Here is a 40,450-nt window from a genome sequence, read left to right on the forward strand (position 1 = left end):
ATTTTTATGTCCTCTTCGCCAGTTTGCCTTTTTTGGGGCTTAAATTTTAAATTAACAAAGTAAAACAACAAGTAACATAAATTTTAAAATATTGCAACCTAAAATTCGATATAGTGTCTATTTTGGCTTGCGGCATTGAAAAAACGATGTTGCAGGTCACCGCTTGGTTTTTAGTAAAATAAATTCGGCTAATGCCGCTGACCAATCAGTTTCAGTTCAAACAGACTGCCAGCAGCGTGAAGGCGGCCAGGATCATGCTGGAAAGGCACAGCTCTTTGGCCCGTTCTTTCTGCCATGAGCACAGGGCGGCTCCGATTGCCGCAACAGCGGCCAACGCGATGCCAAGTCTGCAAAGATGGAGCCAGTGCCGCAAGTGGTGAAGCTCGAAAGCGCATTTTTCCGCGTCGCTTTCGCACGTGCAGCTGGGAGTATCGCAAGTGAAGGAAAACGCCGCTGCGTTGTCGGCGCAGAGCTGTTCAAGGGCGGCCAATTTTCGTTCCAACAGGCACGGCGGCACAAGGGAGAGAATCAGGGCAAGAAAAGACAGACCCAACGCAGTCCTTCCAAAGGGATATCTGCGCCTGCTCATGATCGTTACCTCCTGAAATGATCAAAACCTTGAAAGGCAATTTGCTCCTCAATCCCGCCGCGCCGCAGAACAACGTCCTGTCCTGCCGTGATTGTTCCGACAGGGTAAATACTCCAGCCGTGCGCCGCTGCGTGCTGCCGCAGCCGTTCATTGTCTGTTGAAGCCGCCGTGAACAGCAGCTCGTAATCTTCGCCGCCGGAGATCATCCAGCGCAGGGCATCCTCATGAAGGAATTTCGCAGCGGCAGCCAGCCCATCGCTGCCGGGCAGCAGATCAGCCTCAAGCACCGCGCCGACACGGCTGGCCTTGCAGAGTTGGGCCAAATCCGTGGCCAAGCCATCGGACATGTCCATCATTGAGTGAACTAAGCCGGTTTCAGCGAGAAAACGGCCCAGCTCCACACGCGGCTGCGGATTGAGATGAGCGAGGAGAAGCTGCCGCCATTTTTCATCCTCCAGCGTTTTTCCTGCCTGAAGAAGAGCCAATCCGGCGGCTGACCAGCCCAGCGGCCCGGAGACAAAGACGGTGTCGCCGGGCTGTGCGCCCTGCCGATACAAGACCCGTTCCTTTCGCATTTCGCCGATCACAGTCAAGGTCAAGGAGATGCGCTCCGGGCAGCACACCGTGTCGCCACCGATCAGCAGACAGCCGTATTCCCGGCAGGCTTCGGCAAGTCCTTGGCTGAACTGCTTCACCCAGTCCTGCGAGAAATTTGCTGGCAGGCCGAGTGAAAGCAGGGCGAAGAGCGGCCTGCCGCCCATTGCCGCGATATCGCTGACATTCACCGCCACCGTTTTGCGGCCCAGCAGCTCCGGCGGATGCCAGTCGCGGCGGAAATGCACCGACTCAACCAGCGTGTCCATCGTCAGCAGCCAAGCGGTTTCGCGGTCTTTTTCGATCACCGCGCAGTCGTCGCCAATGCCGAGCAGCAGGCCAGCCGCGCCGCCGCCCGCGAGCTGGCGGATATGCTCAATCAGCTCACGTTCGTTCATCGCGGTCAATAAACTGGTCCGGGTAATTCTCGGAGAGATACTGGTTGAGCAAGGCGGCAGCCTCGCTGCTGTCCTTGCATTTGAGCACCTTGGCGGCCAGTACAGTCAGGCGGGCAAAGGTGGAATGACGGAGCAGGCGTTTGACATGGGGAATTGCAGAAGGCCGCATGGACAGCTCATCCAGACCAAGGCCGAGCAGCACCGGCGCGGTGAAAACATCGCCTGCCATTTCGCCACAAAGCGACACTTCGATGCCCTGCCGGTGGCCCGCCTCAATAGTCTGGCTGATCATCCGCAGCACCGCCGGGTGGAGGGGATCATACATTGAGGCCACGTACTCGTTGCCCCGGTCAATGGCCAGCGAATACTGAATAAGGTCGTTAGTGCCGATGCTGAAAAAATCCGCCTCCGCTGCGAGGCTGTCAGCCATCACCACCGCGCTTGGCACCTCAATCATAATGCCGAGTTCGGTGTTGGGATTGAACGGCACGCCTTCCGCCGCAAGCTGCTCCATCACGCTTTCAATCACCGCCCGCGCCTCGCGCAGCTCGCTGAGGGAGCTGATCAGGGGCAGGAGGATGCGCAGCCTGCCGTGCAGCGAGGCACGCAGCAGGGCGCGGACTTGGGTTTCAAAGAGGCTTCTTTCGCGCAGGGAGAAGCGGATTGAGCGCAGGCCGAGGGCTGGATTGCGCTCCCGGCTCAGGCGTAGCTCCGGCAGACGACTGGAGAGCTTGTCCCCGCCGATGTCCAAGGTGCGGATAGTGACTGGCTCAGGCGCAAGTGCCGCAGCCATGTCGCGGTACACCGTGAACAGGCTTTCCTCGTCCGGCAGGCGGCTGCCTTGAAGATAGCCGAATTCGGAGCGGAACAGGCCGATTCCGCTGGCCCCGTAGTAAATCACCGCCTCCACGTCCGGGATTTCGATGTTCGCCGAAAGCCGCACCCGCAGGCCATCCACTGTCTCAGACGCAAGGCGGATGTACCAGCTCATCTCGTCGGAGAAGACCCGGTGCTGGCGGTCGTACTCAAGATACAGCCGCTGCTGATCAAGGGTCGGATGCAGGCATATCCGGCCTTCGTAACCATCTACAATCACGGTGTCGCCGGTGCGGCAGCGGCTGGTGACACCACGCACGCCGACCACCGCTGGCAGGCCAAGCGAGCGGGCGACAATCGCGGTGTGCGAGGTGGAACCGCCTTTTTCGGTCAGAAAGCCGAGCACCTTGTCCGTGTGCATCCGTATCGTGTCTTCCGGCGAGAAATCCTCGCCAGCCACGATCACCGGTTCGGCAAAACCTGCCGGGAAACTGCGGCCTTGGCCGTTGAGCTGCTCGGCGATTAACCGGGCCACATATTCCACATCAGCGAAGCGGCTGCGGATGTAGTCGTCAGCGATGTGATCGAACTTCTTCTTAATGATGCCGAGGGTGCGGGTCAAGGCCCATTCGGCATTGATCTGCTTCTGGCGGATCAGACTCAACGTCTGATCAAGCAGCAGCCGGTCGCGCACCATGCGGATATGCGAATCAACTATCGCCACCGTATCGGCCAGATCGTCCTCAAACTGCTGGCGCAGGCTGATCAGCACCTGCTCGGCCCGCGCCACAGCGGCCATGAAACGGGCCTCCTCGTTTTCCGCCGCGCCCGGCTCCAAACGGTAACGGAGCAGGCCGTCCTCCTGCCGACTGAACACCACCACCTTGCCGACCACAATGCCCGGCGAACCGCTGATGCCGTGCAGGGTTTCCGGCTCGCCCGGTTCAAGCCGCTGCTCGAATTCACTGTCCATCATCAGGACTCCGCCCCAGAGGAAAAGAGCCGGTCTATGGCCTCAGCGGCTTGAGCGGCCTCCGAGCCTTCGGCGGTGAACGAGACCAAGCTGCCTTGCGCCAGCGACAAGCTGAGAAGTTCCAGTATGGACGAGCAGTCCACCGGCTCGCCTCGGCCTGTGATCCAGACCTGAGCTTTATGCGCCGCCGCAATTTCTGCCAGTTTGGCCGCCACCCGGCAATGCACGCCGTGTGGATTAGCCACCCGGCTTTGCCACGTCACGCGGCTCATTTGACGAACCGCAGGCCGCCGTTATGAGGTTTCGATTTCGGTTCCGATGCAGGCGGCGCAGGCTGCTTCCGGTCAATCCGCACAGCTTTGATGAACCTGCCTTCCCCGCCCATCGTGAAGCTCTCCTGGCCGGTGAACTGCGGAGTGCGCAGCGTCCAGACCACAGCTTGCGGCGGCACGGAGAGCAGATGGAGATGAAGATGCCACCATTCATCCCGGCGGGAATCATCCCGCTCAATGCCGGTCACGACGGCGTAAAGCAAGGCCGGCTGCTTGTTTTCTTCGGCCAACACCAAAACAATGTCGCCGGCCTCGGTGGTCTCTTTGAACGGAACGAGCTTCTTCAGCTCGGCTATGGCGTGCTCAATCATCGTGCGCTGTCACTGAAACTTCATCTGAATGGCATTCAAGGTGCCTGTAATTTGAAAAAAAATATCCACCAGCTCCGGGTCAAAGTGCTGACCGGATTCCTTGCGGATTTCTTCGTAGGTCATCTCTCTGCTCCACGCCTCTTTGTAGCTGCGCTTGGACGACAGCGCGTCAAAAACATCGGCCAAGGCGGCGATGCGGGCGGAAAGGGGAATCTGCTCGCCAGCTAATCCCTGCGGATAGCCGCTGCCGTTCCAACGCTCATGGTGATAAAGGATGATTTCATGCGTGACCCGGTCCAGCGACGAGGAGCTGGAAGAAATATCATTGAAGAGCCGGGCGCCGTACAGCGGGTGCTGCTTGATGAACTCAAATTCTTCCTGCGTCAGGCGGCCCGGTTTTTTCAGGATGGAGTCCGGGATGCCGATTTTGCCGACATCATGGAGCATGGAGGCATGGCTGATGATATCGCGGAAGTTGCGGATTTCCAAACTGGGCAGACCACGGTTTTCTGCCCAACGCTGGTACAGCTCGGCGCAGAAGGCGCTGACCCGCTGAACATGGGAGCCGGTCTCCTTAGGATCGTGCAGCTCGGCCATTTTCGCCATGCGCAGGAGCATCTCCCGGTTGAGGATGCTCCGTTCAATCAGCGCGGCGGCATTATTGCTGAAAATCGGCACCAAGGCTTTGACCTGCTCGGAAAAGACCGTCGGCCTGCCAAAACGGTTTCTGGCATTGATGAGCTGCATCACCCCGACCAAACGGTGGCCGCGCGAAATCAGCGGCACCGCAAGGATGGACACTGTGCGGTAACCGTTCTTGAGATCAAAAGAGGCATTGAAGCGGTAGGGCAGTCCCTCGGCAATGGCGTAGGCATCGTCAATTGAGACCATTTCCTTGGTCAGGGCGCAGTAGCCAACGATGGAGCTGTCGCTGACCGGCAAGGTCTCTGTGCCATACTGGAACCCCGCGCTTGCCCCGAAAATGCTGTCGTTCTGCACATGCCGGAACTCCAGCTCGCCGTTTTGCATGAGAAAAATTGAACCGGCATCCGCTTTGGCCAAGGCTCGCGCCTCGCGCAGGGTGCAGTCCAAAATCATATCCACATCTTGGAGCTGGTTCAGCTCGCCGATGGTGTTGATAATTGAAACAACAGTTTCCGTTTTCAGATGTTGTGAGAACATGAAACGCTTCGCGGTGGTGAGGGAATGGCTGGGCTGGCCTCAGCGGGCAAAGAATTCAACATATTACCCATCAGCTGCTGGAATTGCCAGCACTATTATTCCTATGCCTCTATTCAGCAGCTCCCCCGGCAGCACGGCAAAAAACGGCGTTTATTTTTTGACAATCCCGCCTGCCGGTGCTAAACCCCATGCTGTAGGCTTGATTATGAACCCGAACTTTGCCCGTCCATGCCCGTTTACGACCGCAGCAAGCTGAACGATCTGCTCCGCGAAATCAGTGGCGGTGCGCCGTGCCCGGCCCTGCTGCTTTTCGGCGAACGCTCGCTCTGCCAGCAGGCTGCCGAGCAGGTCTGCGCGGCCCTCTGCGCCAAGGGCGGCACAGTGCACGCCATTGACGGTGACAGCGAAGACCACGGCAGCACCTTGGCCAAGCTGCGCAGCTTCAGCCTGCTCGGCGGCAGGCAGATTTTTCGGGTCAACGGCAGCAGGCTCTTCCTTTCCAAAAATGTCGCCGAGGCGATCTGGAAAAAGGCGGTCAAAGCCTGGGAGGAGGGCAGCGCGGACAAGGCGGGGCGGCAGCTCCGGGCCATGCTCGCCGCAGCCGGATTGGACAGCGCGGACGATCCCGGCAGCCTGAGCGAGGAGCAGTGGAAAAAATGCTTCGGCTTTGCCAAGCCCGCAGGCAGTCTGAGCTGGACCGGCACGGTGCTCGGCCAGATGGAGGCGGTCAAATCCGGCCTTGCTGCGGGAGACGCAGGCGAGCTGCTGCTGGCGGCCTTGGAAAGCGGTTTACCCAAGAACAACACGCTGCTTCTGCTGGCCGAGGAGTTGGACAAGCGCAAGAAGCTGTACAAAGCCTTCAGCGCGAAATTTGCCGTGCTTGACCTGAGCGTGGACACTGGCTCATCCTCGCAGGCGAAAAAAGAGCAGGAGGCCGTGCTGCGCGAGCAGATCGGCAACACGCTGCACGAATTCGGCAAAACGTTAGACAAGGGCGTGATGGAGCAGCTATTGGAACGGGTCGGTTTCCATCCGGCGGCAGCAGTGATGGAGACGGAGAAGCTGGCTCTTGCGGTCGGCGATGCGCCCCGGATCACGCTCGACGACCTCAACCGCATGGTGGGCCGCACCCGCGAAGAGGCGGTCTTTGAGCTGACTGAGGCGGTGGGCAATAAAAACTTGGAAAAAGCCCTCTTCATCGCAGGCCGCCTGCAAGAAAACGGCATCCACGGTTTGGCGGTGCTGGCAACTCTGCGTAATTACGTCCGCAGCCTGCTTTTGTTCCGTTCCCTGCTGGAGCAGGAGCAGTACCGCTGGCGGGTCGGCATGGCGGCGAATGTCTTTCAGGAGCAGTGCCTGCCGCTGCTGAAGGCCAATCCGCGCTGGCAGAGCGAGCTGTCCGGCCATCCCTTTGCGTTGTATATGAAGTTCAAAACCGCCGCCGGATTTCCGCTGCCGTTGCTCCGCGACTGGATGCAGCTCCTGCTCGCTGCTGACCGGCGGCTGAAAGGCTCGCCCATCGCTGCCGACACTGTGGTGCAGCATACGGTGCTGGCCATGATGATAAGGCGATGATAATCGGCCCTCTTCGTGAAAGGGAACTTGCAAAATTAAAATCGGGCATTATACAATACAAGAAGGAACCAGCGTTTTTCCTGTTCCGGCAGGCCCCTGCGCGCGGGGCCGGGCAGCCGGGGCGCAAACTCAGCACAGCGGTCAGCAGCAGCATGAGCACCACCACTTATTCGGGAAGCAAGGAAGAAACCTTGATCAAAGACCGGGAAAAGCTCCAGGAGCCTCCCTTCTACAAGGTTCTTCTCCACAACGACGACTATACGACCATGGATTTTGTGGTCATGATACTGGAGATGATTTTCGGCAAAAACACGGAAGAGGCCACCGCGATCATGCTCAATGTCCATCATCAGGGGCGTGGCGTGGCCGGCATCTACACCCGTGAGATCGGCGAAACCAAGGTCGCGGAAGTGCATCAGCTGGCCCGGCAGAATGAGTACCCGTTGCGATGCTCCTTGGAGCGGGCCTGAGCAGCCGCGCATGACTCTGAACGAACGTAAAATTTTCACATAGAAGGCGGCCATCATGTTAAGCAGAAAATTGGAGCTGGCCCTCATCAAGGCCATAAAAGAAGCGAAAGCGAAGAAGCATGAGTATGTGACCGTCGAACACATGCTCTGGGGTCTGCTGCATGACGACATGACCTCCCAGCTTATTGAGAAATGCGGCGGCAGCAATGAATCGCTGAAAGAGCGGCTGGAGGAGTTCCTTGCTGCCGGGATTCCTCTGCTTCAGACTGGCAAGGCCGAGCCGTCTCAGACCGTGGCCTTCAACCGTGTTCTCCAGCGGGCGGTGAATCATGTTCAGAGCGCGGGCAAGCGCGAGGTGGACACCGGCGATGTGCTGGTCTCCATTTTTGCCGAGCCGGACTCGCACGCTGTGTATTTTCTCGGCAGCGAGGGCGTGGGCCGGATGGAGGTGATAGAATATCTTTCTCATCACATGGCTGAAAGCGGTGCGCCAAAAAACAACCCGCTGCCCATGGCCCGGCAGGCCGAGCAGCCGGACAGCCCGGCCAAAGAGCAAAAAAAGAAGGTCGAAGGCGAAGATCCGCTGGAGCTGTACACGGTCAACTTCGCGGTGTTGGCCGCCAGTGGCAAGATTGATCCGCTCATCGGCAGGGGCAAGGAGCTGGAGCGGATGATGCAGGTGCTCTGCCGCCGCCGCAAGAACAACCCGCTGTTGGTCGGCGAGCCGGGCGTGGGCAAGACCGCCATCGCCGAGGGCTTGGCTCTGCGTATTCATGAGGATGCCGTCACCCGCAAAAGCGAAACGCCTGACCCGTCTAAATTCGTTCCGGCTTTGCTGCAAGACACGACCATCTACATGCTCGACATGGGCGCATTGGTCGCGGGCACCAAGTACCGGGGCGATTTTGAAAAGCGGCTGAAGGCGGTGGTGAACACGGTGGAGAAAATGGAGCGGGCCATCCTCTTCATTGACGAGATGCACACCATCGTCGGCGCAGGCGCGACCAGCGGCGGCTCAATGGATGCCTCGAATCTGCTCAAGCCCGCGCTCCAGTCGGGCAGCCTGCGCTGCATCGGCTCAACTACCTACGAGGAGTACAAAAACCACATCGAGAAAGACCGCGCCCTGTCGCGCCGCTTTCAGAAAATTGATGTGGAAGAGCCGTCGGTTGAGGACACCTGCGCCATTCTGCGCGGCCTCCAGCCTCGCTACGAGCAGCACCATCAGCTCACCTATTCGGAGGAGGCGATTTCCGCCGCCGCCGAGCTGGCCAACCGCTACATCAACGACCGCTTCCTGCCGGACAAGGCCATTGATGTGATGGACGAGGTGGGCGCATCCATGCGCTTGGCCGGAAAAACCGGCTCTGTCGTCACGCTGGCTGATGTCGAGGCCATTGTCGGCAAGATGGCGCGGGTGCCGGTGGTCTCGAAAGTCAATAATCAGACCGAGGGCCTGCGCCATCTGGAGCGCGATCTGAAGTCAGTGATTTTCGGTCAGGACGAGGCGATTGTTGAAGTGGTGCGGGCGGTGAAGCGGGCGCGTGCAGGCTTGGGCAATCCCAATTCGCCTGCCGGGTCTTTCCTCTTCGCCGGGCCGACCGGCGTGGGCAAGACCGAGGTCGCCCGCCAGCTCGCCCAGTCGCTCTCCGTCCATTTTGAACGGATCGACATGAGCGAGTATATGGAGAAACACGCGGTGTCGCGGCTGATCGGTGCTCCTCCAGGCTATGTCGGTTTCGAGCAGGGCGGCCTGCTCACCGACGCGATCCGCAAGCACCCGCACACCGTGCTCCTGCTGGACGAGATCGAAAAGGCGCACCCGGATGTTTTCTCGATCCTTCTGCAAGTGATGGATCACTCGACCCTGACCGACAACAGCGGCAGGCGGGCGGATTTCCGCAATGTGATCCTGATTATGACCACCAATGCAGGGGCGCGGGAGATGACCGAGCGCACCATCGGCTTCACCGGCGACTCCAAAGGCAAGGAGCAGAAAGCCCTGAAGAATCTCTTCTCGCCGGAGTTCCGCAACCGTTTGGACAGCATCATCACCTTCCATCCGCTCCAGCTCGTGGCTGTGGAACGCATCGTCGGCAAGATGATTCACGAGCTGGAAAGCCAGCTTGCTGATAAAAACGTGACCATCACCCTGACCACGGCGGCCCGCAAGCATTTGGCCGAACAGGGCTACGATCCAGCCTTTGGCGCACGGCCTATGCGCCGCCTGATCATGAAGGAAATCGGCGACGTGCTCACCGAGGAAATTCTCTTCGGCAAACTGAGCAAGGGCGGCAAAGTGCAGGTCGGGTGCAGCAAAGGCAAGATCACCTTTGAATATTCCCGGCAGTAATTTTTTTCTGTCTGATCAAGGAGTTTTGATCAGACAGTTTTATTTTTCCGCATCGCCTGCTCAAACCTCCGCCATCAACTCGGTGCTGAGATACCGCTCGCCGGTATCCGGCAGCACTGTCACAATCCGCTTCCCTGCATTTTCTGGTCTGGCCGCGAGCTTCAAAGCTGCTGCTGCCGCTGCGCCGGAAGAAATACCGCAGAGTATGCCTTCCTGCCGCGCCAGACTGCGGGCTGCCGCCATCGCCTCGTCGTTGCTGATCTGGACGATTTCATCAAGCAGGCTGGCATCTAAATTTTTCGGCACGAAACCCGCGCCAATGCCCTGAATTTTATGCGGCCCTGACTGTCCGCCGGAGAGCACCGGCGAGGCGGACGGCTCCACAGCAATGACGCGCAGCGCAGGGTTGCGTTCTTTGAGAAAACTGCCAGTGCCGGTGATGGTGCCGCCGGTGCCCACGCCCGCGACAAAAAAATCAATGCGTCCGCCGGTCTGCCGCCAAATTTCCGGGCCGGTGGTGCGCCGGTGCATGGCCGTGTTGGCCGGATTTTCAAACTGATTGGGCATCCAAGCCTTGTTGTTCTCTTGCAGCAGCTCCTGAGCGCGGGCTATCGCGCCTTTCATGCCCAAAGCACCGGGAGTCAGCACCAACTCCGCGCCGAGATAGGCCAGCAGCTTGCGCCGCTCAATGCTCATGGTTTCCGGCATGGTCAGGATGAGCCTGTAACCCCGGCTGGCGCAGACAAAGGCGAGGCCAATGCCGGTGTTGCCGGAGGTTGGCTCAATAATCAGGGTTTCCGGCGCAAGCAGCCCCTGCGCTTCGGCATCCTCAATCATCGCGACCGCGATCCGGTCTTTCACGCTGCCGAGCGGATTGGCGGACTCCAGTTTCACCACGATTTCCGCGCCACAGCCTGCGCCGAAACGGTTCAGGCGCACCAAAGGTGTGCCGCCGACACTGGCCGCCAGATTGTCACAGATTTCCATTTTTTCCTTCTCCTGCCGCATTGGATTCGCTGCTGTTTTTGCCGAGATAGATCAGCTCCGGCTGCTTGAGCAGCACCTTGGTGTCCGGGCCAACGCTTTTAGTCAGCCAGACGTTGCCGCCGACAATAGCCCGTGCGCCGATCACCGTGTTGCCGCCGAGAATGGTGGCGTTGGCGTAGATGATCGCGTCATCCTCAATGGTTGGATGACGTTTGGCGTTTTTCAGCCGTTGCACTTCCTCTTTGGACAAGGAAAGCGCACCAAGGGTCACGCCTTGGTACAGCCGCACCCGCCTGCCAATGACGGTGGTCGCGCCAATAACCACGCCCGCGCCGTGATCAATGAAGAAGGATTCGCCAATCGTCGCGCCGGGGTGGATGTCAATGGCGGTGCGGTGGTAGGCGTATTCGCTCATGATGCGCGGCAGCAGCGGCACGTCCAGCTCATAAAGCCGGTGCGCCAGCCTATAAACAAAAATGGCGAAAAACCCCGGATAGCTGAAAATCACCTCATCCGCGTTGGCTGCTGCCGGATCACCTTCAAGGGCGGCTTGAATGTCGGTCTCCAGCGTCTCCCGGATCGCAGGCAGCGAGCGGATGAACTCTGCCGCCAGTCCGCTGCTGCGCTCGCCGCAGAGAGAACAGGAATGGCGGCGGCGGAAGCATTCATGCCGCAGGGCGGAATTGAGCTGGTGACTGAGATTTTTATGAAAAATTGTGAGGTTGTGGCCGAGATGATAGCCCAGGCTGGACGGGCTGGGCAACGTTGAGCGGCTGAAATAGCCGGGAAAAAGGATGCGCTGGGCCTCCAGAATCAGTTCGATGGTCTCATGCCGTGACGGAATCTCCACCGGCTCGATGTGACTCGACCAGCGGCGCGAGCTGAAGCCTTCGGCCAGCCTGCCGACTACAGAGGGAATGAAATCAGACTCTGGCGCGGCAGACAGCCGCACCTCAGAAGCGCAGCCGCAGTTTTCTGCTATATTGTCAGGCATTTATTCAAAATGAATGAGGAGTTGCTCACCGCTCATCACGTATTGCGATCTGTGAGAAGGCAGCTCAAGACTCTTTTGGAAGCAGCCGTTGTTGCGCTTCGTCTCTGAATAACAGAAAAACTCCGATCTGTCAAAAGGAAGTGGGAGGCAAACAGCCCGAACGGCTCCTTCCGCTGACAAATTTTGTCAGTTAGTGACAAAATTTGTCAGTCAACTCTTTCTGCCGCCGTTATTTTTCGCGTCGCGCAAAAAAAAATCTTTTTTAGAAACAGCCAGCTCTGTTTTTTGGTTATCCTAAAAGAGTCTGGCATATAATTTGCATGAGTATCCAAAAAGATTATATCGCGATACCGCAAGGAGAGCAGCATGGAGAGCGCGAACCGCCGTCACTTTATCCGGGTGGATGTGAAGCAAGAGGCAGTGCTTGATTTTGGTCCGCCGCAGCATGAGCAGTATGCTGTCAGCAATCTGAGCTTAGGCGGAATGTTCGTTACAGGGCGGAACAGCCAGCGGCCCGGCGACATCTGTCTGATCAAGCTGAAAACGGGTGTGGAGGACATCCGCGCTAAAGGTGAGGTGGTGCGGGTCGGCGGCGACGGCATGGCACTCAAATTCACTGCAATGCCCCTCGACAGTTTCCTCTTTCTCCAGACTGTGTTGAGCACAGCGGACGGTGCCTTCGCGCCTGCCGAAGAGCCGGTCAGCCGCATTGGTTTTGCTCAGGATGATGCACTCTTGGTCTATAGCTGACAGTTTCCTGCGCGATCTTGAAGAAAAGCGGATGCCTTTTTTCTTTTCCCTTGACAGCACCCCCTGTTTGCTGGTATTGACAAGCTGCTTCGCATGACGTAATATGCTGCGACCTGATGCAGGGGGCCTGCAGCAGACAGCCTGCGGCCTTGATAAGAAAAAACGGAAAATTTTGCAGGCACGTAGCTCAGTGGGAGAGCGCTACCCTGACACGGTAGAAGTCGGCGGTTCGAAACCGCCCGTGCCTACCAATTTTTAAGCACAGGGCATAAAGGCTAAAGGTCAGATGAGCAGCGTCTGGCTTTTTAGCCTTTCCTTTTTTGCACCTCATTTTCACGCTGTTATCGGCAGAAAGCATGACCTCAATCGCAGTCTCCATATCCGGCGGCGAGGCGAAGAGCTTCCCGGCAGGAATCGCCGCCCAGGACGCGCTCAAAGAGCTGGTTTCCGGCAAGCAGCGCAAACAGGCCGTGGCCGTGCGCTGCAACGGCAAGGCCCTTGATTTGTCCGCGCCGCTGCGCGAGGATGCCGCCTTGGAGCTGATCACCGCTGATTCGCCGGAAGCATTGCAGATGCTGCGGCATTCGGCGGCGCACATCATGGCCCAGGCGGTGAAGGAGCTGTTCGGTCAGAATGTGCAGGTGACCATCGGCCCGGCGATTGAGGATGGTTATTATTACGATTTCGACCGTCAGCCCGCCTTCACGCCGGATGATTTTGCAGCGATTGAGGAGAAGATGGCGGCCATCGTCAAAGCGGCCCTGCCGTTTTCACGCCGTGAGCTGCCGATTGCCGAGGCTGTCGATTTTTTTGCCAAGCAGGGCGAGACCTACAAAGTTGAGCTGATCCGCGATCTGGCGGCGCAGGGCGAGACGGTTGTTTCCCTCTATCAGCAGGGCGATTTCATTGATCTCTGCCGGGGGCCGCATATCCCGGACACCTCGTGGCTGAAGAGCTTCAAGCTGCTGCGCGTGGCCGGTTCCTACTGGCGGGGCGACGAAAATAATCCCATGCTGACGCGCATTTATGGTACCGCTTTCTTTGATGCCAAAGAGCTGAAGCAGTATCTGGAGCGGATTGAGGAGGCCAAGCGGCGTGATCATCGCAAATTGGGCAAGGAGCTTGGTCTTTTCACCATTCAGGACGAAATCGGGCCGGGGCTGATTCTTTGGCAGCCGCGCGGCGCACTGCTGCGGCGTTTGCTGGAGGATTATTGGAAGGACGCGCATTACCAGAACGGCTATCAGCTCCTCTACACCCCGCACATCGCCCGCCAGGATTTGTGGAAGACCTCCGGCCACTTGGATTTCTACGCCGAAAACATGTACTCGGCGATGGACATTGACGAGGTCGCCTATCAGCTCAAGCCAATGAACTGCCCCTTCCACATCGGGGTGTATAAGGCCGAGCCGCACAGCTACCGCGAATTTCCTATCCGCTGGTGCGAGCTGGGCACGGTCTATCGCTACGAGCGGGCTGGCGCGCTGCACGGTCTGATGCGGGTGCGCGGCTTCACGCAGGACGATGCGCATATTTTCTGCCGCCCTGATCAGCTCGAAGACGAGATTTTCAACATCATTGACCTGAACCTGCACGTCCTCCAGACCTTCGGCTTCAGCGAGTATGATGTCTATCTTTCCACCCGTCCGGCTAAATACGTCGGCAGCGATGAGAATTGGGACTTAGCCACGCGCGCGCTCCAGCAGGCGATGGACAAAAAAGGGCTGGCCTATTCGGTTGATCCCGGCGAAGGCGTGTTCTACGGCCCGAAGATCGACATCAAAATCAAAGACCAGCTCGGACGCTCGTGGCAGTGCTCCACCATTCAGGTGGACTTCAATCTGCCGGAACGCTTCAGCATGAGCTACACCGGTCAGGATGGTGCAGAGCATCAGCCGATTATGATTCACCGCGCCCTGATGGGTTCGCTGGAGCGCTTCATCGGCGTGCTGATCGAGCATTACGCCGGAGCCTTCCCGCTCTGGCTGGCCCCGGAGCAGGCCCGGATCCTCAACATCACCGACAGCCAGGCCGAATACTGCGGCAAGCTGCTGACAGAGCTGCGCAAGGCGGGCATCCGTGTCGAGGCTGATCTGCGCAACGAGAAGCTCAATTATAAAATTCGGGAGGCCCAGTTGATGAAGACTCCCTACATGCTTATCGCGGGCGACCGGGAAATGCAGGAAGGCACCGTCACTGTGCGCAAGCGCAGCGGTGAGAACCTGCCCGCCATGTCACCGCAGGAGTTCTCGGCCTTGGTGCGCCGGGAATGCGAAGAACGAGCAGTCTGACAAACGGAGACAATGGACAGCAAACGGAAGCCGAAAAAAGGTGCGCAGCAGGAAATCAGAGTCAGAATCAACGACGACATCCGCTATCCTGAGGTCCGGCTGCTGGGGCCGGAGGGCGAGCAGCTCGGTGTGATGTCCTCGGCGAAAGCCCGCCAGATCGCCTTGGAGCAGGGGCTGGATCTGGTCGAAATATCGGACAAGGCCAGTCCTCCGGTCTGCCGGGTGATGAATTTTGACAAATACCGGTACGAGCTGAAAAAAAAGCAGCAGGAAGCGAAGAAGAAGCAGACGGTCGTCGAGACCAAGGAAGTGAAGTTCCGGCCCAAAACCGAGGATCACGACTTGGATTTCAAGATCAAGAACATCCTGAAATTTGTTGAAAAGAAAAACAAGGTCAAAATAACCATGCAGTTCCGGGGCCGGGAGATTGTGCACGCCCAGACCGTTGGCATGGAGGCGATCAAGCACATCGCCGACGCGCTGCGCGAGCACTGCGCCATCATCCAGGAGCCGACTATGGAAGGCCGGTTCATGATCATGTTTGTCGGGCCGAAGCCCTGAGCACCAGTTGCAGCAGAACCAGAAATCAGCGCGGGCTGCGGCCCTGCGCCATTAAGGAGACTCATCATGCCTAAAATGAAAACCCACCGGGGCGCGGCAAAGCGGTTCAAGCTGAGTGCCACCGGCAAAGTCCGTTACGGCAAAGCCTTCGGCTCTCACATCATGACCTCGAAAAGCACGAAGCGGAAACGGCGGATGCGCCAGAACGGCGTGCTGGATGCGGTGGACACCAAAAATGTGCGGCGGATGCTGCCTTATCTGTAATTCGACGAATTTTCAGCAAAACGGAGTGAAACAATGCCACGCGCCACACGCGGGTTTAAAGCCCGCCGCAGAAGAAATAAAGTCTTAGATTTAGCTAAAGGATTCCGGGGCGGCAGAAGCCGTCTGTTCCGCACCGCTGCCGAGGCCGTTGACCGCGCCCTTTGCTACGCCTACCGTGACCGGCGCACCAACAAGCGCAATTTCCGCGCCCTGTGGATCACCCGCATCAGCGCGGCGGCCAAGGCCAACGGCATCAGCTACAGCAGGCTGATTAACGGTCTGACCAAGGCCGGCATTGAGCTGGACCGCAAGGTGCTGTCCAATTTGGCTATTGTTGATCCAGCCGCCTTCAGCGCGGTGGTGAAGCAGGCCGCTGCCAAACTCGCCTGATGGAAGAAACGCTGCGCAGGCTGCTGGCTGAGGCCGCAGCCTCTTTGGAAGCGGTCAGCGGGCTGGCCGGTTTGGAGGAAGTCCGGGTCAAGTATTTGGGCCGGAAAGGGCTGCTGGCCGAAGCTATGAAGCAGCTTGGCCAGGCTGCGCCGGAAGACCGTCCGCGCTTAGGCCAGGCCGCCAATGCGGTCAAGCAGGACGTGGAGCGTCTCTTTCAGGTCAAGAAAGAGGCTCTGGAAGCTGGCTCGCGAACGGTCAGGCAGCAGCTTGACCTCAGCCTGCCGGGCCGTTTCATTCCCTTCGGCAAGCTCCATCCTGTCACCCAGGTGATGGAGGAAATCTGCGCCGTTTTCGAGGGGATGGGCTTTGCCGTGGCTGAAGGCCCGGACGTTGAGACCGATCATTACAACTTCGAGGCTCTCAACATTCCGGCGCATCATCCGGCGCGGGACATGCACGACACTTTCTATGTGTCCGATTCCCTCCTCCTGCGCACCCACACCTCGCCGATGCAGGCGCGGATCATGGAAAAGCAGGAACCGCCGCTGCGCTACATCGCGCCGGGCAAGGTTTATCGCTGCGACTCCGACATCACCCACACCCCGATGTTTCATCAGGTCGAAGGCTTTTTGGTTGACCGCCAAGTCTCCTTCGCCGATCTGAAAGGGGTGCTGTCTCTTTTCACCCGCCGCATTTTTCACGGCGACCTGCCCCTGCGTTTCCGGCCCAGCTTTTTCCCGTTTACCGAACCCAGCGCGGAGGTGGACATTGCCTGCGTGATCTGCAAAGGCAGCGGCTGCCGGGTTTGCAAGCAGAGCGGCTGGCTGGAGATTCTCGGCGCGGGCATGATTGATCCGGCGGTGCTGACGATGGTTGGCTACGACCCGGAGCAGTTCTCCGGCTTTGCCTTCGGTCTTGGCGTGGAGCGTATCGCCATGCTCAAATACGGCATTGACGATATCCGTCTGTATTACGAGAACGATCTGCGTTTTCTCCGGCAGTTTTAATAAATCTAAGCCGTTTTTCGTTTCCATATAGAATAGCGGCATTAGGTATTTTTTATTATGGCAGAACCAAAAGCAAAAACTTTGCAGCAGCGTTTTGGCTTCATGGATACAGACATGAAGAAGCCCAAGCATGATGAAATAATGCTCTGGCTGGATAGTATTGTGGAGGAAAGGATTGCTAGTTGGATTAAACATGAACCTGAATGGAATTCAGAGATAATATCTGATTATCAAAAAGTTTTTTCAAATAGTCGTCAAAATCTGCTTCTTTTTCTTGAACGCAGGAAAGGACGGATTGAAAATGATATCAAAGAATTTGAATCTCTTAAAGAAGCGGATAAGTATTCCTCTTATTATGAGAGTCGTTACAGAGAAAGCTTAGAGGATTTAGGATTATTAAAAGAATTGCATGAAAAAGCTGCGCGATTAGAAAAACTTGATCCAGTGCCAGTTAAACCGTCTCTGTCAAATATAAAGAAAATATGGGAGTGCCCAGTTAAAGGATATAATGACTATATAGTAGGTTTTATAGATTTGAAAGTAACATATGATTACCCTGAACTTATTCTTGCAGGAATATCTATTCCTGCTGACTTATATAGAATAAGTGGCATCACTTGGTCTCCAAAATGGGAGGTTCATACTATACAGCAAGGACATTATCCTTGTGCTGATCCTATCTATTTTGAAGTTAAAACCGAAATACCAAGTTTGGGAGAATTGATTCGCCAGATTAATATCTATAGAGAATATGGTGCAAAGAAAATATTTGTGGTTTCTCCAGATGACCGTTACGTTAGCGTGCTACAAGAACAAGGGATTGGATTTATAAAATATATCCCCAACAAGTAAGTGCTTTTTTGAAAAAGTAAAAAAATAATTGGTGTTACCTATACAATAATTCTATGAAACTCACTCTGAGCTGGCTCGGCAACTATATCTCCCTTGATGGCCTGTCCGCAGAGCAACTGGCAGCCCGCCTGACCATGCTTGGCTTGGAAGTGGAGGCGGTGCAGGAGCTGTACGCCGGACTGGATGCGGTCAAGACCGCAAAAGTCCTGTCCGTGCGCAGACATCCTGACGCAGACCGGCTCACTCTCTGCGAAGTGGAAGTCGGCGACAAAATTCTGCCCATCGTCTGCGGCGCACCCAATGTCCGCGAAGGCTTGGTCACGGCCATCGCCCTGCCCGGCGCAAAGCTGCCCGGCGGCATGGAGATCAGAAAGGCCAAGGTGCGCGGCCAGGTCTCGGAAGGAATGCTCTGCTCGTGGAAGGAGCTGGGCATCAGCGAGGCCAGCGCAGGCATCGTCGAGCTGGATTCTGCCTTGGCTTCTGGCCAGCTGCTGCGCGAGGCCCTCGGTCTTGCGGATACGATGATCGAGGTTGATCTCACGCCGAATCGCGCTGACTGCGCCAGCGTGCTCGGCATTGCCCGCGAAGTGGCCGGAGTGACGGGCCAGACTGTCCGCCGTCCGGTGGCCGCGCTGCCGGATTTATCCCAGCCAGCCGCTTTCACCGTGGCCATTGACGAGCCGCAGCTTTGCCCGCGCTACGCCGCCCGCAGGCTGACCGGCGCGACGGTCAAGCCCTCGCCGTGGTGGCTTCAGCGGCTGCTCTTGGCCGTTGGAATGCGCCCGATCAACAACATCGTGGACATCACCAACTTTGTCATGCTGGAGTACGGCCAGCCGCTTCATGCCTTTGATTACGCGAAGATTGCGGGCCAAGGCATCGTTGTGCGGCGGCCACAGGCTGGCGAGACGGCATTCACCACTTTGGACGGCAGCGAGCGCGGCCTTGAGCCGGACATGCTCCTGATTTGCGACCGGGACAAGCCGGTGGCGATGGCCGGAGTCATGGGCGGCCTCAACTCCGAAGTGACGGACACGACCACCGACATTCTCCTCGAATCCGCCTGTTTTGCTCCGGTTTCCATCCGCCGCACCGCCCGCAGGCTGAATCTGACCTCGGAAGCCTCCTACCGTTTTGAGCGCGGCGTGAACCCGGAGGGCGTGACTGAGGCTCTGGAACGGGCAGCGCAGCTTATCTGCGAATTGGCCGGGGCGACGATGGCGGACGGCGTTGATCAGCATCCGGGCAAAAAAGAGCCGCTTCAGCTTGAGCTGCGGGTGCGGCGGGTCAACAACCTGTTGGGTACCAATTTCAGCAGCGGACAGATTGCCGCCTGTCTGCGCGGGATTGAATTCGCCGTTGCCGGTGAGGGCGAGCTGCTGCGCGTGACCGTGCCCGCTTTCCGCGTGGACATTGAGCGCGAGGTTGACCTGATTGAGGAAGTGGCCCGTCTGACTGGCTATAACGAAATTCCGGTCACGCTGCCGGTGATGGCGATGGACTGCCCGCAGCCGAAGCCGCTGCGCCAGCTGCGCCAGAAAATTGCCGCGACCATGACCGGGCTGGGTTTCTACGAGGCAGTCAATTATTCCTTTGTCAGCAAAAAATACAGCGATCTGCTCAGGTTGGCGGCGGACGATCCGCGTCGGCAGCAAGTGGAGCTGCTCAATCCCCTCAGCGAAGATCAGGCGGCGATGCGGACGATGCTCCTGCCCGGCCTCTTGGACAATGTCCGCCGCAACATCAGCTTTCAGCAGACAGATGTCCGCCTCTTTGAGACCGGCAAGGTCTTTGTCTATACTGCGCCCGGCCAGCAGCCGATTGAGCGGCATCAGCTCTGCGCGGTGATCAGCGGAGGCCGTCACCCGGAAGCCAGCCCGCTCTATTTTTCCAGCCAAGAGAGCGATATTTTTGATCTGAAAGGTGCGGCGCAAGCTCTGCTGCGCGAGCTGCGGCTGACAGCGGCTGTCAGCTTTGCGGCGGCGGAAGGGCAAGCGCAGCCGTACGCCGAACCCGGCTCCATCCTCCGCATCATGGCAGGCGGCGAGCAGCTTGGTCTGATCAGCAAGGTGCCCCGCGCGGTCGCCCGCGCCTTCGGCATCAAGCAGGATGTGTATTTCCTCGAACTGGAGCTGGAGCCGTTCAATGCCCTGCCAGCGTCGGCGAAGAGTTTCAGCCAGCTCAACCGCTATCCCTCGATGCGGCGCGACATCGCCCTGCTGGTGCCGGAGAGCGTGGCGGCGGGCGACCTCCTGCAAGATATCCTTGACCACAGGATGCAGCATGTGGTATATGCTGATATTTTTGACGTGTACAGCGGCAAGCCGATTGCAGACGGCATGAAAAGCGTGGCCTTGACCGTCACCTACCGTTCCGCAGAAGGGACGCTCGACGACGAGACGGTCAACGGCTTCCACGAAAAAATAGTCAGCTCGCTGATGTCCCGCTTCGGCGGCAGATATCGCGAAATCAAGGAGGCAGCATGAACGAGCAGAAAGAAGAAGCAGACAAAGGCAATGTGACCCGCAAGGAACTGTCGATTTCCATCAACGAGCGGCTGGGCATCTCCCAGCGCAACGCGGCCAAGATGGTGGACACTATCTTTGCGGCGATGAAGGACACGCTGGTCAACGGCGAGTCGCTCAAGCTGGTGCAGTTCGGCACACTGACTGTGCGCGGTAAGTCGCCCCGCCGTGGCCGCAATCCCCGCACCGGCGAGTCCATGACCATCACCAAGCGCAAGATGGTCACCTTCCGGCCCTCCAAACGCCTGCGCGAGCTGCTCAACGAGGACGAGAACTGAGGTCTAAAAACGGCGCAGGCGGGCAAGTAGCTGTTGACAGTCCGCGCCGGAAAATGGTAGATATAGCCCAACAAAATGATTTCGGAACGTAGCGCAGCCTGGTAGCGCACCTGAATGGGGTTCAGGGGGCCGGAGGTTCAAATCCTCTCGTTCCGACCAGCAAATGCAAGGAGTCAAGCGGAGACGCTTGACTCCTTTTTTGTTGTATTTTAACTGTATGGCGTGCAAGCCCGTTCGTATTTGCATCAAGTCCCCGTTCCCAAGCCTGACAAGGTGTCAGCCATCCGCCGCGCCTGTCGGAGACGATATTTGCGGAGACCGCGATTACGGCGCAATTCCCTACAGATGGCTGACGGGTGCCGACTGAGCTGCAAGACTGTGGCGGATGATTTAAATCCTGCTTGCTTCAACGCATAAATCTGGTTACGATCTGCTTCGGTGATTACATGCGCGCTCTTCTTGCTTGCCGTGAGCAATTGAGCCATCATACTGCCACAGCTCATTTTTTTCTCAATCCAGTTTACAACTTGAATTCAGGTTTCATCTCTTCATCATGGGCAATAACCCGTTACAAGCGCAGCTCCTCAAGGCTGGTCTGGTCAGCAAAAAACAGGTCAGCAAAGTCAAGCAGGAGCTGTATCAGAACCGGAAGCAAAAAGAGCCGGTCAAACCGACAGTCAATCTTGCTGAACAGGTAGCGGCGGCAGAACGAAGCCGGGAGCTGAATCGGCAGTTGGCTGAGGAGAAAAAACAGCACGAGCTGCAAGCGCAGATCAAACAGCTCATTGAGACGAACCGCCTGAAGCGGGACGGACGCGGCTGTCCGTACTATTTTGTCGTGCAGGGAAAGAAGATCGACAGGATATTTGTCGCGGAGGAGATGACTGAACGGCTCAGTCGCGGCCTGCTGGCGATAGTCAGAAGCAAAGACGGCGTGGAGGTGGTGCCTGCGAAAGCCGCGCAGCAAATTGCCGAGCGTGACCCGGCGGCGGTGCTGGTCTTGCATGAGGCAGGGAAAGCGGAGACGGAAGAAGCAGCGTCCTGACGGCATCAAGTTTTGCCGACAACCGCACAGCGCAGCCGACCTTTGCGCAGTAAAATCTCAATTTCCTCGCTCGGTTCCACCTGCGCCGTCGCTGTAATTACCGCGCCGCTGTTTTTTCTTGCCACCGCATAGCCGCGAGCCAATGTCGCCAGCGGGCTGACTGCGTCGAGCAGACCCGCCGCTCGCGCCAAATTTTCTTCCTTTTCACGAAGCAGCCGGTTTGTCGCCTGCGCTAATCGCCGCTCCAGCTCGGCCAGTTTTTGCTCCTGCGCGGCAAGAGCCTGCGCCGGGCTTGTTTGCCGGAGCCGATGTTCCAAGCTGGCAAGGCAGGCTTGCTTGTCCACCAGCAACGTGCGCATCGCCAGCCGCAGCCGCCGGGTCAACGCTGCGGTTTGGTCGGCAAGGGCGGCGTTGTCGGGCAGAAGCATTTCCGCCGCCGCACTGGGCGTTGGAGCGCGGAGATCAGCAGCAAAATCAGCGATGGTGAAATCAATCTCGTGCCCGACCGCGCTGACCACCGGAATCGTTGAACGCCGAATTTCCCGCGCCAGCCGCTCGTCGTTGAAGGCGGCCAAATCCTCAAAGGAGCCGCCGCCCCGGCAGAGGACAATGATGTCTGTGTCCATTCGGCCCAGCGCGGCCTGCCGGTTGATTTTCACAAGAGCCTCGCGCAGTTCCGCTGCCGCGTTCGCGCCCTACACTGAAGCGGGATACAAGCTGATCCACGCCTGCGGGCAGCGGTCGCGGGCCACGCGGATGAAGTCGTGCGCCGCCGCGCCGCTCGGCGAAGTCACCAAAGTGATGTGATCAGGAAAGGGCGGCAGCGGCTTCTTTTTGCCCTCGTCAAACAGCCCCTCCTTGGCCAGCCGCCGTTTCAGCCGCTCGAAAGCGAGATGCAGGCCGCCCGCGCCCTGAACATCCAGCCCGTCCACGATAAACTGGCAGTCGCCGCGCTGCTCATAGACTGAGAGTCTGCCCCGGCAGACGACAAAATCGCCATCCTTGGGCTGCCGCTCCAACTGCCGCCGCTGCATTCGGAAGAGCACGGCCTTGAGCTGGGCATCTTCATCCTTGAGGGTGAAATAGAGGTGGCCGGAGACCGGCTGGCGCAGGCCGGAAATCTCCCCGGCCACGCTGACCAAGGCGAAGCAGCCCTCCAGAACATCGCGGGCGGCGGCGGCCAGTTCGGCCACGCTGAAGACATGCTGGCTATGGTTCATGAGCGGCGAAAGAGCGGCTGAACTGCAAAAGATAATGTCTTTTTCAAGCAGCACGGTATAATATTTTGCTCACTCCTGCAAGCCGGAAATGGCGCAGCAACTTCATCCATAACGTCGAGAACGAAACATGGACAGCAAACCAAAACATGTTTTCAACGTCACTTTGCAAGAACAGGCCGCTGTCGGCACGCCCGGCGCACTTGATCAGTTTCATCTGCCGCCTGCCACTGTCACCTTTCTTCAGAAGAATCAACGCGCAATTTGGCTGTTTGTCATAGTCGCGGCAGTGGCAGTCACTGGTGGTTCCCTCTATAGCGCGTGGCACGAACACAGCCTGAACAAGGCGGCAGCAGCTTATGATCAGGCGGTGGAGATCGCGGACGGGCCGCAGAAGCGGGCCGCGCTCCAGAAGGTCGCGGACGACTATGGCTCCACGCCGTCCGCCCTGTGGAGCCGGATCGCGCTGGCCCACTTTGACCAGCAGGACGGCAAGATCAAGGAGGCCATTGCCAAGCTGACCGCCGTGGAGGCGGAGGTTTCGGCGAAAAATGCGCTCAAGCCGCTGCTTTTGGTCAATCTTGGCGGTCTCTATGAGCAGGACAAGCAGTTTGACAAGGCTGAGGCGGCGTATCAGCAGCTCAAGGGATTTAAGGGCTTTGAGCCGATGGCTTTGGACAGCTTGGGCCGGGTTTATGAGGCAATGGGCCAGAAGGACAAGGCGGTGCAGATGTACCAGCAATACATGGGCCTGACCGAGCTGGGCAAGGAAAAGAAAGAAGGCGCGCCGGTGCATAGTTTCCCGGAGCGCGAGCTGGTGCAGGCCAGTTTGAACCGGCTGCTGAAGTAACATGCAGATCATCCGTCATCCCGCCGCAATGATCGCTTGGGCCAAAGAGCAGGCCAAGGCCGGGCGCAGCATCGCTTTGGTGCCGACGATGGGCTTTTTTCATGAAGGCCATCTCAGTTTGATGCGCCGGGCTGGGCAGCTTGCTGATCAGGTGGCGGTGAGTCTCTTTGTCAATCCGACCCAGTTCGGCCCGCAGGAGGATTTGTCCGCTTATCCCCGTAATTTTGAACGCGACCGGGCAATGGCGGAAAGCGCAGGCGTGCAGGCGCTTTTCGCGCCGGAAGCGGCGGATATGTACCCAGCCGAATTTTGCACCACGGTGACGGTCGGCGCGGAGCTGACCGGCCAGCTCTGCGGCGCGTCACGGCCCGGTCATTTCGCCGGAGTGGCCACGGTGGTCTGCAAGCTCTTTCAAATAGTCCGGCCAGACGTGGCCGTCTTTGGCGAGAAGGATTTTCAGCAGCTTGCCGTGATCCGCCGGATGACCGCCGATCTCAATCTGGGCGTGGAGATCGTCGCGCATCCCACCGTTCGGGAGGCAGACGGGCTGGCTCTGAGTTCGCGCAACACCTATCTTGCGCCCTCGCAGCGGGAAGCCGCGCTCAGTCTCTCCCGCGCCATCACCTTGGCCCGCAAAATGACCGCCGAGGGCGAGCGCAGCGCGGAGCGGCTGGCTGCCGCCTTACGAGATTTCATCCATTCTTTCCCGGAAACAGCGGTGGATTATATCAGCTTTGTTCATCAGAACACCTTGCAGCACGCTGCCGAGATTGATGAACAGACCGTGCTGGCCTTGGCGGTGAAAATCGGCGGCAAGGTGCGGCTGATTGATAATGGCAAGGTGCTATGAAACCATTTTCAAAATGGACAATTGCTGAAGTTGAAGAGCAGTTTAACCTTAGTTTCTGCAAGTACCATGAAATATTGGAGCAATGGCTGAATGCTCCGATCGTGCTTGCTCCAACAGAAGAGAAGCTGTTGCAGGAATTTTGCGGCAAGCTGCAAGATCATGTCTGGGATTGGAATGAAGGAGAGCTGAAGGGGAAATTTATTTTTCCGGTGCTGACGGCAGTTAATTTTGATGAAGAACGGTATCAGTCATTTATTGAGCGGGAGATTTCTGTCACCATAGAAAATGACACGTTAGGCGGAACCGTTGATTTCTTCGTTGCCAGCGGAAAACGCTATCCGAAACATCCCTATTTTTTTATTCATGAATTTAAGAAAGAGCACGATTCATCCGGTGATCCGTTAGGACAACTGCTGGTTACAATGGTGGCGGCGCAGAAATTGAACAATGACGGGAAGCCGGTGTATGGCTGCTGTGTCATGGGGAGACTCTGGTTTTTTGTTGTGCTGAATGGGCAAAATTATGCAGGAAGTTTGGCCTACGATGCCACGAAAGAGGACATTAAGGAAATCTTTGGCCTGCTGAAAAAGATGAAAGAGATTATTGCCGGGTTAATTCCTTTCGAAAAATGACCGGCAATATTTTTACGTCATTGCCGAAAAAATCTGCGACCGAAGTTTTTGATATTCTGCTGCAAAATAAAAATATAAAAATCGAGCGGATAGTCTCTCAAGGTCACACTTCCCCAGCAGAAGGATGGTATGACCAAGATGGTAACGAATGGGTGCTTGTTCTTGAAGGGGATGGAGCCATTTTTTTTGAAGATGGCCGCCAAGTGATGCTGAACAAAGGAGATTTTTTGCATATTCCTGCCCACGAAAAACATAAAGTTTCTTGGACAGACCTAGGTAAGCAGACTGTCTGGCTGGCGGTGCATTATCCTTCATGATTTTGATCATGATTTTGAAATTCTATTAAAAAATGGGCACTCCGGCGCAGCTTTTCTGGGGCATCATGTTTGGAGCCGTCGGCTCTGGATACTTCATTTATGGGAAAAAGCAGCAGGCGTTCGTTCCGCTCTGCACAGGAATGGTGCTCTGCGTTTTTCCTTATTTCATCTCCAACATCTATCTGATGCTGCTTGTCGGATTCGTTTTAATGCTCATTCCGTATTTCATCAAAGGCTGAAGTTGCCCGAATCAGCACGTCATTCTTCACAACTATCATTTTATGCAGCGCACAATGCTTAAATCCAAGATTCACCGGGTGACAATCACTCAGGCGGATTTGAATTATGAAGGCAGTATGACCATTGACGAAAATTTGATGAATGCCGCTGGCATTGTTCAATTCGAGCAGGTCTGTATCTATAATATCAACAACGGCGAGCGCTTTGAAACCTACGCCATCCGGGGAGAAGCTGGTTCCGGGGTGATCGGCCTGAACGGCGCGGCGGCACGCAAGGGGCATGTCGGCGATTTGGTGATTATTGTCACTTACGCTCAGTATGACGAAAGCGAGCTGGCGAATTTTGAGCCGACCATCCTGCTCTGCGATGAGAAAAACAAGATTAAAAAACGGCTTGCCGTATAACAACCACTGCGAGGGACAACCATGCCTGGTTTTGAGGTTTTTGGCGAAGAAGAAAAGCAGCAGGTCTTGCAGGTGTTCGACACCGGCGTGCTGTTCCGTTATGAATTCGGGCCGCAGCGCAAGGGCGTGTACAAGGTGCGCGAATTTGAGCAGGCGTTTGCTCAATACACCGGCGCGGCTCATGCGCAGGCCGTGACTTCAGGCACCGCCGCGCTCAAGGTGGCCTTGTCCGCGCTGGGCGTGGGCATCGGCGACGAGGTCATCACCCAGGGCTTCACCTTTGTCGCCACGTGGGAGGCGATACTGGATGTCGGCGCGGTGCCGGTCTTCACGGAGATTGATCAGACGCTGAACATGGATCCGGCGGATTTGGCAAAGAAGATCACGCCGAAGACCAAGGCGATCATCCCGGTGCACATGCTTGGCGCGCAGGCGCGGATCAAAGAAATCAAGGCGATTGCCGACCAGCACGGCATTCCGGTGCTGGAGGACACGGCGCAGGCGGCTGGCGGACGGCTGCACGGCCAGCATCTCGGCACCTTCGGCCACTGCGGCACTTTTTCCTTTGATGCGGTCAAAACCATGACCACTGGCGAAGGCGGCATGGTCATCACCAACGACGAGGAATTGTGGCGTAGCTGCTCGGAATATCATGATCACGGCCATGACCATGTGGTCAATCCCGGCGGGCGCGGCGGCGAAGGGCGGCGTTTCATCGGCTTCAACTACCGGATGATGGAGCTGCAAGGCGCGATTGGTCTGGCGCAATTGGCGAAGCTGGATATGATTGTTGCCGAGCAGCGGAAGAACAAGGCCATTCTCAAAGATGCGGCGGCGAAGATCAGCGGAGTGAGCTTCCGCGAGATTCTTGATGAGCAGGGTGATTCCGCAACCTTTCTCGCCTTCATGCTGCCAGACAAGGCGCGGGCGGCGCAGATCAACCAAATCCTGCGCGAGAACAATGCCGGGGCGATCAATTTCGGCGAAAACACGTGGCATTTCTATCCATCGTGGGAACATCTTCTCGGCGGCAAAACCTTGGCCAAGAACGGCTGGCCCTTCAATGCTCACGGCAAACGCAGGGTGGTGTATGATCCGCAGGCCTTGCCCGCCTCCGCCGAGCTGATGAACAGGACGCTGGTGTACCAGATTCCAGTCAAGCTGGATGAGAGCCGTCGCGACACGCTGCTGGCGGCGTTGAAGAAAGCGGCGGAGCTGTAACTTTTTTATTCAACTTGTAACGTTACTGCCATGCACAGCAAACATATCGCCGTGATCGGCGCAGGCTATTGGGGCAAGAATCTTGTCCGCAATTTTTATAATCTTGGCGCATTGCGTACAGTTTGCGATATCAGCCAAGAAGCGGTACGCAAATTCACGGATCAATATCCGGGCACCATAGGGTGCTGCGCCTACAGCGAGGTCTTGGCTGATGAGGCTGTGCAAGGTGTGGTTTTAGCTACACCAGCAATTGCCCATGCCCAGCAGGCAAAAGATGCCCTGCTGGCGGGCAAGGATGTGTATGTCGAAAAGCCGCTCTGTCTGAGCGAGGCGGAAGGCGCGGAGCTGATCACGCTGGCGGAAAAGCAGGGCCGCATTTTGATGGTCGGCCATCTGCTTTGGTATCATCCGGCAGTGCTGAAGCTGAAGGAGCTGATTGACGCAGGCGGGCTTGGCCGCATCCAGTACATCTATTCCAACCGGCTCAATCTCGGCAAGCTGCGGCGGGAGGAGAACGTCCTCTGGTCGTTCGCGCCGCACGACATTTCCGTCATCCTTGGTCTGCTCGGCGAGATGCCGGAGTCCATCCAAGCCCAAGGCGGCAACTACCTGCACCGCAAAATTGCTGACACCACCGTCAGCCTGCTCAACTTCGCCAGCGGAGTGCGGGCGCATATTTTTGTCTCGTGGCTGCATCCCTTCAAGGAACAGAAGTTGGTTGTGGTCGGTGACAAAAAGATGGCGGTCTTTGACGACACCGCGCCGTGGCCGGACAAGCTCCTGCTCTATCCGCATTCGGTGGAATGGGCAGGCAACATTCCGGTGGCGCACAAGGCTGAAGCCGCCCGCGTACCCCTGCCTGAAGGCGAGCCGCTCCTGGCCGAATGCCAAGCCTTCCTTGACGCAATCGCCAGCCGCAAACCGCCGTACACCGACGGCAAAGAAGGGCTGAACGTGCTCAAGGTGCTCAACCGCTGTCAGCAGGCTCTGGAAAGCGGGGCGACAGTGGCGGTCGAGCAGGCGGAGGAAAAAAGCTGGCAGGCCCATCCCAGCGCAATTGTTGACAAGGCCGCTGTCATCGGCCACAGCACCAAAATCTGGCATTTCAGCCACATTTTGGCCGGATCAGAAATCGGCCCGGAATGCAGCATCGGCCAGAATGTGGTCATCGGCCCGAAAGCGAAAGTCGGCAAGGGCTGCAAGATTCAGAACAACGTCTCGGTCTATGAGGGCGTGACGCTGGAGGATTATGTCTTCTGCGGGCCGTCCATGGTCTTCACCAATGTGTACAATCCGCGCTGCGAGTTCCCGCGCAAAAACGAGTACCGCCAGACTTTGGTCAAGCGTGGCGCGACGCTGGGCGCGAATTGCACCGTAGTCTGCGGCATCACGGTCGGCAGCTATGCCTTTGTCGGCGCAGGCGCAGTGGTGACGGCGGATGTGCCGGACTTCGCCCTGATGGTCGGCTGTCCGGCACGGCAGATCGGCTGGATGAGCCGCTTCGGCGAGCGGCTTGATCTGCCGCTGACCGGCGACGGCGAGGCGGTTTGTCCGCACACGGGGGAAAAGTACCAGATAGCCGAGGGAAAGTTGCGCCTTGCTGCATGAAGGTTCTTCTGCTCACCACCTCCTTCCCGCTGACCAAGGACTCCCGCAGCGGGGTCTTTATCCTTCGTTTGGTCGAGAACCTGCCAGAGGATGTCCGCGCAACAGTCCTGACACCGGACGACTGCGGCACTGAAAAATACGCCGCATCGTCTCGTTATGAGCTGCGGCCCTTCCGTTACGCGCCGAAAAGCTGGCAGCGGCTGGCCCACGGCGAAGGCGGCATCACCGCCGCGCTGGGGCAGAGCAAGCTGAACCTGCTGCTTCTGCCAGTGCTGCTGTCCTCTTGTTTCATCGCGACCTGCTGGCTTGCCCGAAAATCGGACATCATTCACGCCAACTGGTCCATCAACGGGGTGATTGCAGGCATCACCGGGCTGCTGCTGAGAAAACCGGTCATCACCACCCTGCGCGGCAGCGATGTCAATTTAATGGCAAAATCCGGCCTGATGCGCCTGCTGGTGCGCTGCTGTTTTCATCTCAGCAGACAGGTGGTCACGGTCAGCCCGTCCTTGCAGCAGACCTTGGCCGCCCGCTTCCCTGCCTTTGCTGACAAGATCAGTGTGATCGCCAACGGTATCGCTCCGGCTTTTTTCGTAGCGAGCGACAGGCGAGACTATGCCGCCGCGCCGCCGCGCTTTTTGTATGCAGGCAATCTGCTGCCCGGCAAAGGAGTGCAGGTGATTTTAGAAGCGGCGGCGGTGTTGGCGGAAAAAGACTGGCTGCTGGACATCGTCGGCGACGGGCCGGAACGGGAAAAACTGGAGGCATTCTGCCAAGCAAAGGGCTTGAGCGGCAAGGTGCGCTTTCATGGCGCAGTCGCGCCGGAGGAGATGCCGGATTGGATGGGACAGGCGGATATTTTTGTCTTCGCCAGCTTTGCTGAAGGCAGGCCGAACGTGGTGCTGGAGGCGATGGCTGCCGGACTGCCGGTGCTGGCCAGCAGCATTCCAGCGGTGCAGGATTTAATCACGCCGGGCAAGGAAGGATTGCTTTTTCCGCCCGGCGATGCGCGGCAATTGGCCGCGCAGATGACGCAGCTTCTCAGCAGAACGGCAGAACGGCGCGGCATGGGCGAGCAAGCCCGCCGCACAGTTGCCGCGCTCGGCCTGAGCTGGGAGGAGACAGGCCGCCGTTATGCCACGCTCTATAAGACCGCGCTCAGTTCCGCAGCCGCTTCGCGCTGAAAGCGTTCAAGCAACCGCCCGCATTATTTCCGGTCATCCGGCAACTTCTCCTCCCCGCTGTCCTCCGCCAGCATGTCCATGATTGCAGTTTGGACAGATCAGCCATCTTGCCGCTTGTCTGCCAAATTCGAGGGAACGCACGGAAGCTGTTGCAGGGTGCTGAGTTGCCGCCAGAATTGCCGTTATGAGACCTGCCCTAACGCCTCCAGCAGCAGCTTGTTCGCCAATTGCGGATTAGCTTTGCCCTTGGTCTGCTTCATGAGCTGGCCAACCAAAAAACCCATGACCTTGGTCTTGCCCTCGCGGTACTGCTGCACCTGCTCCGGGTTGGCGGCGACAACCGCCTGCACCGCAGCCAGCAGCTCGCCTTCGTCACTCATCTGCACCAAACCTTTCTCTTTGACGATCTGCTCTGGGTCTGCGCCGCTGGCGAGCATCTCGGCAAAGACGGTCTTGGCAATCTTGCCGGAGATCGTGCCTTTTTCTTCCATCGCCAGCAGAGCAGCTAACTGGCTTGCCTGCACCTTGCATTCGCCGATCTGCTCTGGCGCATACTCCCGCAGCAGCTCCGTGCAAATGAAGTTGGCCGCCTTCTTCGCATTGCTGAAGCTGGCGCAGACCTGCTCGAAGTAGTCCGCCAGCTCACGGGAGGCAGTCAGGATAGCCGCAGCCTCTTCTGGCAAGCCAAGCTGCTCGATGAAGCGCAGCCGCCGCTGCTTGGGCAGCTCCGGCAGGCTTTGCCGCAGCCGCTCAATCCACGCCTCGTCAATCAGCACCGGCACCAAGTCGGGGTCGGGGAAGTAGCGGTAGTCGTGCGCCTCCTCCTTGCCGCGCATCTCCTCAGTGCGGCCTGTGTCCGGGTTCCAGAGCAGCGTGGCCTGCGTCACTTTGCCGCCATCAAGGAGAACGTCCCGCTGCCGCCGCTCCTCGTATTCGAGAGCCATCTGCACATTGCGGAAGGAGTTCATATTCTTCAGCTCGGTGCGGGTGCCAAACTTCTCCTGACCTCTGGGCCGCAGCGAGATGTTCGCATCGCAGCGGAAACTGCCTTCCTGCATGTTGCCGTCGCAGATGTCGAGACAGCGGACTATGGCGTGCAGCTGCTTGAGATACGCCGCCGCCTCTTCCGGCGAGCGCAAGTCCGGCTCGCTGACGATTTCCAGCAACGGCGTGCCGGTGCGGTTGAGATCAACGTAGCTCTTCGGCTCGCGCTCGTCATGAATCAGCTTGCCAGCGTCTTCCTCCATGTGGGCGCGGGTGATGCCGATAGTCTTCTTCGCGCCGTTGACCTCGATTTCGAGGCGGCCATGCTCGGCAATGGGCTTCTCGAACTGAGAAATCTGGTAACCCTTGGGCAGGTCGGGGTAGAAGTAGTTCTTGCGGGCAAAGCGGTTTTCCCGGTTGATCTGCGCGTCCACGGCCAAGGCCAGCTTGATGCCGTTCTCCACCACCTGCTGGTTGAGCACGGGCAGCGAACCCGGCATTCCGAGGCAGACCGGGCAGGTCTGGGTGTTGGGCGGCGCGCCGAACTCGGTGGAGCAGCCGCAGAATATCTTGCTCTTGGTCTTCATCTGGGCATGAACTTCCAGCCCGATCACGGTTTCAAATTCCATAATCATTTATGCAGTTAAAATAGTCGCGCAACGGATTGTATGACAGTTATTTCAGTGCCTGAGCAAAGGGGCTGGTCTCCTGCGGACCAGCTTTGGCTGCGTCGTAGGCGCGGATGTCATCCAGCTCCTCCAGCTCTTCAAGAATCTGCTCCCATTCAGCAGCAGGAATGAGGACTGCGGTGCGGGTCAGCGCGGCATCAACAAGGTATTGCGGATGAACAGTGATCATGGAAACTTGTCTGTTAACTTGCACGAAAAGCGTTGCGTGGCAGCCTCATTTTACACAGAACCGGCCAGAGGAACAACGGGCGGAGAACATTCCCACCCCGCTGAATGACCGTCTGTGCTGTAGTGGCGTTTCGCGAAACGCACTACTCCTTATTGCCGCGTCGCTGCACGTTTGCTTCGCAGTCTGGCTCAATTTCCCAAGCTCCTTCGGCGTTGCCACTAAGGTCATTATCCTCAAAGATACCGCCTCCATCTGCGAATATCCAAATACCACAACCGCTATTCTGATATATTTTGTTGCGGCGCATAATTACATTATAGGTGATCACAATTGCTACTCCAGCTAACGTATTAGCGAATATAGAGTTATCCTCCAGCGTTCCTTTACTACTCAGCCTGACAAAGACACCAATTTTTCCACCATGAATGCAGCAGCGGCGTATGTAAGCATCTGGATGGGATAAAGAATGAGAACCTATGCAGCGTTCGATTGCTACGCAGTTTGAACTACCTTGGCTTGAAACATCGCAATCTTCCAGCGTAAATTTTCCGCCACCGATAACGAGACAATCGTTTTCGCCATCAAGTTGGCGCAGAGTGAGATTGGCAACTCTCCCCATGTCAGCCAGACATACAATAGCTTCCTTGCCGTATGCCTCAATCACAATCTCGCTTCGCTCTCCATCGCCTATGATCTCAACCGGCTTATCAATCACAATACCTTCTTTGTACAAACCCGGTCGCACAAGTATCCGTGTGCCTGGTTCGACTGCTTTAATGGCTTTATTGATTTTTGTGTAGTCAGCACGATACCGAGCATCCACCACTACAGTCGGCGGTTCTGTCTTTACTGCTGGTGCAGGCTGCGGTTTACTCTCTTGCGGTGGCGGAGCGTAATAGTTGTTGATCTGAGTGCCTATGGCATTGCTGCCCTGCGCAATACTCTGTGTCCCGCCAGAAGATTGGAACGTGTTGGCAGTGCTGGAAGGCTTCTCGCTTTCCTTCTCAGGTTGCTGGCGAGATGTTTCTGTTTGGCTTCGCTCCAAGGCTGCCATAATCTGCTGCGCCATCTTCGCAAGGGCTTTACGAAGCTGCGACGAGGTGAAGTCCTCAAAGCGCAAGTCCCGCCAGTCTGCATACTGCCGAGCCGCGATAGTCTTCGCCAGCTCGTCCTGTTCCCGCTTGGCTTTGTCTTGCAGCACAGGGCAATTGACATAATAAACCGGCAGGATGAGATCACCCCGGCCCAGTGCCTCTTCCCGCTTCAGGAACCGCTCCAGCTCATCCCGGCAGGCCGTGCTTTTGAAGAATGCTGGCGTGAGGATAGGAATGAGAAAGGTGACCGCATCGAGCGACTGGTTGATGCGCTCCTGCCACTGCTGGCCCCAAGCAATGTCCTTGCGGTCTTGAAAGATGTCGAACGGCTCGCCGGTGTGTATCCGCACTTCGCCGCTCAGACGTTCGCGGAACTGCGTCATCCAGCCGTTGTCATGACGGTCGTCCTCATTCACATAACTCATGAAGGCAAGTGCTGTCCGGTTCATGTCATTTTTTTGTTTCATCGCTCATAAATCACCCTTGCCGATTATTGCGGGATATTGTCAGCTTGCTTGCTCTTCTGCCGCAATCTTTTTGCTGCAAGATGCAGCATGAAGCCAGCTTGGACGGCGACGGGCAGCGCAGAGTTCAGCAGCCCTGCGTTAGGAATTGGAATAAACCACGGCAGAAGAGCCTCTGCTTCAGCAATGCTCAACAGCAGCGGCAGCAGCAGATACAGAATGGCAAGATAGAACAGCGCGACCATGTCCCGATTCTTTTTTGTGGAACTGAAGTTCACATGGAGGACAATGCCAAGATCGCGCAGGCAGAAACAAAGCAACGTCAGAGGTGGCAGCTGGGGGATGAAAAAAGTATAATCATTATATATGGAGGACAAATCGGCTGTCCCTGCAAGAAACAGCATCAGGACGCAGATGCAGGCGGCGAACAGCAAAGAGACAAGCCAAGATGGAATTTTCACCGCCAAAGCAGACCATGCGCCTTGCCGTATTCCGGTTATGAGCAGCCTGAGGTCAACAAGATTTTTCGCTTCCACCAGCAGCATAAGATAAAACAAGCTGATGGCAATCATAAAAGATATCCAGCAAAATAGGAACAAGAGCGGCGCACCTTGAATGAATCCAGGTGGAATAAACCCAATGCAATATATCATTAAGCTGAGAAGAAAGAGTGCCCATGCTGTCGGCCAGTTTTCATATTGCAGCTCTTTTCGCATTGCCCGGTGCATTCCAACAATTCCCCAGAGGCAAAAGAATACCGATGAATACAGCAGCATATCAATCGGAAGTATAGCAATGCCGTGCCAGTGCATGACGCTTTTCGTATCATGTACGGCAGCTTCTATTAGCGAAACTTTTACAAGCAAGAGGATGCCAAGCACTGAATACGAGGAATCAGTCATCTTGTCTGCTTCCCTTTTTTTAGCAAATTCTGTCAGGATGGAAATAAACAAAATTGTTTGAATGCAGCAGCCTGCAAAAATCATGATCAGTAATGCCTTCAGCATGAGCTGCGCATCTTTCGTCGGAACCGCCAAAGATGTTACGGCGAAAACCAGCAGGCAGTACAGGCCTCCGTACCACGCAAACAGGCTGCTGCCGAATAGCTTGCCCCACGCCAAGCTCCACGGACTGATGGCGGTCATCCTCTGGCTGTCCCAAGTCCGGTTGTTGAATTCATTGACCAATGACTCAACTACCATCTTTGTTCCCCACACAAAAACAAGCAGTGTAAAAAGAACCAGCGATGTTATTTGCATCGGCTGGGCTGCTAATTCTTTTGTGTTGCTCAAATAGACTGATACAAACACCATGCCAAGCACTATCGGCATTAGTATTAGCTTAACTGAATCTATTTCAAGCTGGATATTCTTTCTAAATTCAGGATTCCAAATCATGGCAGCTCACATTTTGACAGTTTCAAGATATTGTTCCTGCACGCCTTCTTTTTTGCAGAAAAATTCTGTCACCGCAACGCCGTGTTGCACCAGTTCCTTCAGCAGCAAGGCCAAACCCTCATCAGTGCCGCTGAACTGAACGCAGACTGCGCCTTGCTCCTCACGCACGCCTGTCACGCTGTTCACCTGCCCGGCAAGCTCCGCGATGCGTTCCCGACCGCTGGCAGAACGAATGATAACCTTTCTGCTGCCGTTTTTTGAGATGACAGAACGATGCTCAACCACACGTCCATCGCGCAGCACAAGCATTTCGTTAGCATACTGATCCAGCTCGGCGAGAATATGCGACGAGACGACAAGGGTCATCTTTTTTTCCGCATTCAACCGCAGGAACAATTCGGCCAGCGCGATTCGCGCCTCTGGATCCAGCCCGGAAGCTGGCTCATCCAGCAGCAGGACTTTCGGATAATGGATCATAGCCTGACCGATGGCCAGCCGCTGGCGCATTCCCCGTGACAGCGAAGCAGCCCGGCTGCGGAATTTTCCGCTCAGATCAAGCAGCTCCGCCACTTCAGCGGCCCGCTCTTTCGCCAAACGGCGGTCAAGGTTTTGCGCCAGCGCGAAATACTCCAAAGACTGCTGGACAGTCAGCGCGTCGTACAGGCCAAAGAAATCCGGCAGAAATCCCATCAGCTCATGGCAGCGGCGCGGCTCTTCCAGCACATTGATGCCGCCGACAGCAATTGAGCCGCCGCTGGGTTTGGTCAAGCCAGCAACACATTTGAATAAGGTGGTTTTTCCTGCGCCGTTGGGGCCGACCAGCGCAGTGATCGCGCCTGCCGCAATCTTGAAGGAGACCTGATCCAGCGCCTTGGTGTCCCAATATTCGTAAACAAGGTTTTCGACAACAATCATCTCAATGTGTCCGGCTGACGATATAGTGTGCCAGAGCACGCAACGGCTCGGCCCGTTTATCAAAATCCGCAAGGGCGACGACGGCCCGTTCCGCCGCCTCGTCCGCTAAAGCGCGGCTTTTTTTCACTCCAAAAAACGCGGGATAGGTCGCCTTGCCCTGCTCGGCATCATGCCCGGCGGTTTTGCCGAGCTGCGCCGTGGAGGCCGTGACATCCAGCAGATCGTCGGCAATTTGGAAGGCGAGGCCGACTGCTTGGCCGTATTCTGTCAGGGCCTGCAACTGCGCCTCATCCGCGCCGCCGCCGACCGCGCCCATCTGCACAGCGGCGGTGAGCAGCGCGCCGGTCTTTGAGCGGTGGATAGTCTGGAGCAGCTCGAAAGGAATCTGTTTTTCCTCGCTGGCAATGTCGAGGAATTGACCGCCGACCATGCCGAGCGGGCCTGCGGCTTTGGCCAGAATGGCGAGCTGGCGGAGGCGCGTTGCCGGGGCTGGGCCGGAAAACTGCTCGCTGGCAAGAAGTTCAAAGGCATAGGTCACGAGGCCGTCGCCAGCAAGAATGGCCTCAGCTTCGCCAAATTTTTTATGGCAGGTTGGCTGGCCTCGACGGAGGTCGTCATTGTCCATCGCGGGCAGGTCGTCGTGGATCAGCGAATAGGTGTGAATGCACTCCAAGGCGCAGGCGGCAGGCAGGAGCTGCTCGTCTAAATCCGGCGCGGTGCTGACGCAGCGGCCTGCGGCAAGGCAGAGGATGGGCCGGACGCGCTTGCCGCCGACAAAAAGGCTGTAGCGCATGGTCTCGACATGCGCGGCGAAATCGCCCGCCGCCGCCAGCATGTGCCGCCGCAGGGCTTCCTCAACCAGCAGCCGCTGCTCTTGCAAATATTTTTTGATTTCAAACATGTTTTCATCGCTATCGTGATCGTTGTCCGGCCTGCTTCATTTTGTTATACCATCTTTCTCAGCCGCAGCAACTGAATTCAGGCTGTTGACAGGCCGGAGCGGCGGGATATAATGGACAGGCCGCTTATCTGTCCGCCGTCTAACAAAAAAATGAACCAAGGAGAAGGCCATGCCCGAAATCAATCTCGGCAGCTCCAGCAGCGCGTGGATTGCCCAAAATCAGTGGAATGACAGCTATGAGGCTGAATTTTCGCGCTGGATTGAGCAGCTCTTCAACAAAAAAGGGGCAACCCTGACCGCCTGCCTGCGCAATCCGGCGGCGAACAGCCTGTATTCAAACGAAGACAGAAGCATTTCCGTGTTCAGCGACTGCGCTGATCTGCCCTATTTGCTCCGGGCCTATTTCTCGTATAAGAAAAAACTGCCGTTCTCGTTCAATACAACCATTGCTGGCGGACGCTACACCAGCGGCAACACGCCAGGTTCCCGCCGTTCCTTCCTCAATTATTCCAGCTTTTCCCAACTTGCCAAGGCGATCAGCAACAGCGTCCACAGCGGTTTTTTCCGCTATTTCTGGACGATGGAGAAAACTGACAGCTATTTGGCCAAAATCAGCCGGGAAAGCGTCGTGCCGGGCGCAATCTATTATGATGCCAACGGCCACGTGCTGGTGGTGGGCCGGGTGGATGCGGACGGCACGGTCTGGCTGATGGACGGCCACCCGGACAACAGCCTGACCAGCAAACGCTTCGGCGAGTCCCTGTCACGCGGCTCCTGCAAAAGCGGCGGCGGGTTCCGCCGCTGGCGGCGGCAGACTGTGGACAGCAGCGGCAGCATCGTCCTTGCCGCCAACCGCGAGGAGCGTTTTTTCGACTCCGGCCAGAGCCAATGCCAGAGCAGCTACCGCGTGGACGGCTTTGACCTGAACTACCATCAGTGGGTGAAGCGGATGCTGACCTCTGGCAGCGTCAAGATTGACCCGGTCAGTGAGTTCGGCCAGCAACTTGGCGCGTTCCACGATGCGCTCAAGGAGCGGGTGGATTCGGTTCAGGCGGCGGTGAGCAACGGCATTCACGGAAAAGCGCACCCCAGCAGCCTGCCGCCTAATATTTACGGCGCGGAAGGCGAATGGGAGACCTATTCCACGCCAGGCCGGGATGCGCGGCTGCGGGCGCAAGTGAAGGAGATGTTCGGCTTCCTCAGCATGAGCGCGGAAGCGGTCTCGCGGGGCAATCATCCGTATTTGTTCAACGGCACAGCAGCCCAGTTGGTTCACCGCTACGAAGAAGTTTGGCAGGACAACTCCAGCAGACTGCGGATCAGCTACGCCAATTCCGCCGGTGTTTCGGTTGCGCTGACCTTGACCGATATCATGGACCGCCTGTTCAAGCTCTCCTTTGATCCCTATCATTGCCCGGAGCTGCGCTGGGGCGACACCCAAAGCACGTCCTGCCAAGACGGCTCAAGCAAGCGCGACTGGTACAACAAAGAGCAGCGGCTGCGCAACGTCCTTGTGCCGGACAGCCGCGCCAACACCACGCTCGATTGGGGGCCGCTCACCACGCCGGACATTCACATCGGCAAGCTGATTGAACGGCTGCGCCAGCAGTACGCCTGATTTTTCTGCCGGGGCAGCTGTCGGGCTGCCCTGTTCCCAGCTCACGCAAGGAGAACACTTATGTTCAAACCGTCCGCAGAACAAATCATCAAGGTGATGCAAGGCAAGGGCTATTCGGTGTATGACACGCCCGCCGTTGATTGGAATTTGAACATCGTCGGCATCCGGGCAAACGACCCGGAGCCGGGCACGTTCAATGACACGCTGGCCGTGTTCCAGCGGCTTCAGGGTGCTTGGAATATCTGTTATTATCAGATCACCACCGACCCCAGCCTGCATTATCTGACGCATCCGGTTAATTCATCCGGCACGGCGATTCTCAAAGAAGGGCAGTATAAAGGCGCATATCAGCTTGATATCCACAACCGAGGGCTGGACAGCGGCCATCTTGCGCTCTGCCAGCGGCTGAAGCCGGTCACGGTGTACCGCGACAGCAACCGCGACAACAAGCTGAATTTGCTTGAAGGAAAAACGCAGACCGGGATGTTCAACATCAACATTCACCGCACCTGCGAGGACTACATTCAACGGCAGCGGTTTTCCGCAGGCTGCCAAGTTTTTGCCGAGCAGCGGCAGTTCGCCGAATTCATCCGCGCCTGTCAGGCCAGTGAGAAGGCGTTCGGGAATAAATTCACCTACACCCTGCTGCACGAGCGGGATTTTCAGTGATGCAGGCCAGTCAGGCGTTAGCCAAGGCATTGCGGATTGCGGCTGCCGCGTTTGAGCAGACTGCTGACAAAGGCGGCAGTCCGTATCTGCTGCATTGCCTTGCGGTGATGGACGGCGTGCGCCCGCTGGGATTTTCAGTGATGACGGCGGCGGTTTTGCACGATTTGCTGGAAGATTGCCCGGAATGGAGCGCGGCGCGGCTGCGGCAAGAAGGTTTTGCTGACGAACTGATTGCGCTGGTGGACGTGCTCACTCGGCGCGAGGATGAAGAATATGCAGCCTATTTAGCCCGAATTGCCGCCTGCCCAGAGGCAAAGGCGATCAAGCTGGCGGATTTGCGCCACAATATGGACTTGACTCGGCTGCCAGAACTGACCGACAAGGCGTTGGAGCGGCTGAAGAAATACCATGCGGCGCACAAAATGCTGACTGGCGGGGATGAATGACAAGCAAATAGCAAAAAATCAAACGGCGGAGCTGCGTTGCAAGCAGTTCCGCCGTTGTTGTTCTCTCAGTTCAAGACGTAGTGCAACACCGCCCAACAAAGAGAAGCTATGCTGATGATGCTGGCGATCAGGTTGACAACCTCCTTCCAGTGAGGAGGTTTGCCATCCTCATCAACTTCGTACCGAAACACAAGCCGTTTTTTAGCCATTCTTTCACCTCTCTTTGTTGGCGGAGATTAACAGAAAGAATGGTCATGCAACATGCCGAGGCGAGGAAAAACATGGCACTAAACACCGATAAATTCTAATATATTCAATAGGCTAAATATATTAGCAAAAAAACTCTGCCGGACACTGGTTGTAATAAAAAACAAAACAAAAAACTTGACGTGAACGATAGAGTAGTTTATACTCTCTAAATCGTAAAGATTAGCTATCCTAATAGGATTATTTTATCCTTATCAGATTCATGCTGTCCGCCTCGAATAGGAAGCATGATCATCTTAAGCATTCCCTCTTTTGGAGTTCGCACCTCCAGACTGAGGGGATGTTTGTCCTTTTTAAGGACAAGAAATTTGTAGTATAAAACAAATAGTACTTTAATGTCAAGCTGAAAATTAAGATTTTTGGATTTTCCCTTTATTTATTTTTCCTACCCATTGTTTTTTCAATCTGCCTCAGCGATTTACCCGCATTTAGTGCTTGACCAGAGCACGCCTACCATATAGAGTAGTCCCATCATAATGGCTGCCGGTACGCCTCACGGGAGGCGTGGCAGGCTGTTCTGCGGCGGAGCATTTGCTCTTCTGTCAGGCAGCCGACAGGGAATCCGGTGTGAAACCGGAACTGTCCCGCAGCGGTAAGCGGAAACGAACACCGTCTCCTTGCACAAGGAACAGCACTGCGTCGAGTTTTGGCGTGGGAAGGAGCTGTATGAAAAACGGAATGAAGTCGGGCGGCTGTTCAGAAGGCTGAAGGGATTCCGCCGCATCTTCACCCGGTTTGACAAACTGGATGTCATGTTCATCGGGTTTGTCGTTTTTG

General features: G+C 56.9%; 41 protein-coding genes, 2 tRNA genes, 1 pseudogene and 1 riboswitch. Of the genes and pseudogenes, 28 read left to right on the top strand and 16 right to left on the bottom strand.

Going from position 1 to position 40,450, the window contains the following annotated elements; genetic code table 11:
• Nucleotides 1-211: 211 nt before the first annotated feature.
• The 6 genes from ACNKH6_RS07665 to ACNKH6_RS07690 are packed head-to-tail and all read right to left on the bottom strand — an operon-like array spanning nt 212 to nt 5,195.
• The gene (locus ACNKH6_RS07665; protein ID WP_417914964.1) at nt 212-589 is read right to left on the bottom strand and encodes a hypothetical protein; all 378 of its coding nucleotides are present in this window, start codon (nt 587-589) and stop codon (nt 212-214) included.
• A 5-nt stretch (nt 590-594) separates the two neighbouring features.
• On the bottom strand, nt 595-1,581 hold the full coding sequence (gene thiL, locus ACNKH6_RS07670; protein ID WP_417914965.1) for a thiamine-phosphate kinase: 987 nt from the start codon (nt 1,579-1,581) through the stop codon (nt 595-597).
• The gene (ptsP, locus tag ACNKH6_RS07675; protein WP_417914966.1) at nt 1,568-3,373 is read right to left on the bottom strand and encodes a phosphoenolpyruvate--protein phosphotransferase; all 1,806 of its coding nucleotides are present in this window, start codon (nt 3,371-3,373) and stop codon (nt 1,568-1,570) included. Before ptsP ends, thiL begins: the two co-directional genes overlap by 14 nt.
• On the bottom strand, nt 3,373-3,633 hold the full coding sequence (locus ACNKH6_RS07680) for an HPr family phosphocarrier protein (protein ID WP_417914967.1): 261 nt from the start codon (nt 3,631-3,633) through the stop codon (nt 3,373-3,375). The genes ptsP and ACNKH6_RS07680 overlap by 1 nt, the downstream gene beginning before the upstream one ends.
• Nucleotides 3,634-3,638: 5 nt before the next feature.
• A complete protein-coding gene (locus ACNKH6_RS07685; protein ID WP_417914968.1) occupies nt 3,639-4,013 on the bottom strand; it encodes a hypothetical protein in 375 nt (124 codons plus the stop codon).
• A gap of 9 nt (nt 4,014-4,022) precedes the next feature.
• On the bottom strand, nt 4,023-5,195 hold the full coding sequence (locus tag ACNKH6_RS07690; RefSeq protein ID WP_417914969.1) for an HD domain-containing phosphohydrolase: 1,173 nt from the start codon (nt 5,193-5,195) through the stop codon (nt 4,023-4,025).
• Between ACNKH6_RS07690 and ACNKH6_RS07695 the strand changes: the two genes are divergently transcribed.
• The 4 genes from ACNKH6_RS07695 (at nt 5,194) to clpA (ending at nt 9,593) form a co-directional block, all read left to right on the top strand.
• Nucleotides 5,194-5,451, top strand: coding sequence for a hypothetical protein (locus tag ACNKH6_RS07695; protein WP_417914970.1), 258 nt, complete (start codon nt 5,194-5,196; stop codon nt 5,449-5,451). The genes ACNKH6_RS07690 and ACNKH6_RS07695 overlap by 2 nt on opposite strands.
• Entirely contained in the window at nt 5,424-6,770 is a 1,347-nt protein-coding gene (gene holA / locus ACNKH6_RS07700; protein WP_417914971.1) for a DNA polymerase III subunit delta, read from the top strand. Before ACNKH6_RS07695 ends, holA begins: the two co-directional genes overlap by 28 nt.
• A 152-nt stretch (nt 6,771-6,922) precedes the next feature.
• Complete coding sequence (clpS, locus tag ACNKH6_RS07705; protein WP_417914972.1) at nt 6,923-7,240, top strand: ATP-dependent Clp protease adapter ClpS; 318 nt, start codon at nt 6,923-6,925, stop codon at nt 7,238-7,240.
• A 55-nt stretch (nt 7,241-7,295) separates the two neighbouring features.
• On the top strand, nt 7,296-9,593 hold the full coding sequence (gene clpA, locus ACNKH6_RS07710; protein WP_417914973.1) for an ATP-dependent Clp protease ATP-binding subunit ClpA: 2,298 nt from the start codon (nt 7,296-7,298) through the stop codon (nt 9,591-9,593).
• 60 nt (nt 9,594-9,653) lie between these two features.
• Here the strand turns inward: clpA and cysK are convergent, their stop codons facing one another.
• Both cysK and ACNKH6_RS07720 read right to left on the bottom strand, forming a co-directional pair.
• Nucleotides 9,654-10,580, bottom strand: coding sequence for a cysteine synthase A (cysK, locus tag ACNKH6_RS07715; protein WP_417914974.1), 927 nt, complete (start codon nt 10,578-10,580; stop codon nt 9,654-9,656).
• On the bottom strand, nt 10,567-11,574 hold the full coding sequence (locus ACNKH6_RS07720; protein WP_417914975.1) for a serine O-acetyltransferase: 1,008 nt from the start codon (nt 11,572-11,574) through the stop codon (nt 10,567-10,569). Before ACNKH6_RS07720 ends, cysK begins: the two co-directional genes overlap by 14 nt.
• Before the next feature lie 366 nt (nt 11,575-11,940).
• On the opposite strand from ACNKH6_RS07720, the gene ACNKH6_RS07725 reads away from it, so the two are divergent.
• The 12 genes from ACNKH6_RS07725 to ACNKH6_RS07780 all read left to right on the top strand — a co-directional run bounded on the left by ACNKH6_RS07725 (nt 11,941) and on the right by ACNKH6_RS07780 (nt 21,537).
• A complete protein-coding gene (locus ACNKH6_RS07725; RefSeq protein WP_417914976.1) occupies nt 11,941-12,324 on the top strand; it encodes a PilZ domain-containing protein in 384 nt (127 codons plus the stop codon).
• A 176-nt stretch (nt 12,325-12,500) separates the two neighbouring features.
• Nucleotides 12,501-12,575: transfer RNA gene (locus ACNKH6_RS07730), tRNA-Val, on the top strand.
• A gap of 105 nt (nt 12,576-12,680) precedes the next feature.
• Complete coding sequence (thrS, locus tag ACNKH6_RS07735; RefSeq protein ID WP_417914977.1) at nt 12,681-14,615, top strand: threonine--tRNA ligase; 1,935 nt, start codon at nt 12,681-12,683, stop codon at nt 14,613-14,615.
• Nucleotides 14,616-14,627: 12 nt separating this feature from the next.
• On the top strand, nt 14,628-15,176 hold the full coding sequence (gene infC, locus ACNKH6_RS07740; protein ID WP_417914978.1) for a translation initiation factor IF-3: 549 nt from the start codon (nt 14,628-14,630) through the stop codon (nt 15,174-15,176).
• Nucleotides 15,177-15,242: 66 nt separating this feature from the next.
• Nucleotides 15,243-15,440, top strand: a complete 198-nt coding sequence (gene rpmI, locus ACNKH6_RS07745) for a 50S ribosomal protein L35 (protein WP_417914979.1) — start codon at nt 15,243-15,245, stop codon at nt 15,438-15,440.
• A gap of 33 nt (nt 15,441-15,473) precedes the next feature.
• A complete protein-coding gene (gene rplT, locus ACNKH6_RS07750; protein ID WP_417914980.1) occupies nt 15,474-15,830 on the top strand; it encodes a 50S ribosomal protein L20 in 357 nt (118 codons plus the stop codon).
• Nucleotides 15,830-16,837 carry a phenylalanine--tRNA ligase subunit alpha gene (gene pheS, locus ACNKH6_RS07755; protein ID WP_417914981.1) on the top strand — a complete coding sequence of 336 codons (1,008 nt, stop codon included), beginning with the start codon at nt 15,830-15,832 and terminating at the stop codon, nt 16,835-16,837. Before rplT ends, pheS begins: the two co-directional genes overlap by 1 nt.
• Before the next feature lie 57 nt (nt 16,838-16,894).
• Nucleotides 16,895-17,689: a hypothetical protein gene (locus tag ACNKH6_RS07760; protein ID WP_417914982.1), complete on the top strand. Its 795-nt coding sequence runs from the start codon at nt 16,895-16,897 to the stop codon at nt 17,687-17,689.
• A 53-nt stretch (nt 17,690-17,742) separates the two neighbouring features.
• On the top strand, nt 17,743-20,175 hold the full coding sequence (gene pheT / locus ACNKH6_RS07765) for a phenylalanine--tRNA ligase subunit beta (protein WP_417914983.1): 2,433 nt from the start codon (nt 17,743-17,745) through the stop codon (nt 20,173-20,175).
• Complete coding sequence (locus ACNKH6_RS07770) at nt 20,172-20,492, top strand: integration host factor subunit alpha (protein ID WP_417914984.1); 321 nt, start codon at nt 20,172-20,174, stop codon at nt 20,490-20,492. Before pheT ends, ACNKH6_RS07770 begins: the two co-directional genes overlap by 4 nt.
• A gap of 82 nt (nt 20,493-20,574) precedes the next feature.
• Nucleotides 20,575-20,651: transfer RNA gene (locus ACNKH6_RS07775), tRNA-Pro, on the top strand.
• Nucleotides 20,652-21,045: 394 nt separating this feature from the next.
• Complete coding sequence (locus ACNKH6_RS07780; RefSeq protein WP_417914985.1) at nt 21,046-21,537, top strand: DUF2058 domain-containing protein; 492 nt, start codon at nt 21,046-21,048, stop codon at nt 21,535-21,537.
• Between the two features lie 5 nt (nt 21,538-21,542).
• Here ACNKH6_RS07780 and xseA read toward each other — a convergent pair.
• Nucleotides 21,543-22,757, bottom strand: a pseudogene (xseA, locus tag ACNKH6_RS07785) (exodeoxyribonuclease VII large subunit).
• Nucleotides 22,758-22,884: 127 nt separating this feature from the next.
• Between xseA and ACNKH6_RS07790 the strand changes: the two are divergent.
• Genes ACNKH6_RS07790 through ACNKH6_RS07830 form a run of 9 tightly spaced genes read left to right on the top strand, consistent with a single transcriptional unit; the run spans nt 22,885 to nt 30,060 of the window.
• Entirely contained in the window at nt 22,885-23,604 is a 720-nt protein-coding gene (locus ACNKH6_RS07790) for a YfgM family protein (protein WP_417914986.1), read from the top strand.
• A 1-nt stretch (nt 23,605) separates the two neighbouring features.
• Complete coding sequence (gene panC / locus ACNKH6_RS07795) at nt 23,606-24,454, top strand: pantoate--beta-alanine ligase (protein WP_417914987.1); 849 nt, start codon at nt 23,606-23,608, stop codon at nt 24,452-24,454.
• Nucleotides 24,451-25,086, top strand: a complete 636-nt coding sequence (locus ACNKH6_RS07800; RefSeq protein ID WP_417914988.1) for a hypothetical protein — start codon at nt 24,451-24,453, stop codon at nt 25,084-25,086. Before panC ends, ACNKH6_RS07800 begins: the two co-directional genes overlap by 4 nt.
• A complete protein-coding gene (locus tag ACNKH6_RS07805) occupies nt 25,083-25,403 on the top strand; it encodes a cupin domain-containing protein (protein WP_417914989.1) in 321 nt (106 codons plus the stop codon). Before ACNKH6_RS07800 ends, ACNKH6_RS07805 begins: the two co-directional genes overlap by 4 nt.
• A 32-nt stretch (nt 25,404-25,435) precedes the next feature.
• On the top strand, nt 25,436-25,642 hold the full coding sequence (locus tag ACNKH6_RS07810) for a hypothetical protein (RefSeq protein WP_417914990.1): 207 nt from the start codon (nt 25,436-25,438) through the stop codon (nt 25,640-25,642).
• Nucleotides 25,643-25,684: 42 nt separating this feature from the next.
• Nucleotides 25,685-26,047, top strand: coding sequence for an aspartate 1-decarboxylase (gene panD, locus ACNKH6_RS07815; protein WP_417914991.1), 363 nt, complete (start codon nt 25,685-25,687; stop codon nt 26,045-26,047).
• A gap of 21 nt (nt 26,048-26,068) precedes the next feature.
• Nucleotides 26,069-27,268 carry a DegT/DnrJ/EryC1/StrS family aminotransferase gene (locus ACNKH6_RS07820; RefSeq protein ID WP_417914992.1) on the top strand — a complete coding sequence of 400 codons (1,200 nt, stop codon included), beginning with the start codon at nt 26,069-26,071 and terminating at the stop codon, nt 27,266-27,268.
• A 30-nt stretch (nt 27,269-27,298) separates the two neighbouring features.
• Nucleotides 27,299-28,876: a Gfo/Idh/MocA family oxidoreductase gene (locus tag ACNKH6_RS07825; RefSeq protein WP_417914993.1), complete on the top strand. Its 1,578-nt coding sequence runs from the start codon at nt 27,299-27,301 to the stop codon at nt 28,874-28,876.
• Nucleotides 28,873-30,060 carry a glycosyltransferase gene (locus ACNKH6_RS07830; protein WP_417914994.1) on the top strand — a complete coding sequence of 396 codons (1,188 nt, stop codon included), beginning with the start codon at nt 28,873-28,875 and terminating at the stop codon, nt 30,058-30,060. The genes ACNKH6_RS07825 and ACNKH6_RS07830 overlap by 4 nt, the downstream gene beginning before the upstream one ends.
• 182 nt (nt 30,061-30,242) lie before the next feature.
• Here the strand turns inward: ACNKH6_RS07830 and gatB are convergent, their stop codons facing one another.
• From gatB to ACNKH6_RS07860, 6 genes are all read right to left on the bottom strand, one after another.
• Nucleotides 30,243-31,673 (bottom strand): Asp-tRNA(Asn)/Glu-tRNA(Gln) amidotransferase subunit GatB, encoded by a 1,431-nt coding sequence (gene gatB, locus ACNKH6_RS07835; RefSeq protein WP_417914995.1) that lies wholly within the window; start codon nt 31,671-31,673, stop codon nt 30,243-30,245.
• A 46-nt stretch (nt 31,674-31,719) separates the two neighbouring features.
• Nucleotides 31,720-31,902 (bottom strand): hypothetical protein, encoded by a 183-nt coding sequence (locus ACNKH6_RS07840; protein WP_417914996.1) that lies wholly within the window; start codon nt 31,900-31,902, stop codon nt 31,720-31,722.
• A 142-nt stretch (nt 31,903-32,044) separates the two neighbouring features.
• Complete coding sequence (locus ACNKH6_RS07845; protein ID WP_417914997.1) at nt 32,045-33,463, bottom strand: right-handed parallel beta-helix repeat-containing protein; 1,419 nt, start codon at nt 33,461-33,463, stop codon at nt 32,045-32,047.
• A 23-nt stretch (nt 33,464-33,486) separates the two neighbouring features.
• The gene (locus ACNKH6_RS07850) at nt 33,487-34,857 is read right to left on the bottom strand and encodes a hypothetical protein (protein WP_417914998.1); all 1,371 of its coding nucleotides are present in this window, start codon (nt 34,855-34,857) and stop codon (nt 33,487-33,489) included.
• A gap of 6 nt (nt 34,858-34,863) precedes the next feature.
• Entirely contained in the window at nt 34,864-35,772 is a 909-nt protein-coding gene (locus ACNKH6_RS07855; RefSeq protein ID WP_417914999.1) for an ABC transporter ATP-binding protein, read from the bottom strand.
• Nucleotide 35,773: 1 nt separating this feature from the next.
• Nucleotides 35,774-36,673, bottom strand: coding sequence for a polyprenyl synthetase family protein (locus ACNKH6_RS07860; RefSeq protein ID WP_417915000.1), 900 nt, complete (start codon nt 36,671-36,673; stop codon nt 35,774-35,776).
• 169 nt (nt 36,674-36,842) lie between these two features.
• Here ACNKH6_RS07860 and ACNKH6_RS07865 point away from each other — a divergent pair, with 169 nt between their 5' ends.
• From ACNKH6_RS07865 to ACNKH6_RS07875, 3 genes are read left to right on the top strand one after another with little or no spacing between them, the layout of a single operon-like run.
• Nucleotides 36,843-38,291, top strand: coding sequence for a hypothetical protein (locus ACNKH6_RS07865; RefSeq protein WP_417915001.1), 1,449 nt, complete (start codon nt 36,843-36,845; stop codon nt 38,289-38,291).
• A gap of 60 nt (nt 38,292-38,351) precedes the next feature.
• Nucleotides 38,352-38,960 carry a hypothetical protein gene (locus ACNKH6_RS07870; protein ID WP_417915002.1) on the top strand — a complete coding sequence of 203 codons (609 nt, stop codon included), beginning with the start codon at nt 38,352-38,354 and terminating at the stop codon, nt 38,958-38,960.
• Nucleotides 38,960-39,406 (top strand): HD domain-containing protein, encoded by a 447-nt coding sequence (locus tag ACNKH6_RS07875; RefSeq protein WP_417915004.1) that lies wholly within the window; start codon nt 38,960-38,962, stop codon nt 39,404-39,406. Before ACNKH6_RS07870 ends, ACNKH6_RS07875 begins: the two co-directional genes overlap by 1 nt.
• 65 nt (nt 39,407-39,471) lie before the next feature.
• Here the strand turns inward: ACNKH6_RS07875 and ACNKH6_RS07880 are convergent, their stop codons facing one another.
• Entirely contained in the window at nt 39,472-39,615 is a 144-nt protein-coding gene (locus tag ACNKH6_RS07880) for a hypothetical protein (protein WP_417915003.1), read from the bottom strand.
• Between the two features lie 564 nt (nt 39,616-40,179).
• Nucleotides 40,180-40,408: riboswitch (cobalamin riboswitch) on the top strand.
• Nucleotides 40,409-40,450: the final 42 nt, after the last annotated feature.

The organism is Candidatus Electronema sp. JM (assembly GCF_048287415.1).
Taxonomy (GTDB): domain Bacteria; phylum Desulfobacterota; class Desulfobulbia; order Desulfobulbales; family Desulfobulbaceae; genus Electronema.

Coding starts and splice junctions, on each gene's coding strand:
- ACNKH6_RS07665 (WP_417914964.1), bottom strand. CDS start 589: ATGAGCAGGCGCAGATATCCCTTTGGAAGGACTGCGTTGGGTCTGTCT.
- thiL (WP_417914965.1), bottom strand. CDS start 1,581: ATGAACGAACGTGAGCTGATTGAGCATATCCGCCAGCTCGCGGGCGGC.
- ptsP (WP_417914966.1), bottom strand. CDS start 3,373: ATGATGGACAGTGAATTCGAGCAGCGGCTTGAACCGGGCGAGCCGGAA.
- ACNKH6_RS07685 (WP_417914968.1), bottom strand. CDS start 4,013: ATGATTGAGCACGCCATAGCCGAGCTGAAGAAGCTCGTTCCGTTCAAA.
- ACNKH6_RS07695 (WP_417914970.1), top strand. CDS start 5,194: ATGAAACGCTTCGCGGTGGTGAGGGAATGGCTGGGCTGGCCTCAGCGG.
- ACNKH6_RS07690 (WP_417914969.1), bottom strand. CDS start 5,195: ATGTTCTCACAACATCTGAAAACGGAAACTGTTGTTTCAATTATCAAC.
- holA (WP_417914971.1), top strand. CDS start 5,424: ATGCCCGTTTACGACCGCAGCAAGCTGAACGATCTGCTCCGCGAAATC.
- clpS (WP_417914972.1), top strand. CDS start 6,923: ATGAGCACCACCACTTATTCGGGAAGCAAGGAAGAAACCTTGATCAAA.
- clpA (WP_417914973.1), top strand. CDS start 7,296: ATGTTAAGCAGAAAATTGGAGCTGGCCCTCATCAAGGCCATAAAAGAA.
- cysK (WP_417914974.1), bottom strand. CDS start 10,580: ATGGAAATCTGTGACAATCTGGCGGCCAGTGTCGGCGGCACACCTTTG.
- ACNKH6_RS07720 (WP_417914975.1), bottom strand. CDS start 11,574: ATGCCTGACAATATAGCAGAAAACTGCGGCTGCGCTTCTGAGGTGCGG.
- ACNKH6_RS07725 (WP_417914976.1), top strand. CDS start 11,941: ATGGAGAGCGCGAACCGCCGTCACTTTATCCGGGTGGATGTGAAGCAA.
- thrS (WP_417914977.1), top strand. CDS start 12,681: ATGACCTCAATCGCAGTCTCCATATCCGGCGGCGAGGCGAAGAGCTTC.
- infC (WP_417914978.1), top strand. CDS start 14,628: ATGGACAGCAAACGGAAGCCGAAAAAAGGTGCGCAGCAGGAAATCAGA.
- rpmI (WP_417914979.1), top strand. CDS start 15,243: ATGCCTAAAATGAAAACCCACCGGGGCGCGGCAAAGCGGTTCAAGCTG.
- rplT (WP_417914980.1), top strand. CDS start 15,474: ATGCCACGCGCCACACGCGGGTTTAAAGCCCGCCGCAGAAGAAATAAA.
- pheS (WP_417914981.1), top strand. CDS start 15,830: ATGGAAGAAACGCTGCGCAGGCTGCTGGCTGAGGCCGCAGCCTCTTTG.
- ACNKH6_RS07760 (WP_417914982.1), top strand. CDS start 16,895: ATGGCAGAACCAAAAGCAAAAACTTTGCAGCAGCGTTTTGGCTTCATG.
- pheT (WP_417914983.1), top strand. CDS start 17,743: ATGAAACTCACTCTGAGCTGGCTCGGCAACTATATCTCCCTTGATGGC.
- ACNKH6_RS07770 (WP_417914984.1), top strand. CDS start 20,172: ATGAACGAGCAGAAAGAAGAAGCAGACAAAGGCAATGTGACCCGCAAG.
- ACNKH6_RS07780 (WP_417914985.1), top strand. CDS start 21,046: ATGGGCAATAACCCGTTACAAGCGCAGCTCCTCAAGGCTGGTCTGGTC.
- ACNKH6_RS07790 (WP_417914986.1), top strand. CDS start 22,885: ATGGACAGCAAACCAAAACATGTTTTCAACGTCACTTTGCAAGAACAG.
- panC (WP_417914987.1), top strand. CDS start 23,606: ATGCAGATCATCCGTCATCCCGCCGCAATGATCGCTTGGGCCAAAGAG.
- ACNKH6_RS07800 (WP_417914988.1), top strand. CDS start 24,451: ATGAAACCATTTTCAAAATGGACAATTGCTGAAGTTGAAGAGCAGTTT.
- ACNKH6_RS07805 (WP_417914989.1), top strand. CDS start 25,083: ATGACCGGCAATATTTTTACGTCATTGCCGAAAAAATCTGCGACCGAA.
- ACNKH6_RS07810 (WP_417914990.1), top strand. CDS start 25,436: ATGGGCACTCCGGCGCAGCTTTTCTGGGGCATCATGTTTGGAGCCGTC.
- panD (WP_417914991.1), top strand. CDS start 25,685: ATGCAGCGCACAATGCTTAAATCCAAGATTCACCGGGTGACAATCACT.
- ACNKH6_RS07820 (WP_417914992.1), top strand. CDS start 26,069: ATGCCTGGTTTTGAGGTTTTTGGCGAAGAAGAAAAGCAGCAGGTCTTG.
- ACNKH6_RS07825 (WP_417914993.1), top strand. CDS start 27,299: ATGCACAGCAAACATATCGCCGTGATCGGCGCAGGCTATTGGGGCAAG.
- ACNKH6_RS07830 (WP_417914994.1), top strand. CDS start 28,873: ATGAAGGTTCTTCTGCTCACCACCTCCTTCCCGCTGACCAAGGACTCC.
- gatB (WP_417914995.1), bottom strand. CDS start 31,673: ATGGAATTTGAAACCGTGATCGGGCTGGAAGTTCATGCCCAGATGAAG.
- ACNKH6_RS07840 (WP_417914996.1), bottom strand. CDS start 31,902: ATGATCACTGTTCATCCGCAATACCTTGTTGATGCCGCGCTGACCCGC.
- ACNKH6_RS07845 (WP_417914997.1), bottom strand. CDS start 33,463: ATGAAACAAAAAAATGACATGAACCGGACAGCACTTGCCTTCATGAGT.
- ACNKH6_RS07850 (WP_417914998.1), bottom strand. CDS start 34,857: ATGATTTGGAATCCTGAATTTAGAAAGAATATCCAGCTTGAAATAGAT.
- ACNKH6_RS07855 (WP_417914999.1), bottom strand. CDS start 35,772: ATGATTGTTGTCGAAAACCTTGTTTACGAATATTGGGACACCAAGGCG.
- ACNKH6_RS07860 (WP_417915000.1), bottom strand. CDS start 36,673: ATGTTTGAAATCAAAAAATATTTGCAAGAGCAGCGGCTGCTGGTTGAG.
- ACNKH6_RS07865 (WP_417915001.1), top strand. CDS start 36,843: ATGCCCGAAATCAATCTCGGCAGCTCCAGCAGCGCGTGGATTGCCCAA.
- ACNKH6_RS07870 (WP_417915002.1), top strand. CDS start 38,352: ATGTTCAAACCGTCCGCAGAACAAATCATCAAGGTGATGCAAGGCAAG.
- ACNKH6_RS07875 (WP_417915004.1), top strand. CDS start 38,960: ATGCAGGCCAGTCAGGCGTTAGCCAAGGCATTGCGGATTGCGGCTGCC.
- ACNKH6_RS07880 (WP_417915003.1), bottom strand. CDS start 39,615: ATGGCTAAAAAACGGCTTGTGTTTCGGTACGAAGTTGATGAGGATGGC.